The sequence below is a fragment of the Rhodococcus erythropolis NBRC 15567 genome (assembly GCF_001552595.1).
Taxonomy (GTDB): domain Bacteria; phylum Actinomycetota; class Actinomycetes; order Mycobacteriales; family Mycobacteriaceae; genus Rhodococcus_F; species Rhodococcus_F erythropolis.
Map to the genome: position 1 here is coordinate 1 of NZ_BCRM01000010.1, position 56,840 is coordinate 56,840.

A 56,840-nucleotide genomic window follows, 5' to 3' on the forward strand; every position below is an offset into this window, starting at 1 on the left:
TGTTCCCGCGTGGACCGATGCGCACCACATTCGGCACTGGGCCAACGGTGGCCCGACGGTGATGAACAAGCTTGTCCTGCTGTGCCGTTCGCATCACCGGTTGATGCACCGCAAATCCGGGTTCGTCGGAAAATGGGTGATCCGCATCGGCGTCGACAACAAACCGTGGTTCATCCCGCCGCCCTCGATCGATCCGCAGCAGCACCCGCGGCCGGCGAACACCACATTCAAAACCTGAGGGGGCAAATCTCAGATGCACCAGAACGTGCCCAGGCCTGTCTCGGACCCGCTGCTCTGTGTCCGACCGATTGGTGGGAGGTGGAGTCGAATGGGTGCGTGCTTTCGGGGTGGCTCTACTTTCGGGTGCCCGTGTGGCCTGTCCCACTCAGTGGGTCATTCTTTCGTCGTCGCCAAGCCGGTTGTGCCAGGTCATTTGGACGTCTGACCTGCAGTTCAAAATCTTTCGTTAGAACACGTTCCAATTTCGCGGATTTGTGGCTATGGTCACAGAGATAGATGCGGGTGTGCGAATGAAAGGGTGAAGTGACGTGAAGACCAAGGGTGCAATCCTGTGGGGCCTCAATGAGAAGTGGTCCGTCGAGGAGATCGAGATCGGCGAGCCGGTAGCCGGCGAAGTTCAAATTCGCATGGAAGCGGCCGGAATGTGCCACTCCGATCACCACATCGTCACCGGCGCGACCCCGATGCCGTCGTTCCCGGTCATGGGCGGGCACGAGGGTTCGGGCGTCATCACCAAGCTCGGCCCTGAGGTCAAGGGACTGGAGGTCGGCGACCACGTCGTTCTGTCCTTCATTCCGGCTTGTGGAACCTGTCCGGCATGTTCGGCCGGACATCAGAATCTTTGTGACCTCGGGATGGGCCTCCTCAGCGGCCAGGCCATCAGCGACGGCACGTACCGGATCCAGGCTCGCGGCGAAAACGTGATCCCGATGTGCCTGCTAGGGACGTTCTCGCCCTACATGGTCGTGAACCAGTCGTCAGTGGTGAAGATCGACAAGGACATTCCGTTCGAGGTTGCCGCACTCGTCGGTTGCGGCGTCCCGACCGGTTGGGGATCGGCAACCCACATCGCCGATGTGAAGCCCGGCGAAGACGTTGTGATCATGGGCGTCGGCGGCGTCGGTATCAGTGCGCTACAGGGTGCGGTTGCATCGGGCGCTCGGTACATCTTTGCCATCGACCCCGTGCCGTGGAAGCGTGAGCAGGCTCTGAAGTTCGGCGCAACGCACGCTTTCGAAAGCGCTGCCGCTGCCATTCAGCCGATCATCGACGCCACGTACGGACGCATGGCGCAGAAGACGATCATCACCGTCGGCGAAATGAAGGGTGAGTACGTCGAAGAAGCCATGATTCTGACGGCAAAGGCTGGTCGTTGTGTTGTCACTGCAATGGGGCACCTGACGGACATGGATGTGAAGCTGAACCTGTTCCTGATGTCGATGCTTCAGAAGGACCTTCAGGGCAACATTTTCGGCGGTGGCAACGCTCGCCAGGACGTGCCTAACCTCCTCGCGATGTACAAGGCAGGCAAGCTGAACCTCGACGACATGGTCACTCGGACCTACACGCTCGAAGGCGTGAACGACGGGTACCAGGACATGTTGGATGGCAAGAACATCCGCGGCGTCATCCGCTACACCGAAGCTGACTGGTGATCGAAAGCGCAACTCTTGTGCCAGTAGTCTGATCGGGTGCCCAGTACTCACAGTCTCGACGTAATCCAGCAGTGGCCGGTCGACAATGCGGCAGCGGTCGTCCTCTCCGGGAAGAATCCGGGTGAGGGCGACCGCATTCGTGGTTTCAGCGGCGACCAGTCGCATGTTTTCCCCCTGGCTTCGGTGACAAAACTGTTGTGCGCCTACGCGATTCTCGTGGCGGTGGAGGAAGGGGCGGTCGAGTTGGATGGGCCGGCCGGGCCTGAGGGGTCGACCGTTCGTCATCTCCTCGCACATGCTTCCGGGTTGGCATTCGCCGAACGTGTTGTTCAGGCGCCGGTGGGGTCGAAGCGGATCTACTCGAGTGCGGGATTCGAGGTGCTTGCCGAGTTGGTTTCCCGGGAGACCGAGATCGAGTTTGCCGACTATCTTGCCGAGGCGGTGTTCGCGCCGTTGGGGATGACCAGCGCGGCTCTTGTCGGTCCTGCCGGTCACGGTGCACAGGCATCGGCAGACGACTTGGCCAAGTTCGCGGCTGAACTGCTCTCGCCGACCCTGATCTCGACGCAGACGTTCGCAGAGGCGACAACCGTGCAGTTCCCGGGGCTCAACGGAATTCTTCCGGGTTACGGCTCTCAGCGCCCCAACGACTGGGGACTCGGATTCGAAATTCGCGGCGACAAGCGTCCGCATTGGACAGGTCTCGAGAACTCGGCCGCAACCTTCGGTCATTTCGGCCAGTCCGGGACGTTCCTGTGGGTCGATCCCACGATCGATACTGCGTGCGTCGTGCTTACCGATCGCGACTTCGGTGATTGGGCCAAGCGTTTGTGGACTGAATTGTCAGATGGCGTGATCGGTGAAGTTTCGCGATAGAGCACAAATTTCTCTCCTTCCACTGGCGCAACACGGGTAACACAAGGCACACTGTTCAATCGAGCGTGCTGCACGAACTCGACAGAGGTCGTTGGGGAAGACGTCCCTCGTCGAAGCAGGAGGCTCGAGTGCGCGAAATGAATCAATTCGCGGACGTGACGACTGGTGTGGTTTACATCCACTCGTCGCCCGCGGCGCTGTGCCCGCACGTGGATTGGGCTTTGTCCGCCACGTTGGACAGCCCTGCCAAGCTCAGATGGACCTCACAGCCTGCCTACGACGGACTTCTGCGTGCGACGACGGACTGGACGGGTCCCGTCGGAACCTGTGCCCGCCTGGTCGATTCGCTACGCGCGTGGCCGATGTTGCGGTTCGAGGTCACGGAGGACCCGAGCCATGGCGTCGACGGTGAACGGTACAGCCATGTACCCGGTCTGGGCTTGTGGCGCGGATCCACCAGTGCGAACGGTGATGTCGTCGTTGGGGAGATGAAACTGCGGTCCATCATGAATTCCGGTGGAGACATCGCCGCGGAGATCGATCGGGCGATAGGTGCACCGTGGGACGAGGAACTCGAACCCTTCCGGAGTTCAGGCGAAGGTGCCGAAGTGACATGGCTGCGAAGGCGTGTCAGCTGACCGAGGTCCATCCTGAACCCTGAGTGCTCTCGCGGATTGAACGACAAAGACTTGAATGACAAAGGTGGGCCCCGCCGTATCGGCGAGGCCCACCTTGCTGTCCGGGGTTGTCAGAGCGGAATGTTCTTGTGGCGCGCACGGACAGATGGTGCAGACGCGAGCGCAGCGGTGACGATGCTGCGAGTCTTCGCCGGGTCGATTTCCTCGTCGACGACGCCGATTTCGACAGCGCGGTCGACGCCGCCTGCGATCGCCTCGTGTTCGGCAGCGAGACGGTCGTGCAATGCTTCACGCTCGTCGTCCGGTGCCGCAGCGAGAGCCCGCTTGTGCAGGATGCCGACAGCAGCCTTCGCGCCCATCACGGCCACTTCGGAGTTGGGCCAAGCGAAAACGGCCGTGGCTCCCAGTGCTCGCGAGTTCATTGCGATGTATGCGCCGCCGTAGATCTTTCGAGTGACGACGGTGACGCGGGGGACAGTCGCCTCGGCGAAGGCGTGAAGTAACTTCGCGCCGCGCCGAACCACGCCTTCCCACTCCATCGACACGCCAGGCAGATACCCGGGAACATCGACGACGACCACGAGCGGCACGCCGAATGCGTTGCACAGTCGCACGAATCGAGCGGCCTTCTCTGCACTTTCGGAGTTCAGGCACCCCCCGAGTCGCAGTGGGTTGTTCGCGATGACGCCAACCGTGCGTCCGGCCATCCGGCCGAAACCGGTGACGATGCTCCGCGCGTAATTGCCTTGCAGTTCTTCGAAGCTCGACTCGCCTTCGACGTTGTCGAGCATTTCGTGAACGATGGGACGAACGTCGTATGCACGTTTTGCGGACGCAGGCATCATGGCGCGCAGATCGCTGTCGCCGAGTTCCGCTGCCCGCTGATCGAATTCGCCCTGCTCGCACATCATCGAGACCAGGCGTCGTGCGCGGTGCAATGCGTCGGCCTCGTCGTGTGCGGCGATGTGCGCGACACCCGACTTCTTGGTGTGTGTGTCCGGACCGCCGAGTGACACCATGTCGACCTGTTCACCGGTGACACTGCGAACTACGTCTGGGCCGGTGACGAACACTCGGCCTTCCGGCGCCATGATCACGACATCGGTGAGGGCTGGACCGTACGCGGCTCCACCAGCGGCAAAGCCGAGCACGACGGAAATTTGAGGTATGAGACCGGAGGCACGGACCATGGCCTCGAAGACCAGTCCGACTGCGTGGAGTGCTTCGACGCCTTCAGCCAGACGCGCGCCACCGGAGTGCCAGAGACCCACGATGGGGGACTCTTCCTCGATGGCGGTATCGATGGCTTTGACGAGGTGTTTGCAACCGTCGACGCCCATTGCGCCGCCCATGACGGTGGCATCGGAGCAGTATGCGATGGTGCGGACGCCGTCGATGTTTCCGGACGCAGCGAGCACGCCGGACTTGTCACGGGCGTGGAGCGGCACTGTTGTGCCGGGGTCGAACAGATTTTCCAGGCGCGCAAGAGGATCGCGCGGGTCTGTCGATGATTCGGACTTTGTCACGGGGGCCAGGATGGTCATCGCGTCCTCCTTCAGTACGAGCCTTGGGTGGAACGAAAGGTCGGTGTTGTCCGCGGGTGACGTTGTGTTGCAACGACACCCGCGGACAGGTGCAAACCGCGGTTCGGGCTAGGCCCGACCGAAGGCGAGCGCGACATTGTGCCCACCGAAACCGAACGAGTTGTTCAGTGCGAAATCGAAAGAGCCGGTTCGGGGTTCACCCTTGACGACATCGAGATCGATTTCTGGATCCTGGCTGTCAACATTGAGCGTGGGCGGGATGATCCCGTCACGCACCGCCAGAACCGTGAGGACTGATTCGAGGGCGCCGACAGCGCCGATCGAGTGTCCCAGCGCGGATTTCGGGCCGTACACCGCAGCGTGATTGCCGACCGCTGCGTTGATTGCCTTTGCCTCTGCGATGTCACCGATCGGCGTCGCAGTGGCGTGGGCGTTGATGTGCTTGATGTCGGACTTCGTCAGTCCGGCCATCTCGATTGCTCGGGTCATGGCTCGCGCCGCGCCCAGGCCTTCCGGATGCGGTGCCACGATGTGGTACCCGTCCGAAGTGATTCCGGAACCGAGCAGGCGGGCATGAATGGTGGCCCCGCGTGCCTTTGCGTGTTCCTCGGTTTCGAGGATCATCAGTGCGCCGGCTTCGCCGAAGACAAATCCGTCACGGTCCTTGTCGAAAGGACGTGAAGCTGCGGTCGGATTGTCGTTGTTGGTGCTCATTGCACGCATCATGGCGAAGCTCGCGATCGGAACCGCGTCGATGAAGCTCTCGACTCCACCAGCCACAACCATGTCCGCGTCACCCATGACAAGCATGCGGTGAGCGTGAGCAATTGCCTCGGATCCCGACGAACATGCCGAGACCGGGGTGATGACTCCACCGCGGGCCCCGAGTTCGAGCCCGACCGTTGCGGCCGGTCCGTTGGGCATGACCATCTGCACCGAGAACGGGGACACCTTGCGGTATCCGCCGCCACGGAGTTTGTCGACGGCGTCGATGAGCGTGTCGCCGCCGCCGAGTCCGGTGCCGATGACAACCGCGAGGCGGTCCTGATCGACTTCGGGGCTGCCGGCGTTGCTCCAGACCGTGCGACTCAACGTGAGGGCAAGGCGTTCCACCCAGCTCATCCGTCGAATTTCGACGCGGGACAAGCCCTCGTCTGGTGAAACCTTCAGGTGCCCGCCGATGCGAATGGGAAGGTCGAACTCGTCGATGAACGGGTCATCGAGGATTCCGATGCCGCTTTCGCCGGCGAGTAGCGCCTTCCACGTGCCATCCACATCACCAGCCACCGAGGTCGACGTCGCGAGGCTCGTGACGACGATGTCGGGGAATTTCCCTTTGCGGGTAGAAGCGGAAGTCACGGTCGGCTCACTCTGCGTTCTTGGCTTCGGCGCCTTCGGCTTCGAGCTTCTGGATGTACGCGACGATGTCGCCGACGGTGCGCAGGCCTGCGAGATCCTCGTCGGGGACCTTCACGCCGTACTTGTCTTCGGTCTGAACAGCGATCTCGACCATGGACAGGGAGTCGATATCGAGGTCGTCCACGAAGGACTTGTCAACGGTGACCTCGGAAGGCTCGATACCGGTGACCTCCTCCACGATCTGGCCGAGTTCCGCGATGATTTCTTCCTGAGTGTGGGCCACTGGTGTGGCTCCCTTCTTGATCGATTGAGGTGGGGTGAAACGTCCGGCCGCCGTTCGGGCTGATCGGCCGGGTGGGCGTCCGAGCTAGGTCAGCTCGGACAGTGCGGAGATATCCTCCGGGTTCTTGAGGGCCACCGTCGGCGTGCCACGCATTTCGCGCTTGGCAATTCCGACGAGGGTTCCGGCCGGCGGGAGTTCCACGATCGCGCTGACTTCTGCTGTCCGCAACGACGCGGAGCAGAGGTCCCAACGGACGGGGCGGGTTACCTGCGCGGCAAGTTTGGTGAGGGCGTCGGCGCCCGAGGAGACGGGTGCGCCATCCGAGTTGGAAAGCAGCGTGCGCGTCGGATCGGACGGGGTGATCTTGGCGGCAGCAGCTGCGACGGCATCCTGTGCAGGTGCCATGAAGCGGGTGTGGAAAGCGCCGGCGACGGGCAGTGCGCGGACTCGGGCCTTTTCGGGTGCGTTTGCTGCGAGTTCTTCGAGCGCGGTTAGCAGTCCGGCAGCCACGATCTGGCCGGCCGCATTGCGGTTGGCCGCTTCCAACCCGAGTTCTTCGAGTCGTGCGAGCACTTCGGCTTCGTCGCCACCGAGAACGGCTGACATGCCGGTGGGCTCGAGCGCGCAAGCCTTGGCCATCTCGGCGCCGCGGAGGGCGGCAAGTGCGACCGCGTCGTCAGCGGAAATAACACCGGCGACCGCAGCAGCGGCAAGTTCACCCACTGAATGGCCGGCAGCGATGACGTCGGCGCCGAGGAGCCCACGTGATTCGATTTCCTCGTACGCCAGCAGAGCAGCGGCAACGACGAGGGGCTGGGTTACCGAGGTGTCGGTGATTTCTTCGGCAGTCGCGGTCGTGCCGAGTCGGACGAGGTCCAGGCCGGCTGCCTTCGACCACACTTCGAGGCGGTCTTGCGCTCCGGGCAGTGCCAGCCATGGGCTGAGCATGCCGGGTGTCTGAGAGCCCTGTCCCGGGGCGAGCAACGAAATCACTTATTAAGAGAACACCGCCGCGAGTGACCTGCGAGATGTCGGTCGCGATGAACTCTGGCGAAGTGTTTTGTAGGGTTCCCACAAAATCCCATGTCGCGCTCGGCCATCGAAATTGGACGCTCCGGGGTTACAGGTTTGTTTGTCCGGATGTTAAAGATGTGACTGAAGTAACCGAATTGTTCGATTTGAGATCGATTTGTGTCAATCGGCCCACGGTAGCGGCGATCCGTAGTACGTATGCGTCGCGTGGATTCGTAGGATCCCGGCCGGTAACTTCCGCGATTCGCTTCAAGCGGTACCGAACGGTATTTGGATGAACAAACAGAAGACGTGCACAAGTCTCAACCGCACCTCCACAGTCGAGATAACTGTCTAAAGTATCGGTCAAGACTGTGCCGGATTCCGCTAAAGGTGCGACCAGGAAATCGCGAAGAGCCTTTACGGCAGCGTCGTCTCCGAGTAGTGCCCGTTCCGGGAGCAGTTCAGTCGCGAAAACGGGACGAGGTGCGCCGCGCCACCCGGCGACGGCCTTGATTCCCGCGAGAGCTTCGGACGCACTGAAGTGTGCTGCGCTCAACGAGGGCGTTGTCGGGCCGATCACCACCGGCTCGTCGGCGAAACTCATGAGCAGGTCTTGAAGGAATTGGCTGCCTTCCGTCTTACTGCTCAGCTCGCCGCTGACGATCATCACCAGTCGCGGACCCTGCACCACGGCGAGAACAGCGCGCCCGTGCGCGGCGGCAGTCGCGTGGACGGTGCCGGCAACCGAGACCCGCTCGTCCGGCGGGGGAGACCCGACGATGACGGTGGCCGGAGCGGTGGCGTCCCAGTTCAAGGTGGCTGCGCGGGAGAGCATGTCCGAGCCGGTGTCTCCCTGCACGACGGCGTCGACGACGAGCGCTTCCAGTCGCGTGTCCAGGGCACCCCGCGACTCGGCGGCGCTTGCGTACACCGTCGCTGCTGCGAAACCGAGTTCACGCCCGTAGCGCAGGACGGCTTCTGTCAGCGCGATCAGCTGCTGATCGTTGCGGGCGAGAGCGGGCAGCCATTTCTCGAAGAACTCCATCGCCACCCGGACCATGTCGACGGTCTGGCGCAGGGTGAGCTGTCGAGCAAGATCCTGAGGGATGACCGGAAACGACTCGTATCCGAAGCTGATCTCCGAGTCGAGTTGCCGCAGCCATTCCAGGAAATTCACCACCGACGTCTGCACCAAGAGTTGAACGTCGGCGCGTTGCGAAGCGTCGAGACTGTCGAAGAACGGAAGCTGCTCCTCCATCACGGTCACGGCCTCGGTGGAGAGCCGGCCGGAGAACTGTTTGACGCGGCGGAGCAAGGCTTCGGGAAGTGGATCGCGAACCTGACGACGGCGGGCGAGTACAGCCTGCAACCCGGACGACTGTGGTCGAGTGCGGCGTACGCCCTCTTCGGGTTTCTCGGGATCAGGTTCGGGCATGAGAAAAACCTACGCCCATCGCCGCAGCGGATGTCGAGATGACACCCGCGGCGATGGGCGTAGGTCTGTTTTCGATCGCTGGGACTGTTGCCCTACGACTTAGGCGCTACCGGTGTCCCCGGTCTGCTCGGGAGCAGCATTCACGTCGTCGATGCGGTATCGGCTCGCTGCTTCGACGGCCTTCGACCGCTCGATCGATCCTTCCTTCGCCAAACCGATCAGCACGGCAACGACGATGGACTCGGCATCGACGTTGAAGTAGCGACGCGCTGCAGTGCGTGTGTCGGAGAACCCGAACCCGTCCGTGCCGAGCGTGGTGTAGTCGCCGGGAACCCACTGACGGATCTGATCCGAGACCGCCCGCATCCAGTCCGAAGCCGCGACGACAGGGCCTTGGGCCGAGGACAACGCCGTGGTGACGAACGGAACCGGAGCATCCTCGGACGGATTGAGCAGCGCCTGACGTTCGCATTCGACGCCTTCGCGGCGCAGCTCACCCCAGGACGTGACCGACCAGACGTCGGCCGAGACGCCCCATTCGTCGGCGAGCAGCTTCTGCGCACGCAGACCCTCGGGCATCGCGACACCGGAGACGAGGATCTGTGCCTTCGGGCCGGCTGCTTCGGACGTCTTGTAGAGGTAGATGCCCTTGAGCAAGCCCTCGACGTCGAGACCTTCGGGCTCGGCCGGCTGAACGTACGGCTCGTTGTAGATGGTCAGGTAGTAGAAGATGTTCTCGCCACCGAAACCGTCGACGCCCTCGGTGCCGCCGTACATGCGGCGCAAGCCGTCCTTGACGATGTGCGCCAACTCGTACGAGAACGCTGCGTCGTACGTGACAGCGGCCGGGTTGGTCGATGCCAGGAGCAGCGAGTGTCCGTCGGCGTGCTGGAGACCTTCACCGGTCAGAGTGGTACGACCGGCGGTCGCGCCGAGAACGAATCCGCGAGCCATCTGGTCGGCGGCCGCCCACAGGCCGTCGCCGGTGCGCTGGAAACCGAACATCGAGTAGAAGATGTACAGCGGAATCATCGGTTCACCGTGGGTGGCGTAGGACGTGCCGACTGCGGTGAACGATGCCGTCGAACCGGCCTCGTTGATGCCCTCGTGCAGGATCTGGCCGATCGGGCTCTCCTTGTAGGCGAGCATGAGTTCGGCGTCGACGGAGGTGTAGAGCTGTCCGTTGCGGTTGTAGATCTTCAGCGACGGGAACCACGAGTCCATACCGAACGTGCGGGCCTCGTCCGGAATGATCGGCACGATCCGCTTGCCGATCTCCTTGTCGCGCAACAGTTCCTTGAGGATGCGCACGATCGCCATGGTGGTGGCGACTTCCTGCTTGCCCGAACCCTTGCGGATGACGTCGTACGTCTTGTCCTCGGGGAGCTTGAGCGGAGCAGCGTCGGTGTTGCGGGAAGGCAGGAACCCGCCGAGTGCTTTGCGACGGTCGAGCATGTACTTGATCTCGGGAGCGTCCGCGCCCGGGTGGTAGTACGGAGGCAGGTACGGATCCTTCTCGAGCTCGGCGTCCGAGATCGGGATGTGCTGCATGTCGCGGAACGCCTTGAGATCGTCCAGCGTCAGCTTCTTCATCTGGTGTGTGGCGTTGCGGCCCTCGAAGTGCTTACCGAGGGTGTAGCCCTTGATGGTGTGCGCCAGGATGACCGTCGGCTGGCCCTTGTGTGCCATGGCCGCTGCGTATGCGGCGTGGACCTTGCGGTAGTCGTGGCCACCGCGCTTGAGGTTCCAGATTTCCTGGTCGGTGAGGTCCTTGACCAGCTCCTTGGTGCGGGGGTCACGTCCGAAGAAGTGATCGCGTACGAACGCGCCGTCGTTGGCCTTGTACGTCTGGTAGTCACCGTCCGGCGTCACGTTCATCAGGTTGACGAGTGCGCCGTCGCGATCGGCGTGCAGCAGCGCATCCCACTCGCGACCCCAGACGACCTTGATGACGTTCCAGCCGGCACCGCGGAAGAACGATTCCAGTTCCTGGATGATCTTTCCGTTGCCGCGGACCGGGCCGTCGAGGCGCTGGAGGTTGCAGTTCACGACGAACGTGAGGTTGTCGAGGCCTTCGGTTGCCGCGACGTGAGCGAGGCCGCGTGATTCGGGCTCGTCCATTTCGCCGTCGCCGAGGAACGCCCACACGTGCTGATCGGTGGTGTCCTTGATGCCGCGGTCGTTGAGGTAGTGGTTGAACCGGGCCTGGTAGATGGCGTTCATCGGGCCGAGGCCCATCGAGACCGTCGGGAACTCCCAGAAGTCGGGAAGCAGCCGTGGGTGCGGGTAGGACGGCAGTGCGCCGCCGAAGTCGGCGTGGGACTTCTCCTGGCGGAATCCGTCGAGCTGTTCCGCGGGGATGCGGCCCTCGAGGAAGGCGCGGGCGTAGATGCCGGGGGAGGCGTGACCCTGGATGAAGATGTGGTCGCCACCGCCCGGGTGGTCCTTGCCGCGGAAGAAGTGGTTGAAACCGACCTCGTACAACGCTGCCGAGGATGCGTAGGTGGAGATGTGACCGCCGACGCCGACGCCCGGTCGCTGCGCGCGGTGGACCATGATCGCGGCGTTCCAACGGATCCAGGCGCGATAGCGGCGCTCGACCTCTTCGTCGCCGGGGAACCACGGCTCGTTTTCGGTCGGAATCGTGTTGACGTAGTCGGTCGAGGTGAGCGCGGGGAGTGCGACGTGCTTCTCACCGGCGCGTTCGAGCATGCGGAGCATGAGGTAGCGGGCACGCGTGGGTCCGGATCGATCCAGAAGTCCGTCGAATGATTCGAGCCATTCGGTGGTCTCGTCCGGATCGATGTCCGGCAGGTACGACGCAACACCTTCGCGAATGACGCGAACGCGACCGTCGGTTCCCCCCGGCGTGTTCGACGCGGGCGAACCCGACTCGCCGGCGGCGCCGGAATCGGCGTTCTGCCCGGACGCGGGACCCTGGATCAGGTCAGACAACGTGTGCTCCTCATTGGTTTGGGGACGCGTGGTGGGGCGTCCTTACATAGGTGATCGAGGCCTTGTTAGGTCCGACGCACTTCCATCGTGAATATGGCGCGTACCTCATCTTTCACCATCCCGGTCGGTCCGGCACACCTCGCCTCTGGTTACTCTCGGGTAGCGTTTTTCGGCGTGACGCAGGGGTGTGATGGTTCCCCGTAGTCACAGGCTTGGGGGATCGATCGGAACGTATGAAGGGGTGGGAAAAAATAAACAAAGAAATCAATTACGGCAGGGTCGGGGCGTGGGTCTCGGTCGGATCGATCGCAGTGGGACTGTCGGTGATCGTGGGATGTTCGGCGGCGGTGACCGGATCGGCAGTACCCAATGAAGCGCACGTGGCTGCATACCAATCCGAGGTGAGTATTTCGATGGCCGCCGCGTCCTCGTCGAAAGCGGCGGCAGATGCGGCAGAGGCAGCTTTCGCGATCTGTGAGGAAGCGGTCTCTCGATCGAAAAACGACGTGGTCGCGTTCAATGCCTACGTCGACGCCGGAAATCATGGTGAGACCGACCTGAGAGCCGAAGCAAGCGCTGCTGCTTCGTCGGCCAGGGACACCGCCTCGTGGTTCGACTCGGTCGCGAGTGAACTTCCGGCGCAACTTTCCGGACTGTTCGACGAATTGGCCGCGAACCTACGTTCATCTGCAGTCGTGATCGAGAGTGATCATTCGGCGGATGAAATCAATTCGATCAGCGATACGAGCAATTCGATTCGCAAGTCGATCTTCGATGAATGTGGATCCCTGTGACCTGCGGTAATCCGCAGGCGTAAGGTTCGCCGTGTGTCAGAAGACGATCTTTGGTGAAAGTTTTCGGCGTGGTCGGCTTGCGCTAACGCCTCAGACCATGTTCGCTTTCCCTAATTGATCGTCAAACGGTAGGTGTGCGGGGTCGCCACACACCATCAACAAAAGGAGGACCCCACCGTGGTCGCCGCGGCGGATGCCCAGAACTACGCTCAGAAACTCGGGATTACCACTGACATGGTGGTGCAGGAACTGGGCTGGGATGAGGATACCGACGACGGCATTCGTGCCGCGGTTGAGGAAACCATCGGCGGGGAAATGCTCGACGAGGATTCCGACGAGGTCATCGACGTCGTGCTGCTGTGGTGGCGCGACGAGGACGGTGACCTGGTGGACGCCTTGATGGATGCCATCGGGCCCCTCGCCGACGAAGGCTTCGTGTGGGTTCTCACTCCCAAGACCGGTCTCGACGGACATGTCGAGCCCAGCGAGATCGCCGAATCGGCGCCGACTGCCGGCTTGACGCAGACATCGGCAGCCAACCTCGGTGACTGGTCGGGAAGTCGACTGGTTCAGCCGAAGGCTCGTCCGGCCAACAAGCGCTGACCCGGCCCTTTCCGCACTTTCCCAAGGAATTGCACATGCCTCTCGAAGTTGGTGCCCAGGCACCGGATTTCACCTTGAAGGACCAGAACAACCAGGAAGTCTCGCTAGCAGATTTCCGCGGTAAGAAGAATGTTCTGCTGGTCTTCTATCCGTTGGCCTTCACCGGGACTTGTCAGGGGGAACTCTGCAAGGTCCGTGACGAGCTTCCGAAGTTCGAGAACGACGACACTGCCATTCTCGCGATTTCTGTCGGTGCTTCGCCGACTCACAAGATCTGGTCGGCTGAGCAGGGATACACATTTCCCTTGCTGTCGGACTTCTGGCCGCACGGTGAAGTCGCTCAGAAGTACGAGGTGTTCAACGACAAGTTGGGCTTCGCGAATCGTGGCACCTTTGTCATCGACAAAGACGGAGTCATTCGTTTTGCCGAGATGAACGGCCCCGGAGAAGCCCGTGACCACGGACTTTGGGCAAACGCGCTTGCCGCGCTAGAGTCTTAGAGCACTCCCGGTGAGGGTCTCACCGGGAGTTCGGGCGTGTAGCTCAGTGGTAGAGCTCTGGTTTTACACACCAGCGGTCGGGGGTTCGAAACCCTCCGCGCCCACCGAAGAATTCAAACCCCGATCTGCTTGTCGACGCAGATCGGGGTTTTTTCATTTTCGGCAACGAATTGTCCGCAATACGCCATTCTGGACGCATGTCCAGTTCTGTGATCGAAGTAGCCGTCGACCCGACGCGCGTGCATCCCACCCGCCCGCACATACACATCGCCGAGATGCCCAGTCTCAGTGTTGCGTTGTTCCCGGGGCAGACGATCCGGGTTCGTGCCCAAAGCGACGCACTGGCGACCGGGATTGCCCGAGTCTGGGAAATCAACCGAATGCACCGCTTGATCTACCTGACGATCGACTGGGACGGGTAGAGCTCAGCGCGGGCAGACACGTGACGGTTGGCCAGAGAACGAGCGTCGCTGCTACAACTACGCTCGTGCAGATTTCGGTTCGTTCGTCCCAATCTCGATTCAATGCGCGAGCTGCCGGGCTTCTCCTCGGCTTCGTTGCGGATCGGGCATTCGCCGATCCGGGGCGGTTCCATCCGGTTGCCGGCTTCGGAACCGCAGCTATCGCGCTGCAGAAGATGTCCTACCGGGACTCGCGAGCGGCCGGAACACTTCATGTTGCCGTGCTCTTGGCCGGCACCGCAGGACTTGGGCTCGCAGCCGAAGCAGCGTCGCGCCGGGCCGGTTGGGCGGCCGTGACGGGTACGACGGCGATAGCTACCTGGGCCGTGCTCGGCGGGACGTCGCTTGCACGCACCGGCATCGGCATGGCCGCTCGATTGGAGGCGTCACAGGTCGACGGCGACCTGACGAAAGCGCGTGAGCTACTTCCTTCACTCTGCGGACGCGATCCCTCGGTGCTGGGCGAGGACGGCCTCACGCGTGCAGCGCTGGAGTCGGTTGCCGAGAACACCTCGGATGCAACCGTCGGCGCAGTGTTCTGGGGTGCAATTGCGGGCGTGCCAGGTCTGTTCGTCTACCGCGCTGCCAACACACTCGACGCGATGATCGGCTACCGCTCCGAGAAGTACCTCAGATTCGGGTGGGCTGCGGCGAGGTTCGACGACCTGGTCAACATTGTCCCCGCTCGGCTTACGGGTGCGCTGACGGCTGCGTGTGCACCGGTGGTGGGCGGCTCGGTTCAGGAATCACTGGCAGCGTGGAAACGCGACGCAGCGGCTCATCCAAGCCCCAATGCGGGCGTCGCGGAAGCGTCGGCGGCAGGGGCGTTGGGCATTTCGTTGGGTGGTCGGACCGAGTACGCGCACGGGGTGGAGATGCGTCCCGTCCTCGGCCGCGGGCCTGTGCCGACGCCGAACGATTTGCGCCGCGCGGCGAGGCTTTCGTCGGCGGTGCAGATCAGTGCAGCTGTGGTGTCAGCGGGTATTTCAGCGGGTATTGCCGTATCGATCGGCAAGTTTGGCTTCCTGCGCCGTCAGCGGCACTGATTCCGGCTCCGGCTTCTTGCGACGGCTGAAGGTACGAGCCGGTTCGGCGGGGGGTGCGGCAGGCGCGGACACTGCCGCTTCCGGGGTCGTCTCGGCAGCGGCGTCGTCGGCTGCGAAGCCGTCCACAGCTGCTTGAGCTGCCTTTTCCTTGCGACGTTCGCGCCACTCGGCGCGAATGAAGTAAGCCAGACCGAGCGGCGCCATGATGCCGAACGCCAGCCATTGGAACCCGTAAGAGAGGTAGGGGCCCGCGTCGAGTTGGGGGAGCGGGATCGTGCCGAGACCGCCGGGCTGGTCGGGTTCGAGTTGGATGTACGCGTCGATCAGGTCCGTTCCGATGAACTCGCCGATCGGCTGTGCGTCGATGGAGTAGACCTGCTTCGCGCCGTCCTCGAACATCGGAACTCGGCCGGGAGCAGTGCCTTCCGACAGGCGCACACGGCCGTTGAGAGTGACCGGATCGGTCGGCGGCGCAGCGATGGGCGGTGCCTCGGCTCCGTTGATCGGCCGAACGTATCCGCGATTGACGAGGATCGTGCGGCCGTCGTCCAGGCGGAAAGGCGTCAGGATCTCGTACGACGGCGCGCCCTCGATGGACTGCAGTCGGACGAGGATATCCGCGTCGGGCAGATAGGTACCGGCCGCGGTGATGTTTCGCCATTCGTCGTCCGGTGCGATCGTCGAATCGGCGATGACATCACCGATCGGCACGGTCTCCGCGTTGATCGAGTTCGAGATCAGATCATTGCGGTGCTCGGTCTTCGTGTTCTTGCCGAGCTGCCACGGAGCGAGCACGGTGAAGCACAGGTAGGCGAAGAGCCCGACCACAGCTGCCAGTACTAACCAACCGGGCCGCAACAGGAATTTCAGTCTTCGCACACGTCCACGGTATCCGTTGCCCGAACGGGAGTGAATTTTGCTCCGGGTTCAGGCTCGCTCGCGGATCCAGTCGAGTATGTCGGGAATGGCCGCTTCGATCTGGTCTCGAACCAGTTCGAAGTCCTCCTGATCCCCGTAGTACGGGTCCGGAACCGATTCTCCGTCCGCCTCGGGGTCGAACGATCGCAGTAGGCGCCGACGCTCGGTGGGCACGCCGAGATGAGCAAGCTCACGTTCGTGCCCGGTGTCGAGGGCGACGACAAGATCGGCGGCGAGATGATCTGCATTGACCTGCGCGGCGCTGTGGCCCGTCGGATATCCGGCCGCTCGGAGCACGACGTTGGTCCGCTCGTCGGCCTCGCTACCGGTGTGAAACCCCTCGGTACCGGCGCTGCTGACACGCACCCGGTCGGCAAGGCCTTCACGGCCCAGATGCGCGAGCAAGATCTTTTCGGCCATCGGTGACCGGCAGATATTGCCGGTGCACACAAACGTCACGTGGAGTGGTTCAGTCACACGGAGTGGTTCAGAGGCGGCCATCGAGAAGTCCTCCCAGTTCGGATGCCGACGATACGGAGCGAAACGCTTGCCGCGCTTCCTCGGCGGAACCGTAGCCCCATTCGACGACGACGGTGGGGATGCCGTACTTCGCGGCGCCGAGCACGTCGTGATCACGATCGCCGATCATGAGCACGTCGGGGGTTCCGCCGTCGGCGGCGAGGACGGGAGTGATCCCGAGTGAGGTCAGCGAGTGCGCGATCACATCGGGTTTCGCCCGACGAGTTCCGTCGTCACTTGCGCCGCCGATGAACTCGAAGTGCTCGGCGAGGCCGAAATGCTCGAGGATGCGAATGGCGAATCGCTCCGACTTCGAGGTGGCGACGGCCAGTCGGGTGCCGCTCGCGCGAGCCTTACCCAGGACGACGTCCATACCCTCGTACACCGAGTTCTCCTGCCACCCGGTCGCGTCGTAACGCTCGATGTACGCGGCGATCGCCCGATCCACGTCCGCCGGGGCCATGCCGAGTGACCTGAAGGTATCGACCATCGGCGGGCCGATCACCGATGCCAACATCGCTTCCGTCGGCTCCGGATGGCCGACAGTTGTCAACGCATGTCGGAAGCCGCCGTGAATGCCGGGAGCGGAATCGGTGATGGTTCCGTCCAGATCGAACAGAACTACAGGAAAACGGTCGAGGGGTGGTGTCGTCACGGCACTCATTGTCCCGGACGGCAGGGGTGATGTCCGCGCACGGTGCTCGACCGTAGGCTGACCGGGTGAGTACCGGAACGGTTGACCTGGAGAGCTTGCGACATCACGGCGATGTCGAAGCGGAGCCCGGGTTACTCGATTTTGCCGTCAACGTTCAAGGCTCCGGCCCACCGGAGTGGTTGCGGGATCGGCTGGCCGCAGGGCTGTCGACGCTCGGTTCGTACCCGTCGGCTGCAGCGGAACTGAAAGCCCGCGAAACCGTCGCGCAGCGGCACGGGCGCCGGCCCGAAGAGGTGTTGTTGCTCTCGGGCGGTGCCGAGGGATTCGCGATGCTGCCGCGGCTGGGCTCTCGTTCGGCAGCGCTGATCCATCCGTCCTTCACCGAGCCGGAACTGGCGCTGCGAGAGGCCGGTGTACCGGTGACGCAGGTGATTCTGGAGCCGCCTTTCGCGCTTCGGGCCGCGCAGGTACCAGAATCCGCGGACCTTGTCGTTCTGGGCAATCCGACCAATCCGACGTCCGTGCTTCACCCCAAGGCCGATGTGTTGGAGTTGCGTCGGCCGGGCCGGATCCTGGTGGTGGACGAGGCATTCGGCGACGCGATCCCCGGCGAAGCGGAGAGCATCGCAGGTGTCGAGTCGGCGGATGTACTGGTGCTTCGGAGCCTGACCAAGACGTGGGCACTGGCGGGATTGCGGTGTGGGTACGCGATCGGCTCTCCGGATCTTCTCGCTCGACTGGCTCAGGGCCGAGCCCACTGGCCATTGGGCAGTCTGCAGATCGAGGCCATCACGGCCTGCTGCGAACCGTTCGCGGTCGACCAGTCGAGGATCAAAGCCGAATCGATTGCCACAGACCGCCAAGACATGTCCCGGCGACTGACCGAGATCGGGATTGCCGTGCACGAACCCGCTGCGGGGCCGTTCGTGCTCATCGACGTCCGCGACGGCGCCTCGATGCGAGAGCACCTGCGTGCCTGCGGTATCGCCGTCCGCCGGTGCGACACCTTTCCCGGACTCGGGCCCGATCAGTTGCGCGTTGCCGTCCGTCCAGCCGAGCAGGTCTCGGTACTGATCGAAGCGATGAAGGAGATCTTGTGAGCGGCCCAATTCTTGCGGACGTCATAGCCGTGCTGGAATCTGCTTATCCGCCCGCCCTGGCGGAATCGTGGGATTCGGTCGGTCTGGTCTGCGGCGATCCTGCGGACGCGGTGACGAGAGTGGTTTTCGCGGTGGATCCGACCGAGGCAGTGGTCGACGACGCCATCGCCTCCGGTGCCGACCTTCTGGTCGTTCACCATCCACTTCTGCTGCGTGGGGTGGACACCGTCGGTGCTCACACACCCAAAGGTGCGTTGGTCCACAAGCTCATCAAGGCGGGGTGCGCACTGTTCTCGGCGCACACCAATGCGGACTCCGCCGACCCTGGAGTGTCCGACGCGTTGGCGCAGGCTCTGGGCCTGACCGTGCTGCGCCCGATCGAACCCAAGCCGACGCAGCCGCTCGACAAGTGGGTCGTCATGGTTCCGGTGGAGAATGCATCGGCCGTGCAGGATGCACTTTTCGAGGCCGGGGCTGGGCGGATCGGCGACTACAGCCAGTGCAGTTGGACGGTCACCGGTACGGGTCAGTTCTTGCCAGCCGACGGTGCGAATCCGACGATCGGGACTGTCGGCGCTGTGGAGCAGGTTCGCGAGGATCGTGTGGAAGTGATTGCCCCACGCGGAAAGCGAAGTGCGGTGCTGGGCGCATTGCGTGCCGCCCACCCGTACGAGGAACCAGCCTTCGATGTCTTCGAACTCGCAGCGTTCCCCAGTTCGCTCGGTCTGGGGCGGGTGGGTGACCTCGAGCACCCCGAAACATTGCGAGAGTTCACTGCGCGAGTGGCGCGCTCACTGCCCTCGACCGAGTGGGGTGTTCGCGCTGCCGGAGATCCGGACGCGACCGTTCGTACCGTGGCGGTGTGCGGCGGTTCCGGCGACTCGTATCTGGACGTGGTGGCGGCGCTGGGCGCCGACGTCTACGTCACTGCGGACCTGCGGCATCATCCCGCGGACGAGCATCTTCGTGCCGGTGGCCCGGCACTGGTCGATGTCGCCCATTGGGCTAGTGAATACCCGTGGTGTGCGCAGGCGAAATCGGTGCTCGACGCCGCGTTTGCCGACAATCCGGGGTGGGAAAGCCGGGTTTCGACAATTCGCACCGATCCGTGGTGTTTGAGTGCGCATTAGTGCAGCGCTCTGCAAGGTACGGTTGCACGAACAATTCAAGAGCAGTTCTTCGAGAGCCGTCCTTCGCGAGCACTGCCGACATCGGACTTACAGCAGGAGTTATACAGCGTGAACGTCGAACCACAGGTGCAATCCAAGCTTCTCGACCTCGCCGGGGTGGATGCTGAGCTCACTCGGATCACCCACCGACGCGGAGCGCTTCCCGAGCAGCAGGAAGTCGAACGTCTCGAGGCCGAGCGAATCAGCCGTAAAGATGCGTCCGTAGCCGTCGAAATTCAGATCGACGACATCGATCGCGACATTCGCAAGCTCGAAGGCGAGGTCGACGCGGTTCGTCAGCGCGAGGATCGTGACCGCACTCTGTTGCAGAGTGGGTCGGTCGGGGCGAAGCAGCTCACCGAACTCGAACACGAACTCGGCAGCCTGGTCAGGCGTCAGGGGCTCCTCGAGGACGAGTTGCTCGAAGTGATGGAGCAGCGTGAGGCGTTACAGGCCGATCACGATCACGCCGGCGCCCAGCTGTCCCAGGCCGAAGAAGAGCTGATCGACGCCAAGCGTCGCCGCGACGACGCCGTCGCCGATCTGGACAAGGCGCAAGAGCGTTGCGCCGCCGATCGTGAACGACTTGTCGGTGAATTCCCCGCCGATTTCCTTGCTGTCTACGAGAAGCAGCGCACCCTGGGCGGACCGGGCGCGGCGCTTCTGCAGGCACGCCGATGTGGCGCTTGCCGGATCGAGATCGACCGCGGCGAGATCTCCCGAATCGCCGCGACACCGGCCGACGTCGTCGTTCGTTGCCCAGAGTGCAATGCAATCATGGTGCGTACCAAGGAGTCCGGTCTGTGACTCCCACGCAGGTCATCGTCGAGGCCGACGGTGGATCGCGCGGCAACCCCGGCCCGGCCGGCTACGGCGCCGTGGTCTTCGACTCCACCCGCTCGGTGTTGGCCGAACGCAAGGAAAGCATCGGAATAGCGACCAACAACGTCGCCGAGTACCGCGGACTGATCGCAGGGTTGACCGCTGCCGGTGAACTCGGAGCGTCGACGGTCGACGTCCGTATGGACTCCAAGCTGGTCGTCGAGCAGATGTCCGGGCGCTGGAAGGTCAAGCACCCGGACATGATTCCGCTGCAGCGACGCGCAGCCGAGTTGGCGACGCAGTTCTCGCGAGTGACCTACACGTGGATTCCGCGCGGCGAGAATTCTCATGCCGATCGTCTTGCCAACGAGGCGATGGACGCTGCTGCCGGCATCGAAACCGCGACCCCCGCACCAGCTGCACCCGCCGCGCCGTCAGAAGAGACGTCGGAACCGCAGATCGCCGGCTCTCCGGGATGGATCGCCACCACCGGCAAGCCGACACGAATGTTGTTGCTACGTCACGGACAGACAGCGATGTCGGTCGATCGCCGCTACTCCGGACGCGGCAATCCTGAGCTCACGGAATTGGGCCGCGCGCAGGCCGCCGGCGCGGCTGCACGCTTCGGGAACCGCGGCGGTATCGACGCCATCGTCTGCTCACCCCTCGGTAGAACCCGTGAGACGGCAGAGGCATCGGCCCGCGTGCTCGGTCTTCCCGTCGTCGAGCACAAAGGTTTGATCGAAACCGATTTCGGCGACTGGGACGGACTCACCTTCCGCGAGGCAGCCGAGCGCGATCCGGACCTGCATCGCGAATGGCTCTCGGACACTTCGGTGCGCCCACCCGGCGGCGAGAGTTTCGACGAGGTACGAGAACGAGTCGTCGCCGCGCGTGACGACCTGATCTCGACCTACGGCGGCGCGACGCTGTTGGTCGTTTCTCACGTCACCCCGATCAAGACGTTGGTGCAGCTGGCCCTCGATGCCGGGCCGTCCTTGCTGTACCGGTTGCATCTGGATCTGGCGTCGCTGAGTATTACCGAGTTCTATCCAGACGGGGGAGCCTCGGTCCGGCTGGTCAACGACACGTCACATCTTCGCTGAAAGAGCCCCGACGGCTGATCAGCCTCTGATCAGATCACCAGCCACAGGGCACTCACGGCGGCGAGCAGCGTCAGTGGCGTCGTGATGACCCCGAGCAGAGTGAACGTCGCCAGCGTGGGCGGTGCGCCCGCGCTGGTGGCAACTCGTCGCCAGAGCATTGTCGCGAGAGAGCCCACGTAGGTGAGGTTGGGCCCGAGGTTGACGCCGATCAACATCGCGAGCACCAGGCCTGGAGGTGCTCCCGTCCCGAGCGCCGCGATCATCAGCAAGGTTGCCGGCAGGTTATTGACGAGGTTGGACGCGAGCGCAGCGACCACGGCGACGAATAGCAGTGATCCGTAGCTGGTGTCGCCTGGCAGGATCTGCGCAATCCATTCTCCCACCGGCCCGTTCGCGACTCCGGCGACGATGATCCCGAGAACCAGGACGAACGCGCAGAACCAGAGGTCGGCAGCGTAGAGCATCTTGGCGGCGGTCGTACGGTGCCGAGCCAGAGCGATCGCTCCCAGAACACTCGCACCCACCACAGCGATCCAGGCGGGTTCGATCCCGAAGAAACCCGAAACCGCGAAACCGACAAGCGTCAGTCCGATCACCGCCAGCGGCAGACTCGGCGCAGGCGAGGAAGTTTTACTTGCCGGTGGCTCTGTGTTTTCCGAGCGGACGAGTTCGGAACGGAAGAACAGTCGCAAGATCAGATATTCGACAGCGATCGTCACGACCCACGGCAACGCCATCAACGCGGTGAAGTGCAAGAACGTCAAACCTGTTGCAGCAAAAGCGATGAGGTTGGTCAGGTTCGACACCGGCAGGAGCGTCGACGCCGAGTTCGACAGGTGCGCACTGGCATACGAATGGGGCCGCGGACTTGCTCCGATGGATCGTGCGGCGGCGATCACTGCGGGTGTCAGAAGTACGACGGTGGCGTCGAGGCTCAGGACCGCCGTGGTCAGGGCAGCCGCGCCGAATACGTAAATCAGCAACCGGTGCGGATCGGCGAGGGATTTTTGCTGCAGGATCTGGCTGACCCAGCGAAAGACGCCGAGAGCGTCCGCGGCATGAGCGAGAACCAGCACGGCAACCAGGAAGACGACGGTGGGTGCCATGCTCGTCAGTTCTTCGCGGGCTTCGTCAGGAGTGACGACACCGGTCAGGAGAACGACGACAGCTGCCGGCCCGGCGATGACGATCTCGGGAAGCCCACGTGGACGCACTATCGCGAAGACGAGGACGACGGCGACGAGCAGGATCGGTAGAAGAGTCACGCGCTGGTGCTCCGTGTCGGGGCAAGCGTCATTTGAGCAGTTTGTAGAGCGTGTTCAGGTTTCGGGTTGTGGTGAACGCCTTGAACTTCGGTTTTCCGGTGTTCCTGCCGAACGCGCTCTTGACGGTCTGCCCCTTCTCGACCTCCCAGTACAGGACTCCGTCGCCGGCCACCACGCGTTCGACCGAGGCATCGAGTTGCGCTGCCGCAGCACTCAATTCCTCGAGGATTTCCGGCTCGGAGGCAACCATCGCGTAAGCATGCCAACCCTCGCGTTCTCGGTCGAACGGGTAGTTGTCCACGATCGCTTGCAGTGTCGGAATGTCGAGGACGAATACCCAAGCCTCGTAGCCGAACTCGCGGGCGAGGGCGGATTCGATCTGTTTCTTCAGCGACGAGATGTCGGTGCTCGGACTGTCGAACAGAACGTTGCCCGAGGCCAGGACGGTTTTCACGCCTTGGAATCCGAGGTCGCCGAAGACTCTCGCGAGGTCCGCCATCTTGATGTTGATGCCGCCCACGTTGATACCGCGTAGCAGGGCCACGTACCGAGTCATAAGGTGACCATAGTGCCGGCCACCGACAGGCGCCCGGTAGCATACGGGGGCGGACGAGTTGGCCGGGCGGCCGCGGCTTCTGGAACCAGCGTGTACCACGCACAGGCCTGGGGCCGAGGAAAGTCCGGACTCCACAGAGCAGGGCGGTTGTTAACGGCAACCCGAGGCAACTCGCGGGACAGTGCCACAGAAAACAGACCGCCTGCCTTTCGAGGCAGGTAAGGGTGAAACGGTGCGGTAAGAGCGCACCAGCACCTCGGGTGACCGGGGTGGCTAGGTAAACCCCGCCCGGAGCAAGGTTGAAGGTCGCATCGCTCGCGGTGCGGCTGCGCAGGTGTTCGAGGGCTGCTCGCCCGAGCCTGCGGGTGAACCGCTCGAGGCACCCGGCGACGGTGTGCCCAGATGGATGGTCGCCACTCGGCACTTCGGTGCCGCAGGACAGGATCCGGCTTACACGCCGACTCGTCCGCCCGTGATCTGCACAGTGAGAAAAGAAGACCCCCACCGGATCGGTGGGGGTCTTCTTTTGTTCGAAAAGCTGTCAGACAGGCTTGATGACCAGCAGCGTAGCCCAGTACGTTGCCGCGTCATGGCCCATGAGCGGGAGGAGGTAATCGTAAAGAATTGCGGACATGCGCACTCCATTTTCTGTTCGTAGCTTGTGTTGGGCATTCAAGCAGAACTCACCGTTCGAATGTCCGGTTCTCACCTGCCAGGCCAAGTAGAAAGAATATCAGTCTCACAGCGATCTACAAGCTTCTATCTCACTCTGATGTCACACTGTGGATATGACTGATGAAGATCGACTCTGGTACTTCGACGTGTCCGACGGTTCCGTCACGCAGGGAAAGGGCGCGTCCTCGTTGACGAGGATGGGGCCGTACCCCGATCGGGACTCTGCCGAGCATGCATTGAAGATCGCTGCCGAACGCAACAAAGCCGCCGATCGGGCAGACGAAGACTGGAACAACTGAGACTTGGAACAACTGGGACTCGAACAACGGGGACTCGAACAACTGGGACCGGTACAGTTGCTACACCGGCCCGAACCGATCATGGAGGATGCGTGCCCGCAAGTCGAATGATGGTGCAGGGAATCGACTTCGGAGTGGTTCGGGCGGAGTTCGACTTGCCGGGAGCATTCTCGGCCGCGGCGCAGGCCGAGGCCGAGAATGCCGTGGATCGTTTCGGTGCCGGGCGTGTCGACGAAACGGGTATCGCCTTCGTGACCATCGACCCTCCCGGATCGATGGACCTCGACCAGGCAGTGCACATCGAGAAGACCTCGACCGGGTACGTCGTGCACTACGCGATCGCCGACGTCGCGGCGGTGGTGACGCCGGGCGGTGCGCTCGACATCGAAACCCGCAAGCGTGGCCAAACCTTCTATCTCCCGGACGGTTCCGTTCCGCTGCATCCTCGGGCGTTGTCGGAGGGATCGGCGAGTCTGCTGCCGGACGTGGTTCGCCCCGCCGCACTGTGGCGTATCGAGTTGGACGCCCAGGCCGAGCCCACGTCATGGCAGGTGAGACGCGCTCTGGTGAAATCGGTGGCGCGTCTGGATTATTCGACCGTGCAACGTGACGCCGACGCGGGCACCTTGCATCCGTCGATCGCCGCACTACCGGAATTCGGACGATTGCGCAGTGCCTCGGCGGTTGCCAGGGGCGCCATCGAGCTGAAACTGCCCGAGCAGTCAGTGGTTCGGGATCAGCCAGAGGACGAGTCCTCGGCTCGCTGGCGGATCGAGCTCGAGCCACGCACCGAAGCGGACGACTGGAACGCAGAAGTGTCGCTGCTGACCGGGATGTGTGCCGGCCGCATGATGATCGACGCAGGTATCGGGCTGCTTCGCACGCTGCCGCCGGCCGAGGAGTCCGCGGTTCGCACCCTGCGGAGAACTGCAGTGGCGCTGGGTATCACGTGGCCGGAGGGTCGAAGCGTCGGGCAGATTCTTGCCGGACTCGATTCCAACGAGCCGTCGACGATGGCGCTGATGTCGGTTGCGCCGTCGTTGCTGCGCGGCGCAGACTACGCGGCCTTCGACGGCCAGCTACCGGAGTTGACGGTGCATGCGGGGATCGGAGCGCCCTACGCTCATGTGACGGCTCCACTGCGCCGGCTGTCCGATCGCTTCAGCACCGAGGTGTGTCTGGCGATCACAGCTGGTACGCCGGTACCGGAATGGGTGCGCACCGCCCTTCCCGAGTTGCCCGACATCATGAGTGGGTCCGACTCACTGGCGAACAAGGTCGACCGCGCGTGCATCGATCTGACCGAGTCCACGCTGCTCGACGGTCGGGTCGGCGAGGTCTTCGACGCGGTGGTGATGCGCGCCAAGGACGGAAAGCGCTCGGCGGAAGTGTTTGTCCCGTCGGTCGCAGTGATTGCGAAATGCGTCGGAACGCCCGATGACGGTGAGCGCGCAAAGGTGCGACTCACCGCCGTCGACACGGTCAAACGGACGGTGGAATTCACGTTCCCGGCGTAGGGCGCTACCGGTACGAATCGGTGGCTTCCACCAAGTGATGTGCGATGCCGGGCTCCATCGCGGAGTGTCCCGCGTCGTCGACGATCACGAGCTTGGATTCGGGCCACGCCTTGTGCAGCGCCCAGGCGCTGGTGGCGGGGCAGACGACGTCGTAGCGGCCCTGGACGATCGTCCCCGGAATGCCGTGCAGTGCGGAGCTTTTGCGTAGGAGCTGACCCTCGTCGAAGAATCCGCCGTTGACGAAGTAGTGGTTCTCGATACGAGCGAAGGCCAAGGCGAACCTGGTCTCGGAGTTCTGTTCGATCTTGTCCGCCTGGGGGTACAGGTAGCTCGTCGATCCTTCCCAGGCCGACCAGGCGATCGCTGCCCGGGCTGCGACGTCGGGGTCTTCGGAATGGAGCAGTTGGTGATAGACCGCGACGAGGTCTTCGCCGCGCTGCGCCTCGGGTACCGGTTCGAGGAATTTGTCCCAGCGCTCCGGGAAGATGTTTCCCGCGCCGCCGTTGTAGTACCAGTCGATCTCGCTACGACGCAGGAGAAAGATCCCGCGCAGAACCAGTTCCGTGACGCGCGTGGGAAACGTTTCGGCGTAGGCGATGGAAAGCGTGGAACCCCAGGACCCCCCGAATACCATCCACTTGTCGATCGAGAGATGTTCGCGCAGGGCTTCGATGTCGGCCAGCAGCTTGTCCGTGGTGTTCACCGACAGGTCGGCGCCGTCGGCAACGTGCGGGGTGGATCGCCCGCAGCCGCGCTGGTCGAGTAGAACGATGCGGTATGCGGCCGGATCGAAGAACTGGCGTACCGCCGGTTGTGCACCGCCACCGGGGCCACCGTGCAGGAACACCACCGGCTTGCCGTCCGGATTTCCGCTGACTTCCCAGTACATGCTCTGGCCGTCACCGACGTCGAGGAAGCCGATGACAAAGGGTTCGATCGGGGGATAGAGACTCCGCAGAGCCGACGGCGGTGCTGACGTTTCGCTCATCAGAAGCCCACCAGCCCGGAGGCGAGATCGGGGATCTCGAGTGCGGAAATCGCGCCGCCCCGGACGTCGGGGCACGCGGCCGAGGTTGCCGCGTCGATGCTTTCGCGATTTTGGGCGAGATCGAGCAGGTTGATGCCGTTCTGCGTCGCCCACGTGATGACGATCGTGTTCAGTCCGCCCTTGCCGAGCGTCGGGGTGACGGTCCGCCAGTTCTGCAGCTGCCCTTCCATATCCGAACACAACTGCTGGACCTGAGCGTCGGTGAACGTCGAACCGGACGCGGAGGTTGTTGCCGGCGCCGTCTTGGTGGAACTCGCGGGCGTAGTGCTGCTGGGCGCGGGAGAGTTGGTGGACCCTCCCGCGCATCCGCTCAGCACCGTGACGAGAGCTGCCGCGCCGACTACAGCTGCGGCAGTAGAACTTCGACGGTTACCGATCATTGAACGCACCCCTGGCTGGTTGAGAGACAGGCGGCGTTCGCCGGTCTCGGATCAGAAACTGTGTTCTGCGGCCGGGAAAGCGCCAGTGCGAACTTCTGATGCATAGGCTGCGGCTGCGGAACGCAGTTCGTCACCGACGTTACCGAAACGCTTGACGAACTTGGCTGTCTTACCGCTCGTGTAACCCGCCATGTCCTGCCAGACGAGTACCTGAGCGTCGCATTCGGAACCGGCCCCGATGCCGACGGTGGGGATGGTGAGTTTGCGGCTGACCTGGCCCGCAATCTCGGCCGGAACCATTTCCATGACGACGGAGAACGCCCCGGCTTCCTGGACTGCAATGGCGTCCGCCACAAGCTGCTCGGCCGCGTCGCCGCGACCCTGGACGCGGAATCCGCCGAGCGAGTTCACGCTCTGCGGGGTGAATCCGACGTGAGCCATGACGGGGATGCCGGCCGAGGTGATAGCCGCGATCTGCTTGCTCATCCGTTCGCCGCCCTCGAGTTTGACGGCGTGCGCGAGGCCTTCCTTCATGAACCGTGTCGCAGTCGCAAGGGCCTGCTCGGCGGAACCCTCGTAGGTGCCGAAGGGGAGGTCGGCGACGACGAGTGCGTGCGGGGCGCCGCGAACCACGCCACGCACGAGCGGGAGCAGTTCGTCGACGGTGATCGGCACGGTGGTGTCGTAGCCGTAGACGACGTTGGCGGCAGAGTCGCCGACGAGCAGCACCGGGATGCCTGCGTCTTCGAAGATGCGTGCCGTGGAGTAGTCGTAAGCGGTGAGCATCGACCAGCGTTCGCCGTTCTGCTTCATCTCGGCGAGGTGGTGAATGCGCGTCTTACGCTTCGGTGCATCAGTAGAGCTTGCAGTGGGTACAGAACCATAGAGAGGTGTTTCGGACATCGTTGTCCCTTTCTGGCCTCGAGGCCCTGAGCGTTGATCGCCTTCGGGTCCCCGGGTGTGGGTGATGACGTGTTCAGTCTGCCACCGGACATCGCCGACACGAATAGTTGACGGGGTGCAATGGGTCACATCGCCGCGTGCCTGTCAGTTAGGTGCCGAACCGAGGCGAACCGCTGGCTACCGAGGTTTCCTGGCACCATCAATGGCATGTCGAAGTTCGTTCGCCTCTCCGGTGCCCTCGCCGGAAGCGCAGCAGTGCTCGTGTTGGTTGTCGGTTGCACCAGTTCGGAAGGCACGCCCGAATCAGTGGAACCTGCTGGTTCTGCCGCGTCCGCGGTGCCGTCCGGCCTCGAGAAATTCTACGAGCAGACGCTCGACTGGGGGTCGTGCGACCAATTTGTCGAAGAAGGAACTGCGCCGCTGGGGCGTGGGGTCGACTGCGCCGAGGTGAGCGTTCCCGTCGACTACGCGAATCCGAACGGCGACACCGCGAAGGTGGTGATCTCGCGTTCGAAGGCAACCGGCGACCGCATCGGCTCACTGTTGCTGAACCCCGGCGGGCCGGGTGGGTCCGGGCTGTCGATGGCGACATCGGGTTCGGGCACCGAACTGCAGGAACGTTTCGACATGATCGGCTTCGATCCGCGGGGGATCGGGGCATCGACCCCGCAGGTTCGGTGTTTGACGCCGGAGGAGACCGACGCGGAGCGTGCGGAGGTCAACGTCGACATGACGCCGGAGGGCATCGCTCTCGCCGAGGCGGACAGCAAGGACTACGCCGCCAAGTGCGCTGAGCGGACCGGTACGGAGTTCCTCGCTCATGTCGGTACCTACGAGGTGGTGCGAGATATGGACGTCATTCGGGGCGTTCTCGGCGATCCGAAGATGAACTACCTCGGGTTCTCGTACGGGACCCGGCTCGGATCCACGTACGCGGAAACCTTTCCGCAGAACGTCCGAGCGATGGTCCTCGACGGCGCGCTCGACCCCGAGCAGGATCCGGTCGACGAAGTGGTCTTGCAGGGGCAGGGCTTCCAAGGCGCGTTCGACGCCTTTGTCGCCGACTGTGTCTCGCGAACGGATTGCCCGCTGGGTGATGATCCGGCGCAGGCGCGGGCACGCTTTCAGGCACTCGTCGATCCGTTGATCGAGAAGCCGGCACAGACCACCGATCCGCGCGGGCTGAGTTATTCCGACGCGATCACGGGCGTGCAGCAGGCTCTGTATTCGCCACAGTTGTGGACGCCGCTGCGTGGGGGTCTGTCGAGTCTGGCCGACGGACGCGGCGACTCGCTGCTCAATCTCGCCGACATGTACGAAGGCCGTGAGGATGACGGCAGCTACTCCAACATCAACGACGCGTTCAACGCCATTCGCTGCGTGGACGATCCGGCAACCACCGACCGCGCCGAGGCCGGCGAATCCGACACTCGGTACCGCGAGGCGGCGCCGTTCCTCGACGACGGCCGCGGGACGGGTCAAGCGCCGCTCGACCTGTGCGCGTTCTGGCCCGTTCCGGCTACCGGCAGCCCCCACGCGCTCGACCCCCAGGCGCTCGCCGATGCCGGCCTGCCTCAGTTGGTCGTCGTCTCCACGACGCAGGATCCGGCAACGCCGTATCAGGCCGGAGTGGATCTCGCCAAGCAGTTGGGCGCTGCCCTGATCACGTTCGACGGAACCCAACACACGGTGGTTCTGGACGGAAACTCCTGCGTCGACGATGCCGTCGTCGACTACTTCGTTTACTTGAAGGCACCGGAAGAGGGTCTGACATGTTAACCGGCGCGACGCCGTACGCTGCGCCTATTCGATGGTGACCAATCACTCTGTTGACCGGGACCACTGATGTAACACAGATTTAACGTGGCTTGCTTAGTCTCGCGTGCATGGATCGCCAAAAAGAATTCGTGCTTCGTACCCTGGAAGAGCGCGACATTCGGTTTGTCCGCTTGTGGTTCACCGATGTTCTCGGGTACCTCAAATCGGTGGCGATCGCCCCCGCCGAACTCGAAGGCGCCTTCGAGGAGGGAATCGGATTCGACGGTTCCGCCATCGAGGGATTCTCACGAGTCTCCGAAGCCGACACCGTCGCTCGGCCCGACGCCTCGACATTCCAGATCCTGCCGTGGGCCCACAAGGACGGTGCGCAACATTCCGCGCGCATGTTCTGCGACATCACGATGCCCGACGGTTCGCCGTCGTGGGCCGATCCGCGCCACGTACTGCGTCGCCAGTTGAGCAAGGCCAGCGACTTGGGCTTCAGCTGCTACGTCCACCCGGAAATCGAGTTCTTCCTTCTGGAGAACGGCCCGATCGACGGCACTCCGCCGATCCCGGCCGACTCGGGCGGATACTTCGACCAGGCCGTGCACGATTCGGCTCCGAATTTCCGCCGCCACGCCATCGACGCACTCGAGTCGATGGGCATCTCGGTCGAGTTCAGCCACCACGAGGCCGCGCCGGGTCAGCAGGAGATCGATCTGCGCTACGCCGACGCGCTCTCGATGGCCGACAACGTCATGACGTTCCGATACGTCGTGAAGGAGGTCGCGATCGGTGAAGGCGTCCGGGCGAGCTTCATGCCCAAGCCGTTCAGTGATCAGGCCGGCTCCGCGATGCACACCCACATGAGCCTGTTCGAGGGCGACACGAACGCCTTCCACAATCCTGACGATCCGATGCAGCTCTCCGAGACCGGCAAGGCGTTCATCGCCGGCATCCTCGAGCACGCCAACGAGATCAGTGCGGTCACGAACCAGTGGGTCAACTCGTACAAGCGACTCGTCCACGGGGGAGAGGCGCCCACTGCTGCGTCGTGGGGCCCGTCCAACCGATCGGCTCTCATTCGCGTCCCGATGTACACGCCCAACAAGGCGTCCTCGCGCCGCGTCGAGATCCGAAGCCCAGACTCGGCCTGCAACCCGTACCTAACTTTTGCGGTCCTGCTTGCTGCCGGTCTTCGCGGCATCGAGAAGGGCTACACCTTGCCGCCCGAGGCAGAAGACGACGTGTGGTCGTTGACCTCCGCCGAGCGCCGCGCCATGGGTTACAAGGAACTGCCGAGCAACTTGGACAGCGCTCTGCGCGAGATGGAGAAGTCGGAACTGGTGGCCGAAGCACTCGGCGAACACGTCTTCGATTTCTTCCTGCGCAACAAGCGTCGTGAGTGGGAGGAATACCGCAGCCACGTGACGCCGTTCGAGCTCAAGACCTACCTCGGTCTGTGACGGTGAAACCGCCCGCTGCGAGATCAGCAGTTCCAGGACCGGGTCGACTCGGGCTGGTCGAGCCCACCGCTGCCGACGAGTTGCGTCAGCTCGGTTGGGTCGACGCCGAGAGCATCGAACTCTTGTGGTCGCTTTCGCGTGCCGCGAATGCCGACCTCGCTCTGCGCACCCTTGTGCGGATCAAGGACGGGCTCGACGACGGGTGGCGCGAACTCGATCAGGCATTGCGCAAGGACAAAAGCCTGCGCGGCCGCTTGTTCGCACTCGTGGGTGCGTCGTCGGCCTTCGGCGATCACCTGGCCGCGGATCCGATCGGCTGGAAATTGCTCGACGGAACCGCTCTGCCGACCAAGGACGAGGCCACCGCAGCGTTGCTCGAGGCCGTGGGCGCCACCCTCGACGAGGGCGCTACCGAAGGCTCGCTGACCTACCGCGCCACCCTGACCGGGCCGGAAGCTGTTGTTGCTCTGCGTAAGAGCTACAAGGACCAGCTGATGCTGCTGGCTGCGGCTGATCTTGCGGCGACCGTCGAGAACGAACCAGTAGTGCCCTATCAGACTGTGGGTCACCAGCTTTCCGATCTCGCGGACGCTGCCCTGACCGCCGCACTGGCGGTGGCTATCGCAACGGTGTGTCCCGAGGGCAGTTGTCCGATCCGGCTCGCCGTGATCGCCATGGGCAAATGTGGTGCGCGCGAGCTGAACTACGTCTCCGACGTCGACGTCGTGTTCGTCGCCGAACCGGCCGATGCGACGGCCAGTCGCGTTGCCGGCGAGATGATGCGTATCGGTACTTCCGCATTCTTCGAGGTCGATGCTGCGCTGCGCCCCGAAGGCAAGCGCGGAGAACTGGTTCGCTCCCTCGAATCCCACATCACGTACTACAAGCGCTGGGCCAAGACCTGGGAGTTCCAGGCACTGCTCAAGGCTCGTCCGATGACCGGCGACATGGAGCTCGGTCGCCAGTACTCCGAGGCGATGAGCCCGATGGTGTGGATCGCCTCCGAGCGCGAGGACTTCGTCCCCGAAGTCCAGGCCATGCGTCGACGCGTCGAGGAAATGGTTCCCCCCGAACTGCGTGAGCGTGAACTCAAACTCGGCCGCGGAAGTTTGCGCGACGTCGAATTTGCCGTCCAACTCCTGCAATTGGTGCACGGGCGCGCCGACAGTTCGTTGCATGTCCAGAGCACGGTCGATGCACTGACCGCATTGGCGGCGGGTGGATACGTCGGCCGCGACGACGCCGCCAACCTGACTGCGTCGTACGAATTCCTGCGCCTGCTCGAGCACCGTCTGCAGTTGCAGAAGCTCAAGCGCACACACACCCTGCCGCCGCCGGACGACGAGGAAGCGCTGCGTTGGCTGGCCCGCGCCGCGCACATGCGGCCAGACGGTCGGCTGGATTCCCTGGGAGTCCTGCGCGCCGAGATCAAGCGGAATTCGCATCGGATTCGCCGCCTGCACGCCAAGTTGTTCTACCGCCCGCTTCTCGAATCGGTGGCGCGGATGGACAAGGAAGCACTGGTCCTGGGACCAGAAGCCGCGGTTCGGCAGTTGGCCGCTCTGGGTTACACGGCGCCCGAGCATGCTCTCGGACATCTGACTGCACTGACGAGTGGCGCTTCACGCAAGGGTCGCATTCAAGCGCTCCTGTTGCCGACTCTGCTCGAATCACTCGCGGACACACCGGATCCCGATGCAGGTCTGCTCGCTTACCGCAGGCTCTCGGACGCGCTCGTCGACCAGACGTGGTTCCTGCGCCTGCTCCGCGACGAGGCTGCGGTGGCCGAGCGTCTGATGACCGTGCTGGGCTCGTCGGCGTACCTACCCGACCTGCTCATCAAGGCTCCCGACGTGATTCGCTTGTTCGCGGATTCGCCGAGTGGACCGCGCCTTGTCGAGCCGAAGCCCGAGGACGTCGCTCGCGGAATACTCACCGCCTCCGGCCGACACAGTGATCCCAATCGTGCTGTTGCCGCGGCCCGCTCGCTGCGGCGACACGAACTTGCGCGCATCGCTTCGGCCGACATCCTCGGCATGCTCGATGTTCCCGCCGTCTGCAAGGCGCTGTCCTCGGTGTGGGCCGCGGTGCTCAATGCATCGCTCTCCGCGGTGATCAAGGCCAGCGTCACCGAACTCGGGACCGAGGCGCCGGCCAGTTTCTCCGTCATCGGCATGGGCCGACTCGGCGGCGGCGAACTCGGCTATGGATCCGATGCGGACGTGCTGTTCGTGTGCGAACCCCGCGAGGGCGTCGACGAGACCGTTGCGGTCAAGTGGGCCAACAGCATTGCCGACAAGGTGCGCAAGCTTCTCGGGGCACCGAGCACGGATCCTCCGCTCGAAGTCGACACCGGATTGCGTCCGGAAGGCCGCAACGGACCGATGGTTCGCACGCTCGAGTCGTACGACGCGTACTACGCGAAGTGGGCTCAGGCGTGGGAGATTCAAGCGCTGCTTCGTGCGCACCCGGTTGCCGGTGATCCTGAACTGGGACTGCGGTTCCTGCACATGATCGACAAGACGCGCTACCCCGAAGGCGGCGTCAGTGACGCGGCGGTGCGCGAGATCCGGCGCATCAAGGCGCGCGTCGATTCCGAAAGGCTTCCTCGCGGAGCCGATCCGGCGACGCACACCAAACTGGGTCGCGGTGGCTTGGCCGACATCGAGTGGACTGTGCAATTGCTGCAGCTGCGCCACGCCGACAAGATCGAGTCGCTGCACAACACGTCGACGCTCGAGACTCTCGACGCCATCGGCGCCGCGGAACTGCTCAGCGAAGGTGACGTCGAACTGCTGCGTGACGCCTGGATCACCGCGACGAAGGCACGCAACTGCCTCGTTCTGGTGCGAGGCAAGCCGACCGATCAGCTTCCCGGCCCGGGCCGTGTTCTCGCGGCGGTGGCGCAGGTCGCTGGATACGGCGACGACGCAGGGGAATTCCTCGACAACTACCTGCGCATCACACGACGGGCAAAAGCTGTGGTGGAGAGGGTCTTCGGCGGGGAGTAGCGTTTTCGCTCAGTCCTGCCGAACCGGCGCGTTCGCGGCGAACTTGCGGACTTCGGCGTCCTGCCACACGTGGGCGGGCACGCCGCCGCCGAGTAGCTCGCGCGCGAGCGCGGGTTGCCCGCCGATCGGTACGTCGCTGCCCGCGATGATCATGTTGCCGTAGCGACGGCCCTTGAGCATCGCGGGATCGGCGATGATCGCCATGTGTTCGAACTGCGCACCGATCGTTGCGGCTTCACTGCGCGCGCCCTGAAGATCCGGGGTGTCGCCGCAGTTGACGATGTAGATACCGCCCGGTGCCAGCACGCGTCGTACGTGGGTGGTGAATTGCGCTGTTGTCAGCGGAGTCGGAGTTGTGTTGCCGGCAAAGACATCTCGAATCACGACGTCTCGGGTGGACTCGGTGAGAGTTTCGGTGACGGCGCGGGCTTCACCGACACGAATGCGCAGCAGCGGTGCGCGCGGTAGGTCGAACCAATCGCGCACCAGTTCGGCCAGGGCGCCGTCGATTTCGACAACCACCTGACGCGCGTCGGGGTAAGTGGCGGCGAAGTACCTGGCCATGGAGCAGGCTCCGCCGCCGAGATGCAGAACCCGCAGACGCTCGGTCTTGTCACGTTCGGAATCGACCAGATGCGCGATCCACCGCATGTACTCGAAATCGAGCACCGTCGGATCTGCGACGTTCACGTGGGAACTGGGCACTCCGTTGATCTGGATGATCCAGCTGTCGTCGGAGTACTGGTCGCGGACAAGTTCGCACGTCCCGGTATCGATCGGAAAAGTACCGGCGACGGGACCGGACTCGCCTCGCTCGGGAGTACCGCTGCGAGTTCTTGTCTTGCGAGTTCCCTTGGCCACTGTGTTGATACTAGCCGTGCGCGTTTCCGGTAACGCCGAGTACCAAAAAGGCGCACGGACCGGCGGTATTCTCGAGTAGTTTCAGGCACACTCGTAGGTGGAGTGTGATCGGCGACACAAATGCCGGCGCGTTCTTTCGTCGTCCGTGCATCACGAAGAATTTCGAGGAGTGCAGGTGAAGGTCAAGGCAGCGGTAGTCAAGGCGCCAGGTCAGGCATGGGAGATCGAAGAGGTCGAGCTGGGGGACCCGGTCTCGGGTGAGGTACAGGTCCGACTCGCCGCATCGGGGCTGTGCCATTCGGACGAACATTTGCGTACGGGCGCCAGCCCGCTGCCCTCCTACCCGGCCTTGGGCGGGCACGAAGGCGCCGGAGTGGTGACGAAGGTCGGCCCGGGTGTCGCGAGCGTCGAAGAAGGCGACCACGTGGTTCTCGCCTTCATCCCGGCGTGCGGACGTTGTCCGTCTTGCGCGAAGGGTCTGCAGAACATCTGCGACGAGGGAGCCGGCCTGTTGACCGGGCAGGCGATCTCCGACAAGACGTACCGCGTCACCCTCAACGACGAGCCGGTCATCCAGATGTGCCTGCTCGGAACATTTTCGCCGTACGTGACCGTCAACGAGGCGTCGGTGATCAAGATCGAGAAGGACATCCCGCTCGACAAGGCGGCCTTGCTCGGCTGCGGTGTTGCCACCGGTTGGGGATCGGCCACCGCGATCGGTGGAGCCAAGGTCGGTGACACGGTGGTGGTCGTCGGCGTCGGCGGCGTCGGAATCAACTCGGTGCAGGGTGCGGCGTCAGCCGGAGCACGATTTGTGATCGCGATCGATCCCGTCGAGTTCAAGCGCGACAAGGCAAAGGAATTCGGCGCCACACACACGTTTGCCTCCCTCGAGGAAGCGCTACCGGTGATCGGCGAGATCACCTGGGGCAAGATGGCCGACGTCACCGTGATCACCGTGGGCGAGATTCACGGCGACATCATTCAGCCCGCGCTCAGCGCGACGGGCAAGGGCGGGCAGGTCGTGGTCGTCGGAATGGGGCACTACGCGGATTCGCAGGTGACGCTCAGCCTCTTCGAGCTGACCCTTCTACAGAAGCGTTTGCAGGGAGCCATCTTCGGCGGGGTAGGACCACGGTCCCAGATTCCCAAGTTGCTCGATCACTACCGAAGCGGCGCACTCAAACTCGACGAGTTGGTGACCAAGACCTACAAGCTCGAGGAGATCAACGAGGGTTACGCCGACATGCTCGAGGGAAAGAACCTGCGCGGAATGATCGTCTACACGGAGGACGATTACTGATCGTTCCCCCTCTGACTGAAGGGTCCGGCCCGACACCACACTTCGTGGTGTCGGGCCGGAGTCTTCTGCCCCCATGCAGATTTCTGTCGATCGATGAGTCGACTGCCCCCGTAGTGGGCACTCGCAGAGTGAGGAAACCGGGCGCCGCGTCCAGACCTCAGTCCACGACTCGACAGAGAAGAGCAGAACATGCCCTACATCACCACTTCCGACGGAACCGAGATCTACTACACCGAGCACGGCGTCGGCCGGCCGATCGTCCTCAGCCACGGGTGGCCGCTGAGTTCTGACGCGTGGCAGGTCGAGATGAAGCTGTTCGCCGACGCCGGATACCGGACCATCGCGCACGATCGTCGAGGGCACGGTCGCTCGTCGAAGACGTACACCGGCAACGACATGGATACATATGCCAAGGACCTGGCTGAGCTGATCGACACGCTCGACCTGAAAGACCTGATCGTGGTAGGCCATTCGACCGGCGGCGGGGAAGTGGTCCGCTACGCGGCGCAGCACGGCAGGGGGCGCGTGGACAAGGTGATCACCGCCGGCGCCGTTCCGCCGATCATGGTCAAGTCGGACGGCAACCCCGAAGGCACACCGATCGAGGTGTTCGACGGCATTCGTGAGGGAGTTCTGCGAGATCGATCGCAGTTCTACAAGGATCTCAGCGAGAGCTTCTACGGCGCGAACCGCGAAGGGTCCGACGTCTCGCAAGGGGCGAAGGACGACTTCTGGCGACAGGGGATGTTGGTCAACCTCGCCGCGGCCTACGACTGCGTCAAGGCATTCTCGGAGACCGATCAGACCTCCGATCTCGAAGCCATCGACGTTCCGTTCCTCATCGCTCAGGGCGACGACGATCAGATCGTGCCGATCGGCGCAGCGGCGGAGAAGGCGATCAAGCTGGTGAAGAAGGGCACGCTGAAGGTATATCCGGGCGCACCGCACGGAATTTACGGCTCGTATCAGCAGACCCTGGACCGGGACATCCTTGCCTTCATCGAGGACTGACGTCAGCGATTCGGAAGGATAAGAGTCGAAAGGATCAAAGGCCATGTCCACACACGTTGCCTCGCTGCGCGATGGTCCCAGTGTCTTCGAGAACGAACTCGGATCGATCCCGCAACTCGACACGAGTTCGTTGCCGATCCTGTCCGGTCTGTCGATCAAACGAATTGTTCTCGGCCCCGGCGCGATCCGCGAACCACAATGGAACGTCAACGCGAACCAGATCGCCTACGTCACCAGCGGAACCGTGCTCGTCTCGATGTTGGGCAATGCCGACGAATTCGCCAGTTTCGTGGTGCGAACGGGGCAGATGTATCACGTCGAATCCGGCGCGATTTATCACATCGAGAATGTCGGAGGGGCGGAGGCGGAGATCATCGCTGCCCTGCGTACTTCACTCCCGCAGCACTTTTCGTTGCAGAGTAGCGTCAGCGCAATGTCGAACGCGGTGCTCGGCAATACCTACGACCTCGCCGCGTCAGCATTCGACGTCTTCGGTAGGGCCGATGCGTCCCAGATAGTTCGGCGGGACGGCGCCGCCGTCGTTCCCGATACCGCCGGCTTTCCCAACGCGCATCTCTTCGATCTCGACGGCCAGATCGCGCCTCTCGCATACCCGTACGGACAGGCGAAAGTGGCGCGCAAGCAGTATTGGGCGGCGCTGGAGGATCTTTCGATGTACTCGTTGACTATTCGCGAGAGTGGAATGCGTGAGCCACACTGGCATCCCGTCACTGCCGAAATGGGATACGTGCATCGTGGTCACGGGCGGATGACGGTCCTCGATCCGGACGGTTCGCTCGACACCTACCTACTGGAGCCCGGTCAGGTGTATTTCGTTCCGCGTGCCTATCCCCATCACATCGAGGTTTTAGGTGACGAGGACATCAACTTCCTCATCTTCTTCGACCAGCCGACGCCGGGCGACATAGGCTACCGTGCAACGGCTTCCGCGTTCTCGCGCGGCGTTCTCTCGGCCTCGTTCGGTGTTCCGGAACGCGATCTGCCGCAATTTCCTTTCACGCCGGTCGATCCGCTCATTGTCTCGCGTAACAATCCGATCGACCGCCAGCACTGACCGGCAAGGACGCCCATCATGACCGACTCGCTGATCGTGACCGATCACGGTACGACGCTCGACTTCACGTACGACGATGCTCTGCGCTATCACGGGCCGCAGGCACCGGGAGGCGTGGCGCATGCCTACAAAGTCCTCGAGCGCGCACTCGGTGTGCTCGGCGGGGAAGGCTCCGTCGAGCGTCGCGAGTTGGTCGTCACCACTGCACACGGCGGACCAGGAGTGCGCGACGCGTTCGAGTTGGTCACGCGCGCAGTGACCGAAGGGCGGTACACCGTCGACAGTTCCCTGGCCCGGCCTGAACGAGGAAATACGCTCGCACTGTATGTCTTTCGGGTCGGCTATCGCGGCGCGAGCGCCACGCTGACTGTTCGGGAGGGATTTGTCGTCGACGAGTTGATCACTCTCTCCCGCCAGACTGACCGGACAGCCGAAGACGAGTCACGGCTGACAGTGCTCAAACAGGAGATGGCGGACCGAGTGATGTCGAGCCCGGCCGAGAGCGTGTACGACGTCGAGATCGGCACGCTCCCCGCCTGACTGACGGCGGCGTAGGCGTCAGTGTGCAGAACTCGGGGCTGTCTGAAGTCAGCGGCTGGCGAACATCCTTATCCGCTGGTCGCGACTGCGCTCGAGATGGTTGCGCATGTGGCCACGCGCGGACGATTCGTCCCTGGCGCGGATGGCGTTCAGGATCTCTTGATGTTCCGAATTGAGCAGGTCCGGTTCGCCGTAGTTCGACGGCGGGCCGCTGTCGTAGATTCGCAATTGGGTGGTGAGGCGGATCAGCAGTGAGGTGATCGTGGAATTGTGGGCGGCCTGCCAGAGGGCCTCGTGAAACTTGAAGTTCCCGGAACGCGCCTTGGTGCCTTCGGTTGCAGTGCAGCAGAACTCGTGTAATCCGTCCAGGCGAGCAAGGTCGAGATCGCTGTGGCGTAGTGCCGCGGCGCCTGCCGCTTCCGATTCGAGGGCTACCCGCGCCGCGTAGATCTCGATGACGTCCTCGGGTGTGCCGGAACGGACACGAAAACCGCGAGCGGCTCGTTCGAGTAGTCCGTCGTGTGCGAGCCAGTTGAGTGCTTCCCGGATCGGGGTGCGGGATGCGCCGTACGATTCGCACAATTGAGTCTCGTGCAGCGGAGCGCCCTGGGGGAACTTGCCTGCCAGGATGTCGGCTCGCAGGCGCAGGTACTGCCGCGAGGTCTGATCGGACCGGCCGAGCGCAGCCTCCGGCACCAGCAGATCGGTGGTGCTCGTATCGGCGTCGAGATCCATGTGTCCCCATTCCTGTGCATGCAAGTAGAGCGCGTTCGATTATGCCATCGACGACGAGTGAGTACTTGCGTATACGCTAGTACTCATTTAGGTTCGTGCTTGTTCGTTTCCGAGGGAGAGGGTCCGAAGTGGCTGGAGAGACCGCGTCGCCGCTGGTGAGTGCCGTTGAACTCGACGCGATGCTGCGTGAGGGAGGCGTCGCCGTGCTCGACGCGACGGTTCATTTTCCTCCCGCGCGATTTGACGGCGACTACCGCCCGGAATCCGGGTACGGCGGCTGGGTCTCCTCGCACATCCCGGGTTCGCGACATGTCGACCTCATGGACGTCTTCTCCGAAAGGGAAGCGGCGCTGCATTTCACACGCCCGTCAACGGAGCAGTTGGTTTCCGATCTCCACTCCAGTGGTATCGAGCCGGGCGCGACAATCGTGATCTACGACCAGGGATCGACCACCTGGGCATCACGGCTCTGGTGGGTGTTTCGCAACGCCGGCATCGAAGCAAGAGTTCTCGACGGTGGCCTCGCCGAATGGACTCGACGCGGCTTCGCGCTCGCGAGCGGCGACGACGAAACCCACACGTCGGCGTCGACGCGTTGGAGCGTGACGGATCTGGGTCTGTGGGTCGATTTACCTCGCGTTGCGTCGCTGTCCAGCGGACGCGAAGCCGGAACGCTGGTGTGCGCTCTCGCGCCTGAGCAGTACGAGGGAACCGAGAAGACGCGATACTCGCGACGCGGACACATTCCGTCAAGCGTGAATCTGTCCGCGAAGAGTCTTCTCGACTCCGACTCCCGGATGCTTCCGGTCGAAGAAGTTTTGTCGAAATCGGCCGACGTTCTACCAACCGCCACCGGCCCTGTCGTGATCTATTGCGGTGGCGGAGTTTCGGCGTGTTTGACCGCACTTGCGCTGATCCGCAGCGGCTACGCGGACGTCAAAGTCTACGACGGTTCGTTAGAGGAATGGACTGCAGATCCGGTTTTGCCGATGGTTGTCGGCAGTGAGCCCGGTGGCGCGAATCCGGATGTGCGATGTCCGCGGTCCTGAATCGCCGCAGTCCCCAAATACCTCCCGTCCTGAAGGAATTCTCATGTCTGACACTGTCTCTGTCGAAACCGTCGCGTCGGCGATCGACGCACTCCGCGATCAGGTACCGCTCGTCCAGTCGCTGACGAACATCGTTTCGGCGAACTTCTTGACCAATGTTCTGCTCGCTGCCGGCGCAAGCAACGCTCACATCGACAATGTTCATGAAGCGGGTGGGTTCGCTGCCGTTGCCGGGGGAGTGCTCGTCAACCTCGGAACGCCGGACGACGGGACAGCCGAAGCCTTCCTGATAGCCGCCGAAGCGGCCCGAACTGCGGGTACGCCATGGGTTTTGGATCCAGTCGGTGTAGGCGGACTACCCTGGCGGAGCGGTATCGCTGTGGATCTGCTGCGCTTTCACCCCAGCGCCATCCGCGGGAACGCATCGGAGATCATCGCTCTGGCCGGACTCGGCGGTGACACCCGCGGCGTCGACAGTGCCTCCGACTCCGCCGACGCAGTGCCCGCCGCTCTGTCACTTCTGAAGCATGCGGATGCCGTGTCGGCATCAGGCCCGGTCGACTACATCGTCGGCCGCGATGGTGGCGGCGACGTTCGGGGCATCCGAGTCTCCGGTGGCAGCGCTCTGTTGCCGCGCGTGACCAGTACCGGTTGCTCTCTGGGAGGCCTGGTCGCTGCCTACCTCGCCGTTACGCCGACCGCGCTGGACGGATTGGTTGCCGCGCATACGCACGTTGCCGTGGCATCGGAGATCGCCGAGGAAAATGCCTCAGGTCCTGGTTCTTTCGCGGTCGCGTACCTCGACGCGCTCTACACCGTGAATGCGGACACCATCCGCTCACGTGCCCGAATCGAATCGTTCGACCTGCCGGCTGGAGTGCAGAACTGATGGGCGTCAAGACATTTTGGTATCTCACCCAGGCCGACGGGGACTACCCGTGGAGCCCCGGTGGGCTGTTCCCCGTGGACGGGGCCAGGCAGATCGAGCTCGCGAAGACCATCGACGACGGCGGATTCGAAGGTGCGCTTGTTGCCACCTGGCCGAACGATCCGTTCATTTCGGCGACGTGGGCGGCAGCGCACACCACGCGCATGAAGTTCCTTGTCGCCGTCTACGCGAACATGACGCCGGCGCGACTGCTGGCGGAGAAGGCATTGACTTTCGACGCCTTCAGCGGTGGCCGACTGTTGATCAACTCGGTCAACGGACGCGAAAACATCCTGACCAAGTACGACATGAACGTGCCCCACGACGAGCGTTACGAGTTGGGGGAGCAGTACTGGGCGGACTTCCGCCGCATCTACGCCGAAGGCACGGAGTCGAACTTTCCCAACACACCACTGCGTATCGATGCGCCCGCTGGGCATCAGGTTCCGCTGTGGGGTACCGGTGATTCGCCTGCAGGCCTGGCGAATTCAGGCAAGGTGCTCGACACCTATCTGGCGATGTTGCGCGAGACTTCGTTCATCGAAGACAAATTCTCTGCCGCACGGGCGGCGGCGGAGGCAGCCGGGCGCGAGTTCACCGACTTCGGTGCGCTGACCGGGGTGATCGTTCGCCCCACCAAGGCGCAGGCGCACGACCGGTTCCGTTCGTTGTTCGAGAAGACGGGCGTCGAGCAGATCGCTCATGTCTTGGACAACGCAGTGCGTCGTCGTACTCAGGGGAAGCAAGACCTCAAGACTTTCACCGCTCGCGACGCACAGCGGCAGGGCTGGGCGGACAAGATTGCTTCCGGCCGACTTCCGGAACCGGAGGAGTTGTACGTCGGTGACGGGCTGTACGCGGGTATCACAGCGTGGTCGCCTCTCGACATCTTCGGCACCGGGTCATCGGCGGTGTACTACGTCGGCGATCCGGATTCGATCACGGACTCGGTACGCACGCTTCGCGGCCGAACCGGTTTGACTGCACTGATCCTGGCAGGTTGGCCGCTGATCGAGGAAGCGAAGTGGGTTGCAGAGCATCTTGTTCCGCGATTCGACGAACTCAGCTGACTTCGCGCCGCAAGACAGTGGTACCGAGACCCAAAGCGTCGCGGAGAAATGCTGCGGCAGTGCCGATTTCATCGGCAGTGCATCCGAGAAGGATCTTGACTTCCACGTCCTTCTTGTCGATGTCGGCAATAACGGCCACGGCAACAACGCCGTTGCCGACGGCCGAGCCTCGGAACAGATCGATCCCGTCGCCGTCCGCGCTGACGGTCCCGTCGAGATAGCCGTAATCGAGCGGATAAATCGCAGCGGGGTAACGCGGGTGTGCCGACCCTCGGGGGCGATCGATCACGACAGTTGACGTGGCAGCCAGGTGATCGAGGGCGGAGAACAGGTCTTCGCTCATCGTTATCGCTGCTCGCGCAGTAGCTGAGTCGGTGTCAGGCCTGTCAGCGCTCGCGTATCGCGCGCGAGGTGGGCTTGGTCGGCGTAGCCGGCGCGACCGGCCAGCGACGACAGCGTGAGATTTGCATCGCGGCTGAGAGTCAACACGTCCTGGATACGTTGCACTTTCTGAATCATTTTGGGGGACAGCCCGATCGACGACGTGATCGAGCGTCGAAAATGACGTTCGGAAACACCGAGGTCTGCGGCGATCTCTCGTATCGGAGTCGAAGGGGAGCAGATGAGCGCGGAGTAACCACGCTCGATTCCGTGGTCGGGTTCCAGTCCGCGCCACAACTGGCCCAGTAGGTGAGCGTCGACTGCCTCGTGGCTAAGGGCGTCGGCAAGTACCCGCGCTTGTCTGGAAGTGAGGATGTCGTCGAAGGCGATCTTCGAATCCTGCACCGCGTCGGCCGCTGTGCCGAGCAGGCTCCGCAGAGCCGGCGGATTGATCCGGATGCCCCACATGGTTGTACCGGCGGCGACCGAAACCAGATCGGCACCGGTTGCGGGTCCGACGAGCCACGACTTTCCGGTGCTGTCGACGATGAAGTCTGCGCAGAGATCGGGAAGAATCCGCTTTGCTTCTGTGGGCGCATGGGGGTCAGTAGTGCTTTTCCACGCGCAACTGAAGAGGCCGGCCGAACCGGTGATCCGAGTCTCGACATAGGTGTGGCCGTTTTGTTCAAGACTCGACGCTACCGTCCGACTACCGTCAAGAGCGAGGGTGTCAGTGCCGGTCATCAGATCATCGTCACACACTCGCCGATCACTTCTCGACCCGAAACAGGAGAAATACCGTGTCCGTCTCTCCGAGACTCGATCTCGTCGGAATCGTCACCAACGATCTCGCGCGTTCCCTCGCGTTCTACCGAACCCTCGGGCTCGACATTCCGGAAACACCCGCTGACGCTCCACACGTGGAGTTCACTTTCGACAGTGGGCTTCGGCTGGCCTGGGACGCGCTGTCCACCATCGCGAGCTTCGATCCTGACTTCGTTGTCGGGGAAGGTCGACACCCCGTCGCTTTGGCCTTCGATTTCGGGACACCCGCTGCAGTCGACGAGGCGTATCAGCGCATCACAGCCGACTTCCCCGGACACAAAGAGCCATTTGATGCCGTGTGGGGCCAGCGCTACGCCGTTCTTCTCGATCCCGATGGCAATACCGTGGATCTCTTTGCCGCGCTCTGATTTCGAACGACGCAGGCCCCGACCGAAATTCGGTCGGGGCCTGCGATTGTCGGTGATCGAGTCGTTGTCAGTTCACCAAGCGTTGAGGGTGTCGAGGATCTGGCCTCGGGCCTTCCACAGTTCCGCGCCCCAGTACGGCCACGAGTGAGTGCCGTTGGCGGGGAAGCTGTACGTTGCCGGAATTCCCAGGGAGTTCATGCGCAGCTGGAATGCCCGTGAGTTCATCAGGGCAAGGGCTTCGAGGCCGATGGCGCTACCGGTATTCACGAAGTCGACGGGACGACGCGGTTGATCGAACTGCCCGGGTAGGCCGCTCGCGGCGGAGATGTACAGAGAGAGCCCAGCCAGCTCGGGTGCAAACACGAAGGGGTCGTTGCGGAGCCAAGCGGGGTTCCATGGCGGTCCCCACATGGCATCGACATTGAAGGACCCTGCGCTGACCATGGCCACGCGGATTGCTTCACGCATGCCGGGAGCTGAGATGTTGAGGTATCCCGAGAGCGATCCGGCGAACTTGAACTGATCGCGGTGATAGGCGGCGAGCGTCAGTGCCGCGCTGCCACCCATGGACAATCCGAGCACACCGTTGTTGGTTCGGGAGACGCCGCGCGATTCCAGATATGCGGGAAGTTCCTGGGTGAGGAAGGTTTCCCATTTGTACGTGACCGGCTGGCGATTCAAATTGCTGTTCGCATACCAGTCCGAGTAAAAGCTGGACTGCCCGCCGACCGGCATGACCAGGGTGACGTTGTCGCCGCGATACTGCTCGAGAGCGTTGGTCTCGAAACTCCATGCGTTTCGGTCGTCGCGTGCTCGTAGACCGTCGAGAAGATAGAGCGCCGCGTTGCCGCCGCGCGAAGCCCACTGGATCTGAACCTTGATCGGCCCCATCGAGGAGTCGACGAACACTTCCTCGTATCCACCGGCCGGGGCGGTGCGCGCGGGCGCTGCGGTCGCTACTGATCCGCTGATCAGGCCTGCGGTCAGGGGGAGTGCGAGTGCTGTCGCGGCGAGGCCGAGGATCCGACGCTTGATTCGTTTCGAAATGCGGTTTCTCGAAATATCCGGGTTCGAAATATCTGGGTTCTTCGCCAAATCTGTGTGAGCCTCGTGCATGTATTACTCCCGCCCCAAAGGTGCTTGCACACCGAAATCCGACCGAGCCCCCCGAGGCACGGAATTCCTGATGACACTAAGTGGTCTGTATTGACGTCGACGGCTCCGTTACCGTTTCGTTATCAAACTGGTCTGATTCAGGTAGTGCCGTCATGCGTCGTCGACCGGAGGTTGCGCGTCGATTTGCCACCCTCCACGAATCAGGTGTTCACGTACCCGGGCGACGTCCGATTCGTGCGGAATATCGTCGGTGACCTTGGTGATGAGGACGCCGATGTCGATCGGATCGACTGGAACCGGAAAGTCGGCGACGAGATCGTCGGCAAGAACGGCGATCTCGTCGTCGGACAGCTGTCGCCGGAGCAGGGCCATCAAAGGGACGTAGTCCTGCTCCGGCACGCCGTTCGGATACCCGGCACGCAGCCAGCCGAGTATCGAAGCCAGAAGTGGTGGAAGACTCAACGAATCGAGCTTCAGTCGTTGTCGAGATCAGCGAGGGGCCACCCGGCGGCGGCCAGGACGGAGGCAACGCGCGCGATGTCCTCGTCCGAGGGAGTCTGGCTCGTGAGATCGGCGATCTGAGCGCTGATCTCGTCGCTCGAGATCACCTGGTCGCTGTTGACGTCGCTCAGTTCTGCGAGTGCAGCGCCGATGGCAATGTCTCGAATTTGCGCGTCCGAGAGCTTGCGTCGTAGCAATGCGACCAGCGGAATGCGGTCCTTGGGCGGTATGCCTTCGGGGTAGCCGGCGCGAAGCCATTCCAGAATGGACTGAGGAAGGGATGGAGTCGGTGCAGTCACGGTGATGTCTTTCCGCTCGTGAGGGCGCAAGGGATCAGAAGATCTCGATGCCGAATGTGTGGCTGAGGAAGCCCTGCATGATGAAGAGGATTCCGGTGACGATTGCGATGAGCACTACCGCGAAGCACACCACTGCGCCTGCCACGGCCAACGGACTGCGAGCCGCGACGGCAGTGCTCCCGCCGCCACTGCCACGTTGCCCGGCATCGAGGGACTTCAGGCCGATTGCGAAGATCGCCGGAAGTCCGGCGCCAAGCAAGAGGCCGACAAGTACGACCTGCCAGAGCGAGTCGACGGTGTTTTTCAAGATATCCATGTCGATTCCCTCTTTCAGGCTTTGACGTCGGTGGTGACGCGGGCGTCCGGACCGGGGACCTCTGCAGGCACCAGGCCGCCGTCCCACTCGGCGTTGACGTTGCTCGGATCGATGGGCTCCTTGCGGGAGCGCAGATACATCCAACCGGCCAATGCGATGAGCACAGCGAAGACGACCAGGACACCGGGCAGGCCGCCGACGATGTTGGCCAGTCCCCAGCACAGAGCGCCGACGATCGCAGCGGACGGGAGAGTGATCAACCAGGCGACCGCCATGCGTCCGGCGACGCCCCAACGAACCTCGGCGCCCTTGCGTCCCAGACCGGTTCCCATGATGGAACCCGTCGCCACATGGGTGGTCGAGAGTGGAAGACCGAGGTGGCTGGAGGTGAGAATGATGGCAGCAGAAGATGCTTCGGCCGCCATGCCCTGCGGCGCGGCGATCTCGACCAGGCCCTTGCCGAGTGTGCGGATGACTCGCCACCCGCCGAGGTAGGTTCCGGCAGCGATCGCGAGTGCGCAGGTGAGCTTGACCCAGAACGGCATGTCCGCGTCGGCGGAGATGGTTCCATGGGCGACCAAGGCGAGGAAGATGACGCCCATTGTCTTCTGAGCGTCGTTGGTGCCGTGGGCGAGGGAAACGAGTGAAGCCGAACCGATTTGGCCGAGTCGGAAACCCTTGTCCTTGGTTTCCTCTCCGACGTTGGAGGTGATGCGGTAGATGAGCCAGGTTCCGGCCGCTGCAACCAAGCCGGCTACGACGGGAGCGAGAACTGCGGGGATGACAACCTTGCTGAGCACGCCGCTCCAGGCGACACCGCTCATTCCGAGGGACGCGATGGCGGCGCCGATCAGGCCGCCGAACAGTGCGTGTGAGGAACTCGAGGGGATGCCGAGCAACCACGTTGCCAGGTTCCAGATGATGCCGCCGACAAGGCCGGCGAAGACGATGGTGAGCAGCGCTTGGCCACCCACATTTCCGAGGTTCACCACGCCCTTGGCCACGGTGGCAGCAACCTCTACCGAGAGGAAAGCTCCAACCAGGTTCAAGGAAGCAGACAGAGCGACTGCCACCTTGGGCTTGAGGGCGCCGGTTGCAATCGACGTGGCCATAGCGTTGCCAGTGTCATGAAAACCGTTGGTGAAGTCGAACCCCAGAGCGGTTACGACGACGACGAGGAGAACGATGAGTTCCGCATTCACGAGAAGTCATGTTCCAACACCTGCGGGCCACAAATCGACCTGAGACGTGGTCGTTCCGCGACATTTCCATCACTCGGCACCTGTTGTTCATCTTCGTCCGGATAATTGTCCGTTTCGAAACGCGTGAGGCATAGAAAATTCATTCGTGTGCATGGTCGTGGAGTTTGTGGAGGCATACGCCAATTGCCGGACGGACGTATCGGGTTCTGGACTTCCTCGAAATCGGGTAAGGCCAAGCGGCTGCGGAACAACCCACGCGTCACCGTCGTGCCGTGCAACAACCACGGAAAGGTTGCCGACGGCTCTTCGCCGGTTGCCGGGACCGCTCAGTTGGTGAGCGGTGGAGCTGAATTCGACGAGATCCGCAGCAAAGTGAAAGCGAAATACGTTGTGATGGTGCCTATTTCGAAATTATTCAACACCCGCGGTCACATCGGCAATGGTCCGTTCCCGTACGGCGACAACGGCGTGATCATTTCCGTCGATGCGTAGTCGGGATTGCGCAGCGGAGTAGCCTGAAAGTATGGAACCCACGACCGGGCGCCTCTGCCTGACGGTTCCACGAATCCTCCGTTAAGGAGCCTCGTCATGGCGCACATCAGCACTCTCGACTATGCAATGGAAGCGCCGCAGCGCCATGTCGGGCAACCTTTCCCGTCGCCGACGCGGACTCCGCGGTTCCTGCTTCGTGGTCAAGGCGCCGTCAAGGCATCGGTAGACGGCGCGTGGTTCCCATGGACCACCAACGTCACGGCGGAGCTTCACGATCTGATATCCGCACTTTCGCTGAGGTTGGGGCCGATCGCGCGGGTTGCGTTCGACTGGAACACGATCAGCAGCGCGCAGCGTCGTATCGACGAGGTCGACGGACTGGAAGTGCGGGGTCCGTACCCTGGCCAGCCTCACGATTTGATGTATCTCGACGACATCTATGGTCGTCAACTCGTTCTGATGATGATTCCGCCGTACACGGATCCGGACCGTGCGTACGAGATCATGCGGCGGTTGGTTGATCCTGGCCGTAGCGAAACCTATCGGGTGCAGTGAGATCTTTCTGACGTGCGGGGTCGAATCTTTCGATTCCTGAACATGCGTCCAGTTTGTCTGGTTTGATGGTTCTCGTAACCACAATCTCAGGCGCATTCCTTCAGGTCAGCGCTTGGGCGCGGCAGCTTGACTCCCTGCCGTGTCGTCGGTCCGGCATGTCCACCACCCTCCCACTGTGCGTGAGCGCCGGATCGAATGAAGCCCCGCCCTCCCCACGGGGGTGGGGCTTCTACTTTGTACGGGCTGACCGGCGTTCGCATCGCCGAATCCGCCGGGTCGTTCGGAAGTTCGGGACGCCCTGGTCCGTAGCATCGCCACTGTGAACATTTCTCTACTCGGTGCGGCGGGGCTTCAGGACTGCGCCGACAGTGGAATGGACTGTATGGACGGATTTGGGGCGTTCGTTCTTCTGTACGTCGGCGGATTCATTCTCACCTTGATATGGATTTCCCTGTGCCTTGTCGGAACGGCCGATGTGGTTTCCGTGTCCCGGCGAATCGGTGTGTGGCGAGCAGTCGCCTTCTTTTTCGGCATTTGGCTTGTGCCCATCGCCGGGTTGAGTGCATGGCTTGTTTTCCGACGCTCTCGTTGATTCTCGAAAGTGGAGCCGGAGAGGTAGACGCGTTTCCGGAACCCGTTAACTTGTTGGATCAGAGGCGATTTGAAAATGTGGCGAGAGGCTCTTGTCGATGCAGCAGGCGACAACGTCCATCCAGGCCATGCCGGAACTGGTTGGGCCTGGGCCAACTGGCAGTGGGTGGTCGGGACCGCCCGCTACGGCCGAGTGGATCTGCTCGGCATCGACGAACTCGGTTACATGGAACTCGACAAACGAGGCGCCGAGCTGCTTTTTCAGGTGTTGACCGAACGGGAGGAAAAGAACTCCGTCGCCATCGCCTCCAACGCGTCGTTCTCCGGCTGGACGACAATGTTCACCGACCCACGACCTTGCGCCGACATCGTGGATCGGCTCACCTTGCGGCGGCAACATCATCGAAACCGCCACCGACTCTTACCGACTCGTCCACATCCGAGCTCAGCAATCCGCTTGATACACACAAGGTGGGTCCGGATCACGCCCCCTATCGGACTTGAATGAGACTGACATTTTCACTGAGACCCGCACCTAGCCTTGAAACTATGTGGCATCCTGCCGCTCCAGCCAGTTCAAGATCGCTTGGTTGGTCTCTTCGGGTCTTTCTTGCTGGATCCAGTGACCGCAGTCGAGATTGACTACTTCCACATTGGGCACGAACTCTGTCAGGTTCTCAGCTCTCGCGATCGCGTCACGGTCGCCGTAGATCATAAGTGCGGGCTGTTGGATAATCGGGTCCACCTCCGCCAGCAAATGCCAGTTGCGGTCAAGGTTCCTGTACCAGTTCACATTGCCCGTGAATCCTGTCGATTCGAAGGCGGAGACGAAAACGGCCAATTCGCTATCGCTCATCAGAGGCTCACCGAGTGGTGTCTCTGCTCTGGCGAGATCGATCAGTGCCATACCCGGCTGAGGCTCCCTGAGGGGTTCGTTCTTCCGGTACAGGTTGCGGAGGAACCGGAAGGTGTTGTCTTCGAACACCGCGTCCGCGACGCCCGGCTGTCGATTGAAATGGACGAAGTAGAAATCACCGCCGAGCACGGCTTCCATGAACTCAATCCAGGGCTGCTCTCCGCGATCCTGGTAGGGCAGGCTCAGGTTGATCACTTTGTTTACCCGGTCCGGGTGCAACAGGGTCAGGCCCCACACGACAAAGGCACCCCAATCGTGACCGACAAAGGTGGCATCTTCGTAGCCGTAGTGATCGAGAAGTGCGATGAGATCACCCGCCAAATGTTCAATGTCATAGTCCGTCACTTCGGTCGGACGTGATGAATTGCCGTAGCCGCGTTGGTTCGGGACGATGACGTGGTAGCCCGCCTCGACAAGGGCGGGCACCTGGTATCGCCAGGAATAGGCGTGCTCTGGCCATCCGTGACACAACACGATGGGTTTCCCGGCATTGTGTCGCCCTGCCTCGAAGACTTCGAGTTCCACGCCGTTGACTTGGATGAGGACGGGCCTGGGGAAGTCGGATGGATTCACGGATGCTCCTTTGAGTTGAGTACCGATCTCGTGTCTGGATCGACCGGTTGCTCCGACGTTAGGGAGCATCGTGGACACATAAAGTCCTAGATCGCTGGCAATCTGAAGAAATGCGGAACGATCCCACAGGCCGAGCACTGCAATTGCTCTCGCTCCTTCAGACCCATCGCTTCTGGCACTGTGCCGAACTTGCCGCACGACTCGATGTCACGCAGCGGACGGTGCGCCGCGACATCGATCGGCTACGCGACCTCGGTTATCCGGTCGATTCCACGTCCGGAAAGTACGGGGGCTACCGACTTGCAACGGGGGCGCACGTGCCGCCCCTGATCCTCGACGATGACGAGTCCGTGGCGGTAGCCGTCGGACTGCGCTACGCCGCCGAGGCCGCCATCGGAGGCATCGAAGAAACATCGCTGCGCGCGCTGACCAAGATCGAAGCACTCCTGCCCCATCGACTACGCCGACGTGTGTCGGCACTGCATTCGAGCGTCAGTTCCATGCGGCGGGCAGAGGACGACATCGTCGACCCCGAAGCGCTCAGTGTGCTCGCTGCGGCATGTCGCGACCACGAGCACGTTCGTTTCGACTACCGGCGAGGTGATGGCGAGAGCAGCAGACGGCTCGTCGAGCCGCACCGCCTTGTCACGGCGGGACGTCGTTGGTATCTCGTAGCATGGGACCACCATCGTTCGGATTGGCGAACATTTCGACTGGACCGGCTCTCGGAGCCCTGGCTGGCAGGCAGTCATTTCACGCCACGCGAGATCCCGGGCGGTGACGCGGCAGGCTTCGTCGCGAGATCAGTCGGCTCGCCACCCCGTCACCACGATGCAAAACTCGCCATCGAAGCCACGTTCGCCGACCTCGACGGCGTACTCAGATGGATTGACCACACACCGATCGAGGTGGCAGCGGACCGCTGCCTTGTCGAGATCCGCAGCGAAGATCTCGGCAGGCTCGCCATGACGGTTGCGCGCATTGCGCTCACCGCCCCAGTGGTCGTCATCGAACCAACCGAGCTTGCCGACACCGTCAGTCGGCTCGCCCTTCACCTCAGAGTCTCGCCACCATGACAGTCAGAAGAGGATTGTGCGACAAGACCATTCATGTCCAGGTTGCCGCAGGGGCGTGTTCCCTGCGCAGGCCCCTCGTCTATCGAGACACGTATCCGTTTCCCTCTGAGCTTGGAGAGTAAGTGACCAATTCGAAATCATCGCCACCGGCTTCCGTCCACCCCCCGACGTGGAAGTTCGACTACCCGATCATCCACGCCGAGACTCGGGAACAGTGGCGAACTTGGCTGACGGACAATCACACGTCAGGCCGAGGTGTGTGGTTGTGCTCTTGGCGCACCACCACCAGCCGACCACGCTGCCCCTACCCTCAGGCCGTTGAGGAAGCCATCTGCTTTGGTTGGATCGATTCCACCAACACCATCTTCGACGAAGAGCGCAATTTGCAACTGTTCACGCCGCGTAGACGCAAGAGTTCCTGGACCCGACTCAACCGCGAACGCGCAGCGGATATGGAGGCGCGTGGCCTCATGACCGCTGCTGGTCGTGGTGCCATTGCTGCCGCGAAATCCACTGGTTGGTGGACGATTCTCGACCAAGTCGAAGACCTCGAGGAACCATCTGACTTGCAGCCGGCGCTGGACCTGGACCCGCAAGCTCGAAGCAACTGGGACAGTTTTCCGCCCAGCGCCCGCAAACAGATGCTGTGGTGGATAGTCTGTGCCGCTCGAGACGCAACACGGGCAGGTCGAATCACCCATATCGTCAACAATGCGGCCATCGGCGAACGTGCTCGCGGCTGATCCGCGATTCGACCGCGTCCGGTATGAAGGCCGGTCATCATCTGTCCGAGGGGTTTCCCTCGGACCGAAACAAGTCCACCCGCCCCGCAGAAGCGGGACGGGTGGACTCGGTACTCGCAGGTCTGACTTACGTCAGGATGCGGATCACACGTCGTAGTAGAGCTCGAACTCGTACGGGTGCGGACGCAGGTTGACCGGAGCGATTTCCTGCTCGCGCTTGAGCGAGATCCAGGTCTCGATCAGGTCGGTGGTGAAGACGCCACCCTCGGTCAGGTACTCGTGATCGGCTTCGAGGCGGTTGATGACCGTCTCGAGGCTGGTCGGAGCCTGCGGGATGTTGCGAGCCTCCTCCGGGGGAAGCTCGTAGAGGTCCTTGTCGACCGGAGCCATCGGCTCGATCTTGTTCTTGATGCCGTCCAGGCCGGCCATCATCTGTGCAGCGAAGTTGAGGTACGGGTTACCCGAGGAGTCGGGTGCGCGGAACTCGAGACGCTTTGCTTTCGGGTTGTTGCCCGTGATCGGGATACGGACAGCTGCCGAGCGGTTGCGCTGGCTGTACACGAGGTTGATGGGGGCTTCGTAGCCCGGCACCAGACGGTGGTACGAGTTGATCGTCGGGTTGGTGAAGGCCAACAGCGACGGAGCGTGGTGCAGGATGCCGCCGATGTAGTGGCGAGCCATGTCCGAGAGGCCCGCGTAGCCGGACTCGTCGTGGAAGAGGGGCTTGCCGTCCTTCCACAGGGACTGGTGGACGTGCATGCCCGAGCCGTTGTCACCGAAGAGCGGCTTCGGCATGAAGGTCGCGGACTTGCCGTGCTGCCAGCAGGTGTTCTTGACGATGTACTTGAACAGCTGCAGGTCGTCAGCAGCTGCGAGCAGCGTGTTGAACTTGTAGTTGATCTCCTGCTGTCCGCCGGTGCCGACCTCGTGGTGGCCGCGCTCGAGCTCGAAGCCCGCGTTGGTCAGGTTGGTGGAGATTTCGTCGCGCAGGTCCACGTAGTGGTCGTACGGAGCGACGGGGAAGTAGCCGCCCTTGGCGCGAACCTTGTAGCCGAGGTTCGGGGAGCCGTCGGCGTTGGTCTCTGCGCCGGTGTTCCAGGAACCGGAGATGGAATCCAGCTCGTAGAAAGCGGAGTTCATGCCGGAGTCGTAGCGAACCGAGTCGAAGATGTAGAACTCGGCCTCGGCGCCGAAGAATGCGGTGTCCGCGATGCCGGTGCTGACCAAGTACTCCTCGGCCTTGCGGGCAACGTTGCGCGGGTCGCGGCTGTAGGACTCACGGGTGAACGGGTCGTGCACGAAGAAGTTGATGTTGAGGGTCTTCGCCTTGCGGAAGGGGTCGATCTGCGCCGTGGTGACGTCGGGAAGCAACATCATGTCGGACTCGTGGATCGACTGGAATCCGCGGACCGAAGATCCGTCGAATGCGAGGCCGTCCTCGAACACGTCCTGGTTGAAAGCAGACGCCGGGATCGAGAAGTGCTGCTGGACGCCGGGCAGGTCGCTGAACCGAATGTCGACGTACTCGATGTTCTCGTCCGCGATGTACTTGATGACCTCTTCGGCCGTGGTGAACGCCACGCTTGTGCTCCTTAAGTCGCTTCAGCCAAGTGATGTCGGTTGAATCCGTCGAGGCAGACGGTAGGGAGCTGGTGTTGCCCGCTCGTCAACCCTTTGTTTCGGCAGTGTTACGCGTCGCAGCATCCTGGGGATTTCCGAAGTCCATGTGACCGGCCACACAGTTAAAACCCGGCAAATCTGGACTACGGTGCTGCGACGCCTATCCTGGACAGCATGGCACGTATCACCGGAACTTGGCTCTCTGGGCCGCAAGCAGCTTTGCCGAAGAGCACGGACGGCCGTGAGCAGTCGTACCGTGGCGAGTTCCTCGGTTTCCCTCAGGAGGGGCCGGGTTCGCTGGTCGGTTCGGGCCGTCGTATCGCCGCACTGTTGGTGGATTGGGTCATGGCCGTGGGAGTGGCCTCGCTCATCACCGGAGACTTCTTCGACGGTATGACCTCGACTGTCACACTGATGGTGTGGTTCGCCGTCGGTGTCGTCACCGTGGCGCTGTTCAACTTCACCCCGGGGCAGTTCGTCCTCGGACTTCAGGTTGCGCGAATCGAAGGCCCGATCCGTGTGGGCTTCGTGCGCGCGTTGGGGCGTCAGGCGCTGCTGGTGTTCGTCATTCCCGCGACCATCACCGACATCGACGGTCGCGGTATGCAGGACCGCGCGACCGGCACTTTGCTCGTGAAGTCGCGCTGACACAAACTTCTCGAACGAAGAAAGACCCGGGTCCGTATGGGCCCGGGTCTTTCGTTTTGCTGTGGGGGGAGTGTCAGCGACGACGAATGGTTCGCTGCATTCCCTTCATCTTCGCGCCTCCGGGCATCGGGCCCTTGGGAAGCGCTGCTCCGCCGCCGCGTGCGCTGAGCGCAGCGAGGCGACCTTCGATGTTGTCCATGCGCTTGGTGTCGATGTTGCGGGGCAACTTGTTCAAGTAGCGCTGGAGCTGCGAGAGCGGAACCTGGCCCTCGTCGTTGCCGATGATGATGTCGTAGATCGGGGTGTCGCCGATGAGGCGGGCAGTCTTCTTCTTCTCCTGCGCGAGGAGGCCCTTGACGCGTTGCGGCGAACCCTCGGCGACGAGGATGACACCCGGCCGTCCGACGACGCGGTGAACGGCATCGAGCTGGGTGGTGCCGGCGACGGCATTCGTGACGCGCCACGCGCCCTGCATGTTGTCGAGCGCCCACGCAGCGGCACCGGCCTGGCCTTCAGCCTTCTTGTACACCGATTTCTGGACGCGGCGACCGAAGATGATGAAGGCGCCGAGGAGACCGAGAACGATGCCGATCGGCAGCAGGAACCACTGAAGGCCCCAGATGAGACCGACCAGGAAGAAGACCAGAGCAGCACCGACGAGGGTGCCGATCATCAGCGGCAGGAGGAGCTTGTCGTCCTTGCGCTGCATCTGGAATGCCTGCCAGAGCTGAGTTCTACGTTCCTTGGAAGCCTGCTTGCGGGCAGCCTTCGCTGCAGCCTTTGCCTCTTTGGTGGGTTTGCCCTTACCGGATTTGCTGCCGTTCGCCATGTACCCAGGATACGTCCATTGCTGTGCGCCTTTACTAACCGCCCGCGGTTAATAAAGGCGCACAGCAAAAAGTGGATCAGCGATTCAGGCGCGCCATGAGTGAGCTGGCTTCCTGGGAAGCGTCTCCGCCCTCGGTCAGATGACGCTGCGCCTCGGGAAGTTCACGGCCGTGATGTGCCATGGCCTGCGCATACAGGCGGCCGGCGCGGTACGACGAGCGAACCAACGGACCGGCCATGACGCCGGCGAAGCCCATCTCTTCTGCAGCCTTGGAGTGTGCGACGAACTCCTCAGGCTTGACCCACCGCTCGACGGGGTGGTGCCGGGGCGAGGGGCGCAGGTACTGGGTGATGGTGAGGATGTCGCAACCGGCGGCGTGGAGATCTGCCATCGCCTCGGTGACCTCTTCAGGGGTTTCGCCCATACCGAGGATCAGGTTGGACTTGGTGACCAGTCCGTAGTCGCGTGCTGCGGTGATGACGTCGAGGCTGCGCTGGTACCGGAATGCCGGACGGATCCGCTTGAAGATGCGGGGGACGGTCTCGAGGTTGTGTGCGAGTACCTCGGGGCGTGAGGCGAAGACCTCGTCGAGCAGTTCCGGCTTGCCGTTGAAGTCCGGCACCAGGTTCTCGACGCCGGTGCCCGGGTTGAGTTCGTGGATCTTGCGGACGGTCTCGGCGTAGAGCCAGGCGCCTCCGTCGGGGAGGTCGTCGCGGGCGACGCCGGTGATCGTGGAGTACCGAAGCCCCATGGCCTGAACGCTTTCCGCGACGCGACGGGGCTCGTCGCGGTCGAGGGCTTCGGGCTTGCCGGTGTCGATCTGGCAGAAGTCGCAGCGGCGTGTGCACTGCTCGCCGCCGATC

58 protein-coding genes, 1 tRNA gene, 1 other RNA gene and 1 pseudogene (1 of these 61 running past the window's edge) are annotated in these 56,840 nt (G+C 62.9%); 34 read left to right on the plus strand and 27 right to left on the minus strand.

The features are described from left to right. The 4 genes from RE4_RS31190 to RE4_RS15370 form a co-directional block, all read left to right on the plus strand. Positions 1-238, plus strand: a 238-nt coding sequence (locus RE4_RS31190) for an HNH endonuclease signature motif containing protein (protein WP_162267912.1), incomplete at its 5' end; no start/stop codon positions are given. A 310-nt stretch (positions 239-548) separates the two neighbouring features. Beyond that, positions 549-1,676, plus strand: a complete 1,128-nt coding sequence (locus tag RE4_RS15360) for an NDMA-dependent alcohol dehydrogenase (RefSeq protein ID WP_019748970.1) — start codon at positions 549-551, stop codon at positions 1,674-1,676. A gap of 36 nt (positions 1,677-1,712) precedes the next feature. Beyond that, positions 1,713-2,552, plus strand: coding sequence for a serine hydrolase domain-containing protein (locus RE4_RS15365; RefSeq protein ID WP_021334187.1), 840 nt, complete (start codon positions 1,713-1,715; stop codon positions 2,550-2,552). A gap of 128 nt (positions 2,553-2,680) precedes the next feature. Further along, on the plus strand, positions 2,681-3,190 hold the full coding sequence (locus tag RE4_RS15370) for a DUF3145 domain-containing protein (protein WP_003941617.1): 510 nt from the start codon (positions 2,681-2,683) through the stop codon (positions 3,188-3,190). Between the two features lie 110 nt (positions 3,191-3,300). Here the strand turns inward: RE4_RS15370 and RE4_RS15375 are convergent, their stop codons facing one another. From RE4_RS15375 to aceE, 6 genes are all read right to left on the minus strand, one after another. Beyond that, a complete protein-coding gene (locus RE4_RS15375) occupies positions 3,301-4,734 on the minus strand; it encodes an acyl-CoA carboxylase subunit beta (protein WP_003941597.1) in 1,434 nt (477 codons plus the stop codon). Positions 4,735-4,842: 108 nt separating this feature from the next. Continuing rightward, on the minus strand, positions 4,843-6,093 hold the full coding sequence (locus RE4_RS15380) for a KasA/KasB family beta-ketoacyl-ACP synthase (protein WP_020969930.1): 1,251 nt from the start codon (positions 6,091-6,093) through the stop codon (positions 4,843-4,845). Between the two features lie 7 nt (positions 6,094-6,100). Continuing rightward, a complete protein-coding gene (acpM, locus tag RE4_RS15385) occupies positions 6,101-6,376 on the minus strand; it encodes a meromycolate extension acyl carrier protein AcpM (protein WP_003941649.1) in 276 nt (91 codons plus the stop codon). 84 nt (positions 6,377-6,460) lie between these two features. After that, positions 6,461-7,369, minus strand: coding sequence for an ACP S-malonyltransferase (locus tag RE4_RS15390; RefSeq protein ID WP_020908154.1), 909 nt, complete (start codon positions 7,367-7,369; stop codon positions 6,461-6,463). Between the two features lie 127 nt (positions 7,370-7,496). After that, positions 7,497-8,825, minus strand: a complete 1,329-nt coding sequence (locus RE4_RS15395) for a PucR family transcriptional regulator (RefSeq protein ID WP_019748966.1) — start codon at positions 8,823-8,825, stop codon at positions 7,497-7,499. 99 nt (positions 8,826-8,924) lie between these two features. Beyond that, a complete protein-coding gene (aceE, locus tag RE4_RS15400) occupies positions 8,925-11,780 on the minus strand; it encodes a pyruvate dehydrogenase (acetyl-transferring), homodimeric type (RefSeq protein ID WP_007735476.1) in 2,856 nt (951 codons plus the stop codon). A 380-nt stretch (positions 11,781-12,160) separates the two neighbouring features. Between aceE and RE4_RS15405 the strand changes: the two genes are divergently transcribed. The 6 genes from RE4_RS15405 to RE4_RS15430 all read left to right on the plus strand — a co-directional run bounded on the left by RE4_RS15405 (position 12,161) and on the right by RE4_RS15430 (position 15,184). Beyond that, on the plus strand, positions 12,161-12,574 hold the full coding sequence (locus RE4_RS15405) for an Rv2240c family protein (RefSeq protein ID WP_223257791.1): 414 nt from the start codon (positions 12,161-12,163) through the stop codon (positions 12,572-12,574). 177 nt (positions 12,575-12,751) lie between these two features. Further along, the gene (locus RE4_RS15410) at positions 12,752-13,177 is read left to right on the plus strand and encodes a DUF3052 domain-containing protein (protein WP_003941575.1); all 426 of its coding nucleotides are present in this window, start codon (positions 12,752-12,754) and stop codon (positions 13,175-13,177) included. A gap of 35 nt (positions 13,178-13,212) precedes the next feature. Continuing rightward, complete coding sequence (locus tag RE4_RS15415; RefSeq protein WP_019748962.1) at positions 13,213-13,677, plus strand: peroxiredoxin; 465 nt, start codon at positions 13,213-13,215, stop codon at positions 13,675-13,677. Between the two features lie 32 nt (positions 13,678-13,709). Further along, positions 13,710-13,781 (plus strand) — tRNA-Val (locus tag RE4_RS15420). Between the two features lie 93 nt (positions 13,782-13,874). After that, complete coding sequence (locus RE4_RS15425) at positions 13,875-14,099, plus strand: hypothetical protein (protein WP_060938880.1); 225 nt, start codon at positions 13,875-13,877, stop codon at positions 14,097-14,099. A 65-nt stretch (positions 14,100-14,164) separates the two neighbouring features. Continuing rightward, positions 14,165-15,184: a cobalamin biosynthesis protein gene (locus tag RE4_RS15430; protein ID WP_081098371.1), complete on the plus strand. Its 1,020-nt coding sequence runs from the start codon at positions 14,165-14,167 to the stop codon at positions 15,182-15,184. Here the strand turns inward: RE4_RS15430 and RE4_RS15435 are convergent. From RE4_RS15435 to RE4_RS15445, 3 genes are read right to left on the minus strand one after another with little or no spacing between them, the layout of a single operon-like run. Continuing rightward, positions 15,125-16,063: an SURF1 family cytochrome oxidase biogenesis protein gene (locus tag RE4_RS15435; protein WP_020969922.1), complete on the minus strand. Its 939-nt coding sequence runs from the start codon at positions 16,061-16,063 to the stop codon at positions 15,125-15,127. The two genes, RE4_RS15430 and RE4_RS15435, sit on opposite strands and share 60 nt — an antisense overlap. Before the next feature lie 48 nt (positions 16,064-16,111). Then, the gene (locus tag RE4_RS15440) at positions 16,112-16,603 is read right to left on the minus strand and encodes a low molecular weight protein-tyrosine-phosphatase (RefSeq protein ID WP_042952191.1); all 492 of its coding nucleotides are present in this window, start codon (positions 16,601-16,603) and stop codon (positions 16,112-16,114) included. Beyond that, on the minus strand, positions 16,590-17,285 hold the full coding sequence (locus RE4_RS15445) for an HAD hydrolase-like protein (RefSeq protein ID WP_060938881.1): 696 nt from the start codon (positions 17,283-17,285) through the stop codon (positions 16,590-16,592). Before RE4_RS15445 ends, RE4_RS15440 begins: the two co-directional genes overlap by 14 nt. 56 nt (positions 17,286-17,341) lie before the next feature. Here RE4_RS15445 and cobC point away from each other — a divergent pair, with 56 nt between their 5' ends. The 4 genes from cobC to RE4_RS15465 all read left to right on the plus strand — a co-directional run bounded on the left by cobC (position 17,342) and on the right by RE4_RS15465 (position 21,473). Beyond that, positions 17,342-18,376 (plus strand): Rv2231c family histidinol phosphate aminotransferase CobC, encoded by a 1,035-nt coding sequence (gene cobC / locus RE4_RS15450; protein WP_060938882.1) that lies wholly within the window; start codon positions 17,342-17,344, stop codon positions 18,374-18,376. Beyond that, a complete protein-coding gene (locus RE4_RS15455; RefSeq protein WP_060938883.1) occupies positions 18,373-19,506 on the plus strand; it encodes a Nif3-like dinuclear metal center hexameric protein in 1,134 nt (377 codons plus the stop codon). The genes cobC and RE4_RS15455 overlap by 4 nt, the downstream gene beginning before the upstream one ends. Positions 19,507-19,614: 108 nt before the next feature. Beyond that, positions 19,615-20,352, plus strand: a complete 738-nt coding sequence (locus RE4_RS15460) for a zinc ribbon domain-containing protein (protein ID WP_019748955.1) — start codon at positions 19,615-19,617, stop codon at positions 20,350-20,352. After that, complete coding sequence (locus RE4_RS15465) at positions 20,349-21,473, plus strand: bifunctional RNase H/acid phosphatase (protein WP_019748954.1); 1,125 nt, start codon at positions 20,349-20,351, stop codon at positions 21,471-21,473. Before RE4_RS15460 ends, RE4_RS15465 begins: the two co-directional genes overlap by 4 nt. A gap of 29 nt (positions 21,474-21,502) precedes the next feature. On the opposite strand, the gene RE4_RS15470 is transcribed toward RE4_RS15465, so the two are convergent. Then, on the minus strand, positions 21,503-22,738 hold the full coding sequence (locus tag RE4_RS15470) for an SLC13 family permease (protein ID WP_060938884.1): 1,236 nt from the start codon (positions 22,736-22,738) through the stop codon (positions 21,503-21,505). 28 nt (positions 22,739-22,766) lie between these two features. Beyond that, the gene (locus tag RE4_RS15475) at positions 22,767-23,294 is read right to left on the minus strand and encodes a DUF1697 domain-containing protein (RefSeq protein WP_019748952.1); all 528 of its coding nucleotides are present in this window, start codon (positions 23,292-23,294) and stop codon (positions 22,767-22,769) included. A gap of 54 nt (positions 23,295-23,348) precedes the next feature. Here RE4_RS15475 and rnpB point away from each other — a divergent pair. The 3 genes from rnpB to RE4_RS15490 all read left to right on the plus strand — a co-directional run bounded on the left by rnpB (position 23,349) and on the right by RE4_RS15490 (position 25,785). After that, an RNA gene (gene rnpB / locus RE4_RS15480) (RNase P RNA component class A) lies at positions 23,349-23,763 on the plus strand. 319 nt (positions 23,764-24,082) lie between these two features. Then, a complete protein-coding gene (locus RE4_RS15485; protein ID WP_007735457.1) occupies positions 24,083-24,268 on the plus strand; it encodes a hypothetical protein in 186 nt (61 codons plus the stop codon). A 107-nt stretch (positions 24,269-24,375) separates the two neighbouring features. Beyond that, the gene (locus RE4_RS15490) at positions 24,376-25,785 is read left to right on the plus strand and encodes an RNB domain-containing ribonuclease (protein ID WP_060938885.1); all 1,410 of its coding nucleotides are present in this window, start codon (positions 24,376-24,378) and stop codon (positions 25,783-25,785) included. A gap of 4 nt (positions 25,786-25,789) precedes the next feature. On the opposite strand, the gene pip is transcribed toward RE4_RS15490, so the two are convergent. The 3 genes from pip to panB are packed head-to-tail and all read right to left on the minus strand — an operon-like array spanning position 25,790 to position 28,116. After that, positions 25,790-26,773, minus strand: a complete 984-nt coding sequence (gene pip / locus RE4_RS15495) for a prolyl aminopeptidase (protein WP_047887981.1) — start codon at positions 26,771-26,773, stop codon at positions 25,790-25,792. Continuing rightward, positions 26,773-27,213: a hypothetical protein gene (locus RE4_RS15500; protein WP_020969914.1), complete on the minus strand. Its 441-nt coding sequence runs from the start codon at positions 27,211-27,213 to the stop codon at positions 26,773-26,775. The genes pip and RE4_RS15500 overlap by 1 nt, the downstream gene beginning before the upstream one ends. Before the next feature lie 51 nt (positions 27,214-27,264). Further along, positions 27,265-28,116 (minus strand): 3-methyl-2-oxobutanoate hydroxymethyltransferase, encoded by an 852-nt coding sequence (panB, locus tag RE4_RS15505; RefSeq protein WP_003941624.1) that lies wholly within the window; start codon positions 28,114-28,116, stop codon positions 27,265-27,267. A gap of 207 nt (positions 28,117-28,323) precedes the next feature. Here panB and RE4_RS15510 point away from each other — a divergent pair, with 207 nt between their 5' ends. From RE4_RS15510 to RE4_RS15520, 3 genes are all read left to right on the plus strand, one after another. Continuing rightward, a complete protein-coding gene (locus RE4_RS15510; RefSeq protein ID WP_047887982.1) occupies positions 28,324-29,895 on the plus strand; it encodes an alpha/beta hydrolase in 1,572 nt (523 codons plus the stop codon). Positions 29,896-30,002: 107 nt separating this feature from the next. Then, a complete protein-coding gene (locus RE4_RS15515; protein ID WP_003941637.1) occupies positions 30,003-31,343 on the plus strand; it encodes a glutamine synthetase family protein in 1,341 nt (446 codons plus the stop codon). After that, the gene (locus RE4_RS15520; RefSeq protein WP_019748946.1) at positions 31,340-34,354 is read left to right on the plus strand and encodes a bifunctional [glutamine synthetase] adenylyltransferase/[glutamine synthetase]-adenylyl-L-tyrosine phosphorylase; all 3,015 of its coding nucleotides are present in this window, start codon (positions 31,340-31,342) and stop codon (positions 34,352-34,354) included. Before RE4_RS15515 ends, RE4_RS15520 begins: the two co-directional genes overlap by 4 nt. Before the next feature lie 9 nt (positions 34,355-34,363). Here RE4_RS15520 and RE4_RS15525 read toward each other — a convergent pair whose 3' ends face one another. Further along, a complete protein-coding gene (locus RE4_RS15525) occupies positions 34,364-35,224 on the minus strand; it encodes a spermidine synthase (RefSeq protein WP_029255610.1) in 861 nt (286 codons plus the stop codon). A 166-nt stretch (positions 35,225-35,390) separates the two neighbouring features. On the opposite strand from RE4_RS15525, the gene RE4_RS15530 reads away from it, so the two are divergent. The 4 genes from RE4_RS15530 (at position 35,391) to RE4_RS15545 (ending at position 39,144) form a co-directional block, all read left to right on the plus strand. Further along, a complete protein-coding gene (locus RE4_RS15530) occupies positions 35,391-36,518 on the plus strand; it encodes an NDMA-dependent alcohol dehydrogenase (RefSeq protein ID WP_060938934.1) in 1,128 nt (375 codons plus the stop codon). Between the two features lie 189 nt (positions 36,519-36,707). Further along, a complete protein-coding gene (locus RE4_RS15535) occupies positions 36,708-37,529 on the plus strand; it encodes an alpha/beta fold hydrolase (RefSeq protein WP_021344628.1) in 822 nt (273 codons plus the stop codon). A gap of 43 nt (positions 37,530-37,572) precedes the next feature. Beyond that, the gene (locus RE4_RS15540) at positions 37,573-38,604 is read left to right on the plus strand and encodes a cupin domain-containing protein (RefSeq protein ID WP_060938886.1); all 1,032 of its coding nucleotides are present in this window, start codon (positions 37,573-37,575) and stop codon (positions 38,602-38,604) included. An 18-nt stretch (positions 38,605-38,622) separates the two neighbouring features. Continuing rightward, positions 38,623-39,144 (plus strand): hypothetical protein, encoded by a 522-nt coding sequence (locus RE4_RS15545; RefSeq protein ID WP_021344626.1) that lies wholly within the window; start codon positions 38,623-38,625, stop codon positions 39,142-39,144. A gap of 48 nt (positions 39,145-39,192) precedes the next feature. Here RE4_RS15545 and RE4_RS15550 read toward each other — a convergent pair whose 3' ends face one another. Next, positions 39,193-39,879, minus strand: a complete 687-nt coding sequence (locus tag RE4_RS15550) for a GntR family transcriptional regulator (protein ID WP_060938935.1) — start codon at positions 39,877-39,879, stop codon at positions 39,193-39,195. A gap of 128 nt (positions 39,880-40,007) precedes the next feature. Between RE4_RS15550 and RE4_RS15555 the strand changes: the two genes are divergently transcribed. From RE4_RS15555 to RE4_RS15565, 3 genes are read left to right on the plus strand one after another with little or no spacing between them, the layout of a single operon-like run. Continuing rightward, positions 40,008-40,928 carry a sulfurtransferase gene (locus RE4_RS15555; RefSeq protein ID WP_081098372.1) on the plus strand — a complete coding sequence of 307 codons (921 nt, stop codon included), beginning with the start codon at positions 40,008-40,010 and terminating at the stop codon, positions 40,926-40,928. A 43-nt stretch (positions 40,929-40,971) separates the two neighbouring features. Next, complete coding sequence (gene thiM / locus RE4_RS15560; protein WP_046378725.1) at positions 40,972-41,817, plus strand: hydroxyethylthiazole kinase; 846 nt, start codon at positions 40,972-40,974, stop codon at positions 41,815-41,817. Continuing rightward, positions 41,817-42,926 (plus strand): LLM class flavin-dependent oxidoreductase, encoded by a 1,110-nt coding sequence (locus tag RE4_RS15565; protein WP_020908129.1) that lies wholly within the window; start codon positions 41,817-41,819, stop codon positions 42,924-42,926. The genes thiM and RE4_RS15565 overlap by 1 nt, the downstream gene beginning before the upstream one ends. Here RE4_RS15565 and RE4_RS15570 read toward each other — a convergent pair. After that, the gene (locus tag RE4_RS15570) at positions 42,919-43,269 is read right to left on the minus strand and encodes an inorganic pyrophosphatase (RefSeq protein WP_060938887.1); all 351 of its coding nucleotides are present in this window, start codon (positions 43,267-43,269) and stop codon (positions 42,919-42,921) included. The two genes, RE4_RS15565 and RE4_RS15570, sit on opposite strands and share 8 nt — an antisense overlap. Before the next feature lie 2 nt (positions 43,270-43,271). Further along, positions 43,272-44,051, minus strand: coding sequence for a helix-turn-helix domain-containing protein (locus tag RE4_RS15575; protein ID WP_238076760.1), 780 nt, complete (start codon positions 44,049-44,051; stop codon positions 43,272-43,274). A 56-nt stretch (positions 44,052-44,107) separates the two neighbouring features. On the opposite strand from RE4_RS15575, the gene RE4_RS15580 reads away from it, so the two are divergent. Beyond that, entirely contained in the window at positions 44,108-44,500 is a 393-nt protein-coding gene (locus RE4_RS15580) for a VOC family protein (RefSeq protein ID WP_019748934.1), read from the plus strand. Between the two features lie 72 nt (positions 44,501-44,572). Here the strand turns inward: RE4_RS15580 and RE4_RS15585 are convergent, their stop codons facing one another. The 5 genes from RE4_RS15585 to RE4_RS15605 form a co-directional block, all read right to left on the minus strand. Then, positions 44,573-45,616: an alpha/beta hydrolase gene (locus RE4_RS15585; RefSeq protein ID WP_019748933.1), complete on the minus strand. Its 1,044-nt coding sequence runs from the start codon at positions 45,614-45,616 to the stop codon at positions 44,573-44,575. Between the two features lie 150 nt (positions 45,617-45,766). Then, positions 45,767-46,078, minus strand: a complete 312-nt coding sequence (locus RE4_RS15590) for a DUF3349 domain-containing protein (RefSeq protein WP_021344618.1) — start codon at positions 46,076-46,078, stop codon at positions 45,767-45,769. An 11-nt stretch (positions 46,079-46,089) separates the two neighbouring features. After that, complete coding sequence (locus RE4_RS15595; protein WP_020908123.1) at positions 46,090-46,416, minus strand: DUF3349 domain-containing protein; 327 nt, start codon at positions 46,414-46,416, stop codon at positions 46,090-46,092. Between the two features lie 34 nt (positions 46,417-46,450). Next, complete coding sequence (locus RE4_RS15600) at positions 46,451-46,732, minus strand: hypothetical protein (RefSeq protein ID WP_003941641.1); 282 nt, start codon at positions 46,730-46,732, stop codon at positions 46,451-46,453. A 14-nt stretch (positions 46,733-46,746) separates the two neighbouring features. Further along, positions 46,747-47,934 carry an inorganic phosphate transporter gene (locus RE4_RS15605; RefSeq protein ID WP_003941590.1) on the minus strand — a complete coding sequence of 396 codons (1,188 nt, stop codon included), beginning with the start codon at positions 47,932-47,934 and terminating at the stop codon, positions 46,747-46,749. Between the two features lie 183 nt (positions 47,935-48,117). Here RE4_RS15605 and RE4_RS15610 point away from each other — a divergent pair, with 183 nt between their 5' ends. The 3 genes and pseudogenes from RE4_RS15610 to RE4_RS15625 all read left to right on the plus strand — a co-directional run. After that, entirely contained in the window at positions 48,118-48,426 is a 309-nt protein-coding gene (locus RE4_RS15610) for a PNPOx family protein (RefSeq protein ID WP_060938889.1), read from the plus strand. 96 nt (positions 48,427-48,522) lie between these two features. After that, positions 48,523-48,981, plus strand: a complete 459-nt coding sequence (locus tag RE4_RS15615; protein ID WP_003941615.1) for a DUF5994 family protein — start codon at positions 48,523-48,525, stop codon at positions 48,979-48,981. A gap of 769 nt (positions 48,982-49,750) precedes the next feature. Beyond that, positions 49,751-50,033: pseudogene (locus tag RE4_RS15625) on the plus strand (ATP-binding protein); the annotation flags it as partial. 86 nt (positions 50,034-50,119) lie between these two features. Here RE4_RS15625 and RE4_RS15630 read toward each other — a convergent pair. Further along, a complete protein-coding gene (locus RE4_RS15630; protein ID WP_060938937.1) occupies positions 50,120-51,061 on the minus strand; it encodes an alpha/beta fold hydrolase in 942 nt (313 codons plus the stop codon). 110 nt (positions 51,062-51,171) lie between these two features. On the opposite strand from RE4_RS15630, the gene RE4_RS15635 reads away from it, so the two are divergent. Next, positions 51,172-52,137 carry a helix-turn-helix transcriptional regulator gene (locus RE4_RS15635; protein ID WP_060938891.1) on the plus strand — a complete coding sequence of 322 codons (966 nt, stop codon included), beginning with the start codon at positions 51,172-51,174 and terminating at the stop codon, positions 52,135-52,137. A gap of 122 nt (positions 52,138-52,259) precedes the next feature. After that, positions 52,260-52,880, plus strand: coding sequence for a YdeI/OmpD-associated family protein (locus RE4_RS15640; RefSeq protein ID WP_060938892.1), 621 nt, complete (start codon positions 52,260-52,262; stop codon positions 52,878-52,880). A gap of 144 nt (positions 52,881-53,024) precedes the next feature. On the opposite strand, the gene glnA is transcribed toward RE4_RS15640, so the two are convergent. Then, entirely contained in the window at positions 53,025-54,461 is a 1,437-nt protein-coding gene (glnA, locus tag RE4_RS15645) for a type I glutamate--ammonia ligase (RefSeq protein ID WP_003941609.1), read from the minus strand. 213 nt (positions 54,462-54,674) lie between these two features. On the opposite strand from glnA, the gene RE4_RS15650 reads away from it, so the two are divergent. Next, a complete protein-coding gene (locus RE4_RS15650; RefSeq protein WP_019748923.1) occupies positions 54,675-55,148 on the plus strand; it encodes an RDD family protein in 474 nt (157 codons plus the stop codon). Between the two features lie 73 nt (positions 55,149-55,221). On the opposite strand, the gene RE4_RS15655 is transcribed toward RE4_RS15650, so the two are convergent. Beyond that, positions 55,222-55,977, minus strand: a complete 756-nt coding sequence (locus RE4_RS15655) for a DUF4191 domain-containing protein (protein ID WP_003941625.1) — start codon at positions 55,975-55,977, stop codon at positions 55,222-55,224. Between the two features lie 76 nt (positions 55,978-56,053). Next, positions 56,054-56,840, minus strand: partial view of a lipoyl synthase gene (gene lipA, locus RE4_RS15660; RefSeq protein WP_003941610.1) — the 3' portion only. Its footprint extends 224 nt past the window's final position; the window shows 787 of its 1,011 coding nt (coding positions 225-1,011); its start codon lies beyond the right edge, outside the window; the stop codon is at positions 56,054-56,056.

Bases quoted from the DNA above. Each gene is read 5' to 3' on its own strand.
- RE4_RS15500 (WP_020969914.1), bottom strand. From the start codon at position 27,213: ATGATCGGTAACCGTCGAAGTTCTACTGCCGCAGCTGTAGTCGGCGCG.
- RE4_RS15600 (WP_003941641.1), bottom strand. From the start codon at position 46,732: ATGGATATCTTGAAAAACACCGTCGACTCGCTCTGGCAGGTCGTACTT.
- RE4_RS15395 (WP_019748966.1), bottom strand. From the start codon at position 8,825: ATGCCCGAACCTGATCCCGAGAAACCCGAAGAGGGCGTACGCCGCACT.
- RE4_RS15515 (WP_003941637.1), top strand. From the start codon at position 30,003: ATGGATCGCCAAAAAGAATTCGTGCTTCGTACCCTGGAAGAGCGCGAC.
- RE4_RS15490 (WP_060938885.1), top strand. From the start codon at position 24,376: ATGATGGTGCAGGGAATCGACTTCGGAGTGGTTCGGGCGGAGTTCGAC.
- RE4_RS15575 (WP_238076760.1), bottom strand. From the start codon at position 44,051: ATGACCGGCACTGACACCCTCGCTCTTGACGGTAGTCGGACGGTAGCG.
- RE4_RS15535 (WP_021344628.1), top strand. From the start codon at position 36,708: ATGCCCTACATCACCACTTCCGACGGAACCGAGATCTACTACACCGAG.
- RE4_RS15510 (WP_047887982.1), top strand. From the start codon at position 28,324: ATGTCGAAGTTCGTTCGCCTCTCCGGTGCCCTCGCCGGAAGCGCAGCA.
- RE4_RS15540 (WP_060938886.1), top strand. From the start codon at position 37,573: ATGTCCACACACGTTGCCTCGCTGCGCGATGGTCCCAGTGTCTTCGAG.
- RE4_RS15550 (WP_060938935.1), bottom strand. From the start codon at position 39,879: ATGGATCTCGACGCCGATACGAGCACCACCGATCTGCTGGTGCCGGAG.
- RE4_RS15440 (WP_042952191.1), bottom strand. From the start codon at position 16,603: ATGGCCGCCTCTGAACCACTCCGTGTGACTGAACCACTCCACGTGACG.
- RE4_RS15570 (WP_060938887.1), bottom strand. From the start codon at position 43,269: ATGAGCGAAGACCTGTTCTCCGCCCTCGATCACCTGGCTGCCACGTCA.
- RE4_RS15565 (WP_020908129.1), top strand. From the start codon at position 41,817: ATGGGCGTCAAGACATTTTGGTATCTCACCCAGGCCGACGGGGACTAC.
- RE4_RS15585 (WP_019748933.1), bottom strand. From the start codon at position 45,616: ATGCACGAGGCTCACACAGATTTGGCGAAGAACCCAGATATTTCGAAC.
- RE4_RS15445 (WP_060938881.1), bottom strand. From the start codon at position 17,285: ATGAGTGCCGTGACGACACCACCCCTCGACCGTTTTCCTGTAGTTCTG.
- RE4_RS15475 (WP_019748952.1), bottom strand. From the start codon at position 23,294: ATGACTCGGTACGTGGCCCTGCTACGCGGTATCAACGTGGGCGGCATC.
- RE4_RS15615 (WP_003941615.1), top strand. From the start codon at position 48,523: ATGGCGCACATCAGCACTCTCGACTATGCAATGGAAGCGCCGCAGCGC.
- RE4_RS15655 (WP_003941625.1), bottom strand. From the start codon at position 55,977: ATGGCGAACGGCAGCAAATCCGGTAAGGGCAAACCCACCAAAGAGGCA.
- thiM (WP_046378725.1), top strand. From the start codon at position 40,972: ATGTCTGACACTGTCTCTGTCGAAACCGTCGCGTCGGCGATCGACGCA.
- RE4_RS15375 (WP_003941597.1), bottom strand. From the start codon at position 4,734: ATGACCATCCTGGCCCCCGTGACAAAGTCCGAATCATCGACAGACCCG.
- panB (WP_003941624.1), bottom strand. From the start codon at position 28,116: ATGTCCGAAACACCTCTCTATGGTTCTGTACCCACTGCAAGCTCTACT.
- RE4_RS15485 (WP_007735457.1), top strand. From the start codon at position 24,083: ATGACTGATGAAGATCGACTCTGGTACTTCGACGTGTCCGACGGTTCC.
- RE4_RS15635 (WP_060938891.1), top strand. From the start codon at position 51,172: ATGCGGAACGATCCCACAGGCCGAGCACTGCAATTGCTCTCGCTCCTT.
- RE4_RS15650 (WP_019748923.1), top strand. From the start codon at position 54,675: ATGGCACGTATCACCGGAACTTGGCTCTCTGGGCCGCAAGCAGCTTTG.
- pip (WP_047887981.1), bottom strand. From the start codon at position 26,773: ATGAGCGAAACGTCAGCACCGCCGTCGGCTCTGCGGAGTCTCTATCCC.
- RE4_RS15545 (WP_021344626.1), top strand. From the start codon at position 38,623: ATGACCGACTCGCTGATCGTGACCGATCACGGTACGACGCTCGACTTC.
- RE4_RS15415 (WP_019748962.1), top strand. From the start codon at position 13,213: ATGCCTCTCGAAGTTGGTGCCCAGGCACCGGATTTCACCTTGAAGGAC.
- RE4_RS15425 (WP_060938880.1), top strand. From the start codon at position 13,875: ATGTCCAGTTCTGTGATCGAAGTAGCCGTCGACCCGACGCGCGTGCAT.